The sequence below is a fragment of the Mycobacterium sp. NGS69 genome (assembly GCF_059812165.1).
Map to the genome: position 1 here is coordinate 951010 of NZ_JCALCD010000001.1, position 56277 is coordinate 1007286.

At 68.2% G+C, this 56277-nt stretch carries 52 protein-coding genes (2 of these 52 cut by a window edge); 29 read left to right on the top strand and 23 right to left on the bottom strand.

All coding sequences use genetic code 11. The features are described from left to right. The 4 genes from AC5Y2S_RS04895 to AC5Y2S_RS04910 form a co-directional block, all read right to left on the bottom strand. Positions 1-750, bottom strand: the 5' portion of a protein-coding gene (locus tag AC5Y2S_RS04895) for an aromatic ring-hydroxylating oxygenase subunit alpha (protein WP_499954175.1). Its footprint begins 585 nt before the window's first position; only the first 750 of its 1335 coding nucleotides appear in the window; the start codon lies at positions 748-750; the stop codon falls past the left edge of the window. Positions 751-761: 11 nt separating this feature from the next. Next, positions 762-2522: an N-acyl-D-amino-acid deacylase family protein gene (locus AC5Y2S_RS04900; protein WP_499954177.1), complete on the bottom strand. Its 1761-nt coding sequence runs from the start codon at positions 2520-2522 to the stop codon at positions 762-764. A 96-nt stretch (positions 2523-2618) separates the two neighbouring features. Next, positions 2619-3755, bottom strand: coding sequence for a phosphotransferase (locus AC5Y2S_RS04905; protein ID WP_499954179.1), 1137 nt, complete (start codon positions 3753-3755; stop codon positions 2619-2621). Positions 3756-3866: 111 nt separating this feature from the next. Next, positions 3867-4487 carry a TetR/AcrR family transcriptional regulator gene (locus AC5Y2S_RS04910; RefSeq protein ID WP_499954181.1) on the bottom strand — a complete coding sequence of 207 codons (621 nt, stop codon included), beginning with the start codon at positions 4485-4487 and terminating at the stop codon, positions 3867-3869. A gap of 124 nt (positions 4488-4611) precedes the next feature. Here AC5Y2S_RS04910 and AC5Y2S_RS04915 point away from each other — a divergent pair, with 124 nt between their 5' ends. Beyond that, positions 4612-5748, top strand: coding sequence for an Rv3169 family protein (locus tag AC5Y2S_RS04915; RefSeq protein ID WP_499954183.1), 1137 nt, complete (start codon positions 4612-4614; stop codon positions 5746-5748). Continuing rightward, entirely contained in the window at positions 5745-6830 is a 1086-nt protein-coding gene (locus AC5Y2S_RS04920) for a phosphotransferase family protein (RefSeq protein ID WP_499954185.1), read from the top strand. The genes AC5Y2S_RS04915 and AC5Y2S_RS04920 overlap by 4 nt, the downstream gene beginning before the upstream one ends. 6 nt (positions 6831-6836) lie before the next feature. Here the strand turns inward: AC5Y2S_RS04920 and AC5Y2S_RS04925 are convergent, their stop codons facing one another. After that, positions 6837-7235, bottom strand: a complete 399-nt coding sequence (locus AC5Y2S_RS04925) for an STAS domain-containing protein (RefSeq protein ID WP_499954187.1) — start codon at positions 7233-7235, stop codon at positions 6837-6839. A gap of 389 nt (positions 7236-7624) precedes the next feature. On the opposite strand from AC5Y2S_RS04925, the gene AC5Y2S_RS04930 reads away from it, so the two are divergent. From AC5Y2S_RS04930 to AC5Y2S_RS04955, 6 genes are all read left to right on the top strand, one after another. After that, the gene (locus tag AC5Y2S_RS04930; protein WP_499905621.1) at positions 7625-8755 is read left to right on the top strand and encodes a catalase family peroxidase; all 1131 of its coding nucleotides are present in this window, start codon (positions 7625-7627) and stop codon (positions 8753-8755) included. Continuing rightward, positions 8752-9345 carry a cytochrome b gene (locus AC5Y2S_RS04935; protein WP_499954189.1) on the top strand — a complete coding sequence of 198 codons (594 nt, stop codon included), beginning with the start codon at positions 8752-8754 and terminating at the stop codon, positions 9343-9345. Before AC5Y2S_RS04930 ends, AC5Y2S_RS04935 begins: the two co-directional genes overlap by 4 nt. Before the next feature lie 18 nt (positions 9346-9363). Further along, positions 9364-9984: a cysteine hydrolase family protein gene (locus AC5Y2S_RS04940; RefSeq protein WP_499954191.1), complete on the top strand. Its 621-nt coding sequence runs from the start codon at positions 9364-9366 to the stop codon at positions 9982-9984. 18 nt (positions 9985-10002) lie between these two features. Next, positions 10003-11061, top strand: a complete 1059-nt coding sequence (locus AC5Y2S_RS04945; RefSeq protein WP_499954193.1) for an ABC transporter permease — start codon at positions 10003-10005, stop codon at positions 11059-11061. A 3-nt stretch (positions 11062-11064) separates the two neighbouring features. Continuing rightward, positions 11065-12060: an ATP-binding cassette domain-containing protein gene (locus AC5Y2S_RS04950; protein WP_499954195.1), complete on the top strand. Its 996-nt coding sequence runs from the start codon at positions 11065-11067 to the stop codon at positions 12058-12060. Positions 12061-12136: 76 nt separating this feature from the next. Continuing rightward, complete coding sequence (locus AC5Y2S_RS04955; RefSeq protein ID WP_499954197.1) at positions 12137-13030, top strand: fructose bisphosphate aldolase; 894 nt, start codon at positions 12137-12139, stop codon at positions 13028-13030. 22 nt (positions 13031-13052) lie between these two features. On the opposite strand, the gene AC5Y2S_RS04960 is transcribed toward AC5Y2S_RS04955, so the two are convergent. Next, positions 13053-14132, bottom strand: coding sequence for a DUF190 domain-containing protein (locus tag AC5Y2S_RS04960; RefSeq protein WP_499954199.1), 1080 nt, complete (start codon positions 14130-14132; stop codon positions 13053-13055). Positions 14133-14328: 196 nt separating this feature from the next. Here AC5Y2S_RS04960 and AC5Y2S_RS04965 point away from each other — a divergent pair, with 196 nt between their 5' ends. Next, positions 14329-16206 carry a pyruvate kinase gene (locus AC5Y2S_RS04965; protein ID WP_499954394.1) on the top strand — a complete coding sequence of 626 codons (1878 nt, stop codon included), beginning with the start codon at positions 14329-14331 and terminating at the stop codon, positions 16204-16206. Here AC5Y2S_RS04965 and AC5Y2S_RS04970 read toward each other — a convergent pair. Next, on the bottom strand, positions 16144-16731 hold the full coding sequence (locus AC5Y2S_RS04970; RefSeq protein ID WP_499905629.1) for a TetR/AcrR family transcriptional regulator: 588 nt from the start codon (positions 16729-16731) through the stop codon (positions 16144-16146). The two genes, AC5Y2S_RS04965 and AC5Y2S_RS04970, sit on opposite strands and share 63 nt — an antisense overlap. A gap of 168 nt (positions 16732-16899) precedes the next feature. Between AC5Y2S_RS04970 and AC5Y2S_RS04975 the strand changes: the two genes are divergently transcribed. Genes AC5Y2S_RS04975 through AC5Y2S_RS04985 form a run of 3 tightly spaced genes read left to right on the top strand, consistent with a single transcriptional unit; the run spans position 16900 to position 20755 of the window. Beyond that, positions 16900-19125: an acyl-CoA dehydrogenase family protein gene (locus tag AC5Y2S_RS04975; protein WP_499954201.1), complete on the top strand. Its 2226-nt coding sequence runs from the start codon at positions 16900-16902 to the stop codon at positions 19123-19125. An 8-nt stretch (positions 19126-19133) separates the two neighbouring features. After that, positions 19134-20342 (top strand): thiolase family protein, encoded by a 1209-nt coding sequence (locus AC5Y2S_RS04980; protein ID WP_499954203.1) that lies wholly within the window; start codon positions 19134-19136, stop codon positions 20340-20342. Between the two features lie 2 nt (positions 20343-20344). Further along, positions 20345-20755, top strand: coding sequence for a Zn-ribbon domain-containing OB-fold protein (locus AC5Y2S_RS04985; protein ID WP_499954205.1), 411 nt, complete (start codon positions 20345-20347; stop codon positions 20753-20755). Here AC5Y2S_RS04985 and AC5Y2S_RS04990 read toward each other — a convergent pair whose 3' ends face one another. Both AC5Y2S_RS04990 and AC5Y2S_RS04995 read right to left on the bottom strand, forming a co-directional pair. Continuing rightward, the gene (locus tag AC5Y2S_RS04990; protein ID WP_499954207.1) at positions 20756-21928 is read right to left on the bottom strand and encodes a sulfotransferase family protein; all 1173 of its coding nucleotides are present in this window, start codon (positions 21926-21928) and stop codon (positions 20756-20758) included. It abuts the gene before it with no gap. Then, positions 21925-23004 (bottom strand): DUF1214 domain-containing protein, encoded by a 1080-nt coding sequence (locus AC5Y2S_RS04995; protein WP_499954209.1) that lies wholly within the window; start codon positions 23002-23004, stop codon positions 21925-21927. The genes AC5Y2S_RS04990 and AC5Y2S_RS04995 overlap by 4 nt, the downstream gene beginning before the upstream one ends. Positions 23005-23276: 272 nt before the next feature. Here AC5Y2S_RS04995 and AC5Y2S_RS05000 point away from each other — a divergent pair, with 272 nt between their 5' ends. From AC5Y2S_RS05000 to AC5Y2S_RS05025, 6 genes are read left to right on the top strand one after another with little or no spacing between them, the layout of a single operon-like run. Continuing rightward, complete coding sequence (locus AC5Y2S_RS05000; RefSeq protein ID WP_499954211.1) at positions 23277-24614, top strand: amidohydrolase family protein; 1338 nt, start codon at positions 23277-23279, stop codon at positions 24612-24614. After that, a complete protein-coding gene (locus tag AC5Y2S_RS05005) occupies positions 24611-26950 on the top strand; it encodes a CaiB/BaiF CoA-transferase family protein (RefSeq protein WP_499954213.1) in 2340 nt (779 codons plus the stop codon). Before AC5Y2S_RS05000 ends, AC5Y2S_RS05005 begins: the two co-directional genes overlap by 4 nt. Position 26951: 1 nt before the next feature. Continuing rightward, complete coding sequence (locus tag AC5Y2S_RS05010; protein WP_499954215.1) at positions 26952-27281, top strand: hypothetical protein; 330 nt, start codon at positions 26952-26954, stop codon at positions 27279-27281. Next, positions 27271-28437 carry a thiolase family protein gene (locus AC5Y2S_RS05015; protein ID WP_499954217.1) on the top strand — a complete coding sequence of 389 codons (1167 nt, stop codon included), beginning with the start codon at positions 27271-27273 and terminating at the stop codon, positions 28435-28437. Before AC5Y2S_RS05010 ends, AC5Y2S_RS05015 begins: the two co-directional genes overlap by 11 nt. After that, a complete protein-coding gene (locus AC5Y2S_RS05020) occupies positions 28434-28856 on the top strand; it encodes a Zn-ribbon domain-containing OB-fold protein (protein ID WP_499954219.1) in 423 nt (140 codons plus the stop codon). Before AC5Y2S_RS05015 ends, AC5Y2S_RS05020 begins: the two co-directional genes overlap by 4 nt. Further along, positions 28853-29506 carry a MarR family transcriptional regulator gene (locus tag AC5Y2S_RS05025; RefSeq protein ID WP_499954221.1) on the top strand — a complete coding sequence of 218 codons (654 nt, stop codon included), beginning with the start codon at positions 28853-28855 and terminating at the stop codon, positions 29504-29506. The genes AC5Y2S_RS05020 and AC5Y2S_RS05025 overlap by 4 nt, the downstream gene beginning before the upstream one ends. Here the strand turns inward: AC5Y2S_RS05025 and fadD1 are convergent. The 3 genes from fadD1 to AC5Y2S_RS05040 all read right to left on the bottom strand — a co-directional run bounded on the left by fadD1 (position 29445) and on the right by AC5Y2S_RS05040 (position 33004). Beyond that, positions 29445-31088: a fatty-acid--CoA ligase FadD1 gene (gene fadD1, locus AC5Y2S_RS05030; RefSeq protein WP_499954222.1), complete on the bottom strand. Its 1644-nt coding sequence runs from the start codon at positions 31086-31088 to the stop codon at positions 29445-29447. The two genes, AC5Y2S_RS05025 and fadD1, sit on opposite strands and share 62 nt — an antisense overlap. A gap of 287 nt (positions 31089-31375) precedes the next feature. Then, positions 31376-32137: an SDR family NAD(P)-dependent oxidoreductase gene (locus AC5Y2S_RS05035; RefSeq protein WP_499954224.1), complete on the bottom strand. Its 762-nt coding sequence runs from the start codon at positions 32135-32137 to the stop codon at positions 31376-31378. 36 nt (positions 32138-32173) lie between these two features. Then, positions 32174-33004 (bottom strand): alpha/beta fold hydrolase, encoded by an 831-nt coding sequence (locus tag AC5Y2S_RS05040; protein ID WP_499954226.1) that lies wholly within the window; start codon positions 33002-33004, stop codon positions 32174-32176. Between the two features lie 68 nt (positions 33005-33072). Here AC5Y2S_RS05040 and AC5Y2S_RS05045 point away from each other — a divergent pair, with 68 nt between their 5' ends. After that, a complete protein-coding gene (locus tag AC5Y2S_RS05045; protein ID WP_499954228.1) occupies positions 33073-33678 on the top strand; it encodes a TetR/AcrR family transcriptional regulator in 606 nt (201 codons plus the stop codon). A gap of 199 nt (positions 33679-33877) precedes the next feature. Here AC5Y2S_RS05045 and AC5Y2S_RS05050 read toward each other — a convergent pair whose 3' ends face one another. Both AC5Y2S_RS05050 and AC5Y2S_RS05055 read right to left on the bottom strand, forming a co-directional pair. Then, positions 33878-34375, bottom strand: a complete 498-nt coding sequence (locus AC5Y2S_RS05050) for a nitroreductase family deazaflavin-dependent oxidoreductase (protein WP_499954230.1) — start codon at positions 34373-34375, stop codon at positions 33878-33880. Between the two features lie 118 nt (positions 34376-34493). Next, positions 34494-37505, bottom strand: coding sequence for an MMPL/RND family transporter (locus tag AC5Y2S_RS05055; RefSeq protein WP_499954396.1), 3012 nt, complete (start codon positions 37503-37505; stop codon positions 34494-34496). Positions 37506-37515: 10 nt separating this feature from the next. Between AC5Y2S_RS05055 and AC5Y2S_RS05060 the strand changes: the two genes are divergently transcribed. Beyond that, positions 37516-38259, top strand: a complete 744-nt coding sequence (locus AC5Y2S_RS05060) for a TetR/AcrR family transcriptional regulator (RefSeq protein ID WP_499954232.1) — start codon at positions 37516-37518, stop codon at positions 38257-38259. A gap of 65 nt (positions 38260-38324) precedes the next feature. Here AC5Y2S_RS05060 and AC5Y2S_RS05065 read toward each other — a convergent pair whose 3' ends face one another. Further along, a complete protein-coding gene (locus AC5Y2S_RS05065) occupies positions 38325-39266 on the bottom strand; it encodes a CE1 family esterase (protein ID WP_499954234.1) in 942 nt (313 codons plus the stop codon). A gap of 75 nt (positions 39267-39341) precedes the next feature. Between AC5Y2S_RS05065 and AC5Y2S_RS05070 the strand changes: the two genes are divergently transcribed. Both AC5Y2S_RS05070 and AC5Y2S_RS05075 read left to right on the top strand, forming a co-directional pair. Next, entirely contained in the window at positions 39342-39800 is a 459-nt protein-coding gene (locus AC5Y2S_RS05070; RefSeq protein WP_499954236.1) for a MarR family winged helix-turn-helix transcriptional regulator, read from the top strand. 41 nt (positions 39801-39841) lie between these two features. After that, the gene (locus tag AC5Y2S_RS05075) at positions 39842-40111 is read left to right on the top strand and encodes a DUF4242 domain-containing protein (RefSeq protein ID WP_499954238.1); all 270 of its coding nucleotides are present in this window, start codon (positions 39842-39844) and stop codon (positions 40109-40111) included. A 6-nt stretch (positions 40112-40117) separates the two neighbouring features. Here the strand turns inward: AC5Y2S_RS05075 and AC5Y2S_RS05080 are convergent, their stop codons facing one another. Further along, positions 40118-43018, bottom strand: coding sequence for a helix-turn-helix transcriptional regulator (locus AC5Y2S_RS05080; protein ID WP_499954240.1), 2901 nt, complete (start codon positions 43016-43018; stop codon positions 40118-40120). 157 nt (positions 43019-43175) lie between these two features. Between AC5Y2S_RS05080 and AC5Y2S_RS05085 the strand changes: the two genes are divergently transcribed. The 5 genes from AC5Y2S_RS05085 to AC5Y2S_RS05105 all read left to right on the top strand — a co-directional run bounded on the left by AC5Y2S_RS05085 (position 43176) and on the right by AC5Y2S_RS05105 (position 46941). Next, positions 43176-44552 (top strand): FAD-binding oxidoreductase, encoded by a 1377-nt coding sequence (locus AC5Y2S_RS05085; protein WP_499954242.1) that lies wholly within the window; start codon positions 43176-43178, stop codon positions 44550-44552. A 21-nt stretch (positions 44553-44573) separates the two neighbouring features. Further along, positions 44574-45431: a pyridoxamine 5'-phosphate oxidase family protein gene (locus tag AC5Y2S_RS05090; RefSeq protein ID WP_499954244.1), complete on the top strand. Its 858-nt coding sequence runs from the start codon at positions 44574-44576 to the stop codon at positions 45429-45431. Positions 45432-45567: 136 nt separating this feature from the next. After that, the gene (locus AC5Y2S_RS05095) at positions 45568-46170 is read left to right on the top strand and encodes a hypothetical protein (protein WP_499954246.1); all 603 of its coding nucleotides are present in this window, start codon (positions 45568-45570) and stop codon (positions 46168-46170) included. Next, positions 46170-46676 (top strand): flavodoxin domain-containing protein, encoded by a 507-nt coding sequence (locus AC5Y2S_RS05100; RefSeq protein ID WP_499954248.1) that lies wholly within the window; start codon positions 46170-46172, stop codon positions 46674-46676. Before AC5Y2S_RS05095 ends, AC5Y2S_RS05100 begins: the two co-directional genes overlap by 1 nt. 10 nt (positions 46677-46686) lie before the next feature. After that, the gene (locus AC5Y2S_RS05105) at positions 46687-46941 is read left to right on the top strand and encodes a hypothetical protein (protein ID WP_067153600.1); all 255 of its coding nucleotides are present in this window, start codon (positions 46687-46689) and stop codon (positions 46939-46941) included. Positions 46942-46946: 5 nt separating this feature from the next. Here the strand turns inward: AC5Y2S_RS05105 and AC5Y2S_RS05110 are convergent, their stop codons facing one another. Further along, entirely contained in the window at positions 46947-47759 is an 813-nt protein-coding gene (locus AC5Y2S_RS05110) for a PaaX family transcriptional regulator C-terminal domain-containing protein (protein WP_499954251.1), read from the bottom strand. 61 nt (positions 47760-47820) lie between these two features. On the opposite strand from AC5Y2S_RS05110, the gene AC5Y2S_RS05115 reads away from it, so the two are divergent. Continuing rightward, on the top strand, positions 47821-48990 hold the full coding sequence (locus AC5Y2S_RS05115) for an aromatic ring-hydroxylating oxygenase subunit alpha (RefSeq protein ID WP_499954253.1): 1170 nt from the start codon (positions 47821-47823) through the stop codon (positions 48988-48990). 111 nt (positions 48991-49101) lie between these two features. Here AC5Y2S_RS05115 and AC5Y2S_RS05120 read toward each other — a convergent pair whose 3' ends face one another. The 6 genes from AC5Y2S_RS05120 to AC5Y2S_RS05145 form a co-directional block, all read right to left on the bottom strand. Continuing rightward, entirely contained in the window at positions 49102-49911 is an 810-nt protein-coding gene (locus AC5Y2S_RS05120) for a polysaccharide deacetylase family protein (protein WP_499954398.1), read from the bottom strand. A 235-nt stretch (positions 49912-50146) separates the two neighbouring features. Then, positions 50147-51535, bottom strand: a complete 1389-nt coding sequence (locus AC5Y2S_RS05125; RefSeq protein ID WP_499954255.1) for an alpha/beta hydrolase — start codon at positions 51533-51535, stop codon at positions 50147-50149. Positions 51536-51614: 79 nt separating this feature from the next. Beyond that, positions 51615-53816, bottom strand: coding sequence for a heavy metal translocating P-type ATPase (locus AC5Y2S_RS05130; protein WP_499954258.1), 2202 nt, complete (start codon positions 53814-53816; stop codon positions 51615-51617). Beyond that, the gene (locus AC5Y2S_RS05135; RefSeq protein ID WP_499954260.1) at positions 53813-54025 is read right to left on the bottom strand and encodes a heavy-metal-associated domain-containing protein; all 213 of its coding nucleotides are present in this window, start codon (positions 54023-54025) and stop codon (positions 53813-53815) included. Before AC5Y2S_RS05135 ends, AC5Y2S_RS05130 begins: the two co-directional genes overlap by 4 nt. 43 nt (positions 54026-54068) lie before the next feature. After that, positions 54069-55145 carry a hypothetical protein gene (locus AC5Y2S_RS05140; RefSeq protein ID WP_499954262.1) on the bottom strand — a complete coding sequence of 359 codons (1077 nt, stop codon included), beginning with the start codon at positions 55143-55145 and terminating at the stop codon, positions 54069-54071. A gap of 41 nt (positions 55146-55186) precedes the next feature. Beyond that, positions 55187-55765: an SDR family NAD(P)-dependent oxidoreductase gene (locus AC5Y2S_RS05145; protein WP_499954264.1), complete on the bottom strand. Its 579-nt coding sequence runs from the start codon at positions 55763-55765 to the stop codon at positions 55187-55189. Positions 55766-55869: 104 nt separating this feature from the next. Between AC5Y2S_RS05145 and AC5Y2S_RS05150 the strand changes: the two genes are divergently transcribed. Further along, positions 55870-56277, top strand: the 5' portion of a protein-coding gene (locus AC5Y2S_RS05150; protein WP_499954266.1) for an SRPBCC family protein. It continues 66 nt past the right edge of the window; 408 of the gene's 474 nt are visible here — the first part of the coding sequence; its start codon is at positions 55870-55872; the stop codon falls past the right edge of the window.

Here is a 56277-nt window from a genome sequence, read left to right on the forward strand (position 1 = left end):
CTGCACACCGTAGGGCTGGTCGGACTTGCCGGTGTGGCCCCAGATCTGTTGGGGCGCATGGATGTCGTCGACGCAGCGCAGCAGCTCGGGATGCAGCGTCTGGATGTGGTAGGTCTCGCTGTAGCCGTCGGCGATCGTCTTCCAATTGGCGTCGACGTCGATGGTCAGCGTCGCGTAGCAGCGGAAGTCGCTCAGGTGGCACCACGCGATGTCGTCGGGCACCGCCTCCAGGTACTCGAGCAACGGCATCGCGCCGACGTCGAGGTTGACGAAGACCAGGCCCTCCCACGTGTCGACTAACGCGGGTATCAGCGGGAAGTCCGACATCCGCAGTGAGCCGAAGCCCTTGCGGTTGGGCACCCGCTTGAGCGTGCCGGCGAGGTCCCAGGTCCAGCCGTGGTAGCCGCACTTGAGCTCGCGCAGCCCGGAACCCGAGCCGGCGCACAGCGAATTTCCGCGATGGCGGCACGCGTTCTGGAAGGCGCGCACGACGCCGTCGTCGCCCCGCACGATCAGCACCCCGTACGGACCGCAGCGGTACTCGAAGTAGTCGCCGGGCTCGGCGACGTGGTCGACCATGCACGCCAGCTGCCACACCTTCGGCCACATCCGTTCGACCTCGAGTTGGGCGAACGCCGCAGAGTAATAACGCCCGGCCGGCACCAGGGTGGGGCCGGCGGGCGGGGTGCCGATCGCGTCCTCTTGGGCGTTGGGGCGGGTGCGAGTCGGGTTGCCGGCGGGCGCGTTCACGGACGGCGCCCCTAACGCGCTCCGCGCACCAACCGGCCGGGACGTGCCCCGGTGTCGACGTCGTTGCGGCGCGTCACCGTCCCGCTGACGATCGTGGCGGCGTAGCCGCTCGCGCCCTGCAGGATCCGGTTGCCGCCGGCCGGCAGGTCGAAGGCCATCGCCGCGGGGTGCAGACGCAGGGCGTCCATGTCGATCACGTTGATGTCGGCCTTCTTGCCGGCTTCGATGGTGCCGCGGTCGGTGAGGCCGAACAGGTGCGCGGTGTCGCGGGACTGCTTGCGGATCACGTATTCGAGCGGCAACTTCTCACCCCGCTGACGGTCCCGCGCCCAGTGCGTCAGCAGGAAGGTGGGATAGGAAGCGTCACAGATCATTCCGCAGTGGGCGCCGCCGTCGGAGAGTCCCAGCACGCCCGCGGGGTGCAGCATCATCTCCCGGATCGCGTCGCAGTTGCCGTCGGCGTAGTTGAACAGCGGCAGCATCAGCATGTTGGTCGCGTTCGACTCGAGCATGAGGTCGTAAAGGGTGGCCAACGGGTCCTCGCCGCGTGCCTTGGCTATCGCGGCGACGGTGCGGTCGGGAGTCGGCTCGTAGTCGGGCGGATTGCCCAGCGCGTACAGGCGGTGCAGGGAGTGCTGCACCAGCGCGAACATCCCGTCGAACAACTGCGTCGGGTCGACGGGCAGGTCGTCCTCGGAAAGGATCGCCGCCCGCACCGCCGGATCGGCGAGGCGCTGCGCGAGCTCGGCGCGGCCGCATTCGGCCGCGAGCCTGCGATAGGTCGGGCGATGGCTGAAGCCGTGATGCCCCTGGAACCCGATCATCATGCCGAACGGGCGCGCCGCGATCTGCGGGTGCAGCCGGGCGCCCGCCGCGTGCGCATCCGCGGAGAGGTCGAGCATCTCGCGCCAGAGCTTCGGGTCGGCGTCGACCTGAATGAGCGCGAACGACACGGGGCGGTCGATCTCCGCGCTGAGCCGGCGCATCCAGTCCAATTCCTTCTTCGGGCCGATGATGTCCTCGCCCGCCGCCCCCTGCGGAGCCAGCTCGAACACCGCCTGACCGCCGGCGGCCATGGCGCGCCCGAGACCGAACAGTTCCTCCTCCGCGGCGAAAGTGCCGGGCACCGGCTCACCGTCCATCGCGCGGTGGCCCATCGTGCGCGACGTCGAAAACCCGAGAGCGCCGGCCTCGATGGCCTCGGTGACCAGCCGCGCCATGGCCGCGATGTCGTCGGGCGTGGCCGGCTCGTTACGGGCGCCCCGCTCGCCCATCGCGTAGGCGCGGATCGCGCCGTGGGCGACCTGGCTGCCGACGTCGATCGCGAATTTCTGCTTGCCGATCGCGTCGAGGTATTCGGGGTAGGTCTCCCAGCCCCAGGTGATGCCCTCGGTGAGGGCGGTGCCGGGGATGTCCTCGACGCCCTCCATCAGCTCGATCAACCATTGCTCGCTGCCGGGCCGCACGGGGGCGAAGCCGACGCCGCAGTTACCGGTCACGATCGTCGTGACGCCATGACCGCTGGAGGGCTCCAGCAGGCTGTCCCAGCTCACCTGGCCGTCGTAGTGCGTGTGGATATCGACGAACCCCGGGGCCACCAGATGCCCTGTCGCGTCGATGGTTTCGGCGGCGTCGCCGGCCATCTCGGGGCCGTCGGCGCCGCGCCGGACCACGTCGACGATCACGCCGTCCTTGATGCCGATGTCAGCCCGGTAGCGCTCGGCTCCGGTGCCGTCGACGACAGTGCCACCGGTGATCTTCAGGTCGAACATGAGGGCCTCTCCGCCGTATTACGCTACGCGGCGTAGCGTAAGTACTGACGATATTCCTCCCGCCACATCCAGTCAATGAATCCTGCGAAGTTGGGGTTACAAACAACTCTTCAGTGCCGCAATGGTTTCCAGGTCGTCGAGCGCCGCCACACCGCGGCGCAGGCCTTCCATGGCGATGCCTTCGACCTGCATTCCGCCCATCCCCGCGGTGATCAGCGGGGCCACATACGCGTAGAGCGCGCCCTGCCGGTAGCGCCGCCACAGGTCGTCGCGGTCGAGGTTGGGTCCGCCGGCCGCCGCCAGGGCGCGTCGGTAGTCGTCGAGCAGGTCCCGCTGAGTCGCCCGGCGGTCGTCCGGGGTCAGGCTGGTGATCAGCGTGTATGCCAGCTCGCGCGAGGGATGGCCGCGCCGCACAGCCTGCCAGTCCAAGAGCCCGGCTTTGCCGCCGTCGAAGTACATGTTGCCGGGGTGCGCGTCGCCGTGCATGACGGTGTGCGGGGGCGTGTCGATCAGGGCGGCGACGGCTCGGTAGTTGTCGGCGATGAAGGTCCCGTTCTCGACGGGGATTTCGGTGCGCCCCGTGAGCCGCTTGATCGACGCGTGCATCAGCGAACCGGTCAACATGGACGTGACGTCGCCCGACGGGGTATACAGCCAGCCCAGCGGGCCGCGGCGGTCGCGCGGGAGGCGGTCCCAAAAGGTGGCGTGCAGATCGGCCAGCAATTCGACGATGAGGCTGGCCTGGTCGGGGGAGAGCGGGTGCAGGGTATCGGGAAATTCGCACGACTCGGCGGGGAGGTCTTCCAGAACCAGCAGGTATCGGCCCGTCCAGCTGTCGAAGGCCGCGCCGTAGGCCTGCGGCACGCCGTGCAGCTGCGGGGCCAGTTCGCTGTAGAAGCGCACCTCGGTGTGTCCGAGGCGGCCGAGTTCGCCCATCAGCCGGGTGGCGGTGGTTTCGGCGGCGACCTTGACGAACACCGACTCGGGGACGTTCTTGCCGGTCAGCACTAGCCGGGCCCGCGACGAGGTCCCCGCGTCGCGGTCGAGCACACGGACCGACTTGACGGTGGTTCCCATCAGTTTGGACAGGACTCCGGCGTCGATGTCAGCGACCGTGCGGGGCAACCCAAGACGGGCGCCCACCACCGCGTCGGCGGTCACCCGGCGGACGCCCTGGCCCAGGTGAGCGGCCAACCCGACGAGGGAAAAAGCTTGTTCCGCAAGGTTTTTCATGTGTATCCGTCCTGGTTCGGGATCCCCGTACCGGCGGGAGGGGTCACTCAACCGGCGCGGGGTCCCGTCAGACAAAAATAACTGAACGTCTGGACATCAGACAATACCTGATTATTGTCTGATCTGTGGCACCAGGGCCCGCACCACGAACTGCTCGACGAATTGGCGTTTGTCGGCGGCCGGCCGATACCGCCACGACGGGCCCAGCAGAAACAGCGTGGTGGTGTGCAACCACTGGACGATCGAGCGAAAGTCCAGGTCGTCATGGAGGAGTCCCGCCCGCTTCCACCGGTTCAGCAGGGGTTCGTAGTGCCGCAGCAGCAGCTCCACGAATGGTTCCGAGCCCTTCTCGAGGGCCGCGGCCACCGCGGTGCTTTCCGCGGCGAACATCGCCTCGTTCAGCGGATTGCCGGCCACCGACTCGACGCGCGCCAGCACCATCTCCGGCACCGACCGGACCGGATCGTCCGGCGCGGGCAGCGAGCGCACCAGATCACCGAGCGCCTTGTCGACCCGCATCAGCATCAGGCCGAGCAACACGTCGTCGCGGCCGGGGAAGTACCGGTACACCGTCGACCGCGACACCCCGGCCTCGTCGGCCACCTCGGCCATCCGGAACTGAGAGTTCCCGCGGCGGACGATGCAACGCCCCGCGGCGTCGAGGATCCGCCTGCGGGCCTCCTCGTCGTCGAGGATCGCGCGGTCGGCGCCCCACCACCGGCTCGGTTCCATGGCGCCGATGGTACGGGATTCGTTGTGCTGCTTCGGTATCTGATGCCTCGGGCAACCGAAGTAGGGCCGCGCGGCCTCGAATTCCGTTGCGGCCCGGGCTATTAACCGGTCAGAGAGGGAGATGATGGGCTACTCCGCCGCCGACGAGTCGTTCACCCACCAGCTCCCGACAACCTTCGACCGGGTGCACGACTCGGATCCGACGTGGTCGGACCGGTGTTACTTCTTCGCCGCGTCACCGGACGGCACCATGCTGTTGGCCAGCGGCTACGGCAACAACCCGAACACCGGAACCGCGCTGGGATACGTCAAGGTCAGCCTCGCCGACGGCCGGCACTGGGATCTCCTGTCGGGCCGGCCCGTTACCGGCGCCGACCGCGACGACCTGCGCGCCGGCCCGATGAGCTGGACCTGCGTCGAGCCGCTGAAGAAGTGGAGACTCGACGTCGAACCCAACAAGTCCGGCGTCGAGTGGGAGCTCTACTACGAGCCCACCGCCCCGATGTGGGAGCTGCTGCCGATGCAGGTGCGCGACCCGGCCGGCCAGATGCTGGCCGACATGTATCACATGAAGGAACCCGGGCGATGGAGCGGCTGGGTCACGATCGACGGCGAGCGCATCAGCGTGGACGGCTTCCACGGCGGCCGCGACCGCACGTTCGGCGTGCGCGTCTCGGACAAGATCGACTTCTGGCTGTGGCTCGATGCCGGATTCGACGACCGCGCCATCGAAGCCTGGGTCATCGAATCTTCCGATGGTTCAGTTAATTACGTCGACGGCGGGATCACGCACGCCGACGGGACGCTGTCGAAGCGATTCGTCAAGATCGAGCACGACGTGCAGTTCGACGGCAACAGCAAGCGGCCCGCCCGCGCCACACTGGTCTTCACCGACGAGGACGGCAAGGCCTACCGCGTCTTCGCCGACGCCGCCCATCAGGAAGTCAACGCTTACTACGGGCTACCGATGGTGCACTGCCAGTACGAGGATCTGGGCGCCGGCGCGTACTTCATCCATTTCCTCTGGGACAGCGCCGATCCCGAGCAGCTCGCCGAGACCGAGGGCAAATCGATGGCGCTGGACCAGCTGATGCGGTTCGAGATGGACGGCGATATCGGTTGGGGCGTCTTCGAATTGCTGCTCGGCGGGCAGGGCTACCGCCGCTATCCGAACTGGACCGCGATGGACATGTCGGCGTTCACCCAGGACAAGACACCCGTCGACCGGCTCCCCGCGGAAGACGATCGAGTCCGCCAATGACGCTGGACGCCAAACTGGAACAGCGGTTGACGGCCTGGCTGCGCGCGCAGATCCCCGACGCCGACGACGTCCGAATCGAAGGGCTGGACCGGGTGGACTTCGGGCATTCGGCCGAGATGATGATGCTGAGCGTCGTCACCCATCGCGGCGACCGGGACGCCCGCCAAGACGCGGTGCTGCGTCTGCGGCCCAAACCACCTGCGCTGCTCGAGCCCTACGACCTCGCGCGCCAGTTCGCGATCCTGCGGGCCTTGGCGTACAGCGCGGTCCGTGTTCCGCGCGCGCTGTGGCTCGAAGAAACCGGCGACGTGCTCGGACGACCCTTCTTCGTGATGGAACGGGCGGCCGGGCAGGTGTATGAAATGGAGGCGCCGGCCGGTGTCGCGGACTTGACCGTGGTGCGGATGTGTCAGAGCCTGGTCGAACAACTCGCGGCGATCCACACCGTCGACCTAGCGCAGACCGGGCTCGACGCACTCGACGACGGTGGCGATCATCTCGACCGCGAACTCGACCACTGGGCGGCGGAGATGAACCGGGTCAAGCGCGACCGCCTGCCCGCCCTGGAACGGCTCCAGCAGGCGCTGCGTGCCGACCAGCCCGAGCCATGCCCGAAGGTCGCGTTGGTGCACGGCGACGCCAAACCGGGCAACTTCGCGTTCTCCGGCGGCGAGGTCAGCGGGGTGTTCGACTGGGAGATGACGACCGTCGGCGATCCGCTCACCGACATCGGCTGGCTCGAGATGTTGTGGATGCAGCCCGTCGGCCTCAACACCCACCCCGCCGCGCTGCCCATCGACGCGCTGCTCACGCATTACGAGTCGGCCAGCGGAATCACGGTCCGCAACCGCGCGTGGTACCGCGCGTTCAACGCCTACAAGATGGCCGTCATCTGCCTGATCGGCGCGATGCTGATCGAGGATGGCCACAGCGACGACCAAAAACTCGCGCTCGCCGCCTACGGCACCTCGCTTTTGACCAAGGCCGGCCTCACCGAGCTGGGCATCGACGAATCTCTCGACGACGGTCCCGTCCTGCCGCGCGACGAGCGCATCCAGCGGGTCCTGGCGCCCGCTACATAGCGCGGGTCAGGCTTGCCCCGACTGGGCTGAACTGTCGGCGACGCGGCACAGCGCGGTGTCGAGCGTGCTGTACAGCGACAACACGTTGTCCAGCCCCATCAGCTTGATCGGCCGGCTGGTGGCCGGCCCATTCGCGACGACCGCGAATCGAGTGGGCGGCGCGACGTCGGCCTGCGCGGACACCAGGACGGTCATCCCCGCCGAGGCTAAAAAATCCACTTTCGACAGGTCAACGACGAGCCCGGCGGGTCCGGTGGCCAGCTCGGTGTGTATCGCCTCGGCGAGTTGCGGCGCGCTGAGCATGTCGACTTCGCCCGACACGGTGAGCACGACCGTCTGGTCTACCTGGCGTTTTCCCACCTCGAAGGCGATCGGATCGGCCGAATCGCCGGATTGTTCGGTCATGGTTTATCACTCACATTCGCCCGTGCGGGCCCGAGAAATCAACAGCTATTGCCAAGCCGGGGCTGCTGACTCAACCCGCGTAGCACGCTTTGCCGAGGAGAAACCCCATCGATCCTGCGCCGCTAGGCGGAGGCGCAGCCGCACGTGATCATTAGATCTTAAGCCACGGGCAAACGATGTCGCCGCTCCGGTGTCTGGCGATGTCTTGGCAACATTCGTTGTCAGTAGGCGAGCAGTGAACGAAATCCGGCGACCCGACGTGGTCGCAATGTGCGCGATAGCAACCGCCAGTGTTGCGCACGGCAGCCCCAGGTGGATGAATTGCGTTCACCGAGTGTCGTTCCCAGGCTGCGCGGCTTGGCCCGGAAAAGCGGGAAAGGACGGTGGGTATGGAGGCCGGTGGTCAGGATGGCGCCCCGGACGACGACGGAGACGTCACCAAGCCCGAACAGCCGCGCCGTCTCGCGCTGAATCGGCGGACCGCGTTGCTCGGCATGGGCGCCGTCGCCGGTTTCGCTGCGGTCGACGTGGGCGGTTTTGCCTATGCCGGCGGCTGGCTACGGCCGGACACGCTCACTCCGCCCCGGTTCGCCGATCGTTTCGAACACATCTACGGCCGCCACGACGGGTTTCGGCGAAACCATGCCAAAGGACTCAGCGCCACCGGGTCTTTCGCGAGCAACGGGGCGGGCGCGGCCATCTGCCGGGCCGCGGTCTTCCGGCCCGGCACGGTTCCCGTTGTCGGCCGGTTTTCCCTCGGCGGTGGCCTACCGGATCAGACCGACAAGCCCGACACCGTCCGCGGCCTCGGGCTGCTGTTCGAGGCCGGCGGCCAGCAGTGGCGCACGGCGATGGTCAACGTTCCCGTCTTCACCGACAGCACCCCGCAGGGGTTTTACGACCGGCTGCTCGCGTCCAAGCCGCTGCCCGACACCGGCAAGCCCGACCCGCAGAAGATGGCCGCATTCCTCGATCGCCATCCCGAAACCGTCGCCGCGATGAAGATCATCAAGCAGTCGCCGCCCAGCGCGGGCTTCGCGGACAGCACGTTTTACGGGCTGAACGCTTTCTGGTTCACCAACGGCGCCGGCGCCACCGTTCCGGTGCGTTGGTCGGTGGTGCCGCAGGACGCCGGCGGGGGCGGTGGCGCGCCGCCGCCGCACGGCAAGGACTACCTGTTCGACGACCTCATCCGCGCGGTGGCGCAGCGGCCGCTCAGATGGCGGCTGATCCTCACGGTCGGCGAGCCCGGCGATCCGACCCACGACGCCACCAAGCCATGGCCGCAGTCGCGGCGGACCATCGACGCCGGCACCATCACCATCGCCGCGGTGCAGACAGAGGAAGCGGGCAACGCGCGCGATATCAACTTCGACCCCCTGGTGCTGCCCGACGGCATCACCGCATCCGACGACCCGCTGCCCCCGGCCAGGTCGGCCGTCTACGCCCGCTCCTTCACGCGCCGCGCCGAGGAGCCCAAGTCGCCCAGCGAGGTCAACGTGGCCAAGGTGTTGTCATGACGGGCACCGCAAGCGAAACCACCAGCGCGCCAGCCCGTTTCGCCCTTCCCTCCCGGATCCTGCACTGGCTGATGGCGCCGATGGTCATCGTCCAGCTGCTGATCGGGGTGACCATGATCGCTTCGCTGAGCTACTACCCGCTGCTGCTGGCGATCCATCGCCCGCTGGGCGTGTTGATCCTGGTCTTCGCCGTGGTGCGGCTGGCCAACCGGCTCACCCACCGGCTGCCCCCGTTCCTGGCCACCATGGGGCCCGTCGAACGCCGCATCGCGTCGTGGTCGGAGTACCTGCTCTACGCGCTGCTGCTCGTCCAGCCGCTGGTCGGGTGGGCCATGTTGTCGGCGGCGCGGTTCCCGATCACCCTGGCCGGGCCGCTGCGCCTGCCCGGGATCGCGCCGCACAACCTCGATCTCTACGCCGTGCTTCGGCAGGCCCACAACGTCTTCGCCCTCCTGCTCTTCCTGACGTTCACCGCCCACGTCTGCGCGGTGTTGTTTCACACGCTGGTGCTGCGCGACGGGCTCCTCGATCGCATGGCGCTGTGGCCCACCAAACGCCGGGTCCCGCAGCAGGACGACACCACGGCGTGACGGCCGTGCCGTGCGAATATGACCGACGTGGCGTACGAGAAGGACCTGACCGGCCTGGTGGTCATCGACCCGTACAACGACTTCATCTCCGAGGGCGGCAAGGTGTGGGATCGCCTGAAGGGTGTCGCGGAGGCCAACCAGTGCGTTCCGCACATGCGACAAGTCCTCGAGGCCGCACGGGCCGCCGACATCCGCGTCTTCTATGCGCTGCACCACCGGTACCGGCCGGGCGACTACGAGACATGGAAGTACATCGCGCCGATCCAGCGGGCCGCGTGGTCGCGCAAGACCTTCGAATACGGAAGCTGGGGCGGTGAGCTGCACCCCGGGTTCGAGCCGCGGCCGGGCGACATTGTGGCCCAAGAGCATTGGTGTTCGAGTGGTTTCGCCAACACCGACCTCGACCTGCTGCTGAAGAGGCACGGCATCCGTCGGCTCATCATGATGGGACTGATCGCGCACACCTGCCTCGAGGCCACCGTCCGGTACGGCGCCGAACTCGGCTACGAGGTCACGGTGGTCAAGGACGCGACCGCGAGCTATTCGGACACCGAGATGCACGCCGCGCTCGAGGTCAATATCCCGAACTACGCCAGCGCCATGCTCACCGCCGACGAAGTTGTCGACGCACTGAAGTAACGGCGGTAGCGTCTGAGCATGCTGATCGCGGCACTACGCGACATGCAATGGCGACGGCGGCGCCTCGTCATCGCGATCATCAGCACGGGGTTGGTCTTCGCGATGACGCTGGTGTTGACGGGCCTGGCGAACGGCTTCCGCGTCGAGGCCCAGCGAACGGTCGACGCGATGGGCGTCGACGCGTTCGTGGTCAAGGCCGGTGCGGCCGGGCCGTTCCTCGGTTCGACACCGTTTGCCCAGGTGGACGTGGCGCGGGTGGCGGCCGCACCCGGGGTGGTGGCCGCGGCCCCGCTGGCGACCGCGGCCTCGACCATCAGGGAGGGCACGTCGGCGCGCAATGCCACCGCCTTCGGCGCGCCGGCGCACGGGCCGGGCATGCCGCAACCCTCGGAGGGCCGCGCCCCGGCGGCGCCCGACGAGGTCGAGGTGTCGAGCACGCTCGGCAAGCACCTCGGCGAGGACCTGCAGGCCGGGGCGCGCCCGCTGCGGATAGTCGGGATCGTGCCCAACGCGACCGCACTGGCGAAGACGCCGTGCATATTCCTGACGACCGAGGGCCTGCAGCAACTGGCGTACAACGGGCAGCCGATGATCACCTCGATCGGCATCATCGGCATCATCGGCAGCCCCCGGCAGCTCCCGGACGGCTACCAGACCGTCGACCGGGCGGCTGGCGTCAACGATCTGCTGCGCCCGTTGAAGGTGGCGGTGGCCGCGATCACGATCGTGGCCTTCCTGCTGTGGATCGTGGCGGTGCTGATCGTCGGCTCGCTGGTCTACCTGTCCGCGCTCGAGCGCCTGCGCGACTTCGCCGTGTTCAAGGCGATCGGTGTGCCGACGCGGTCGATCCTCGCGGGGCTGGCGCTGCAGGCGATCGTCGTCGCCCTCCTCGCGGCCGTCGTCGGCGTCGTCCTCGCGCAGCTGCTGGCGCCGCTGTTCCCGATGATCGTCGTGGTGCCCACGTCGGCCTACCTGGCGCTACCGGTCATCGCGATAGCGATCGGCCTGCTCGCCAGCGTCGCCGGCCTGAGACGCGCGGTGGCGGTCGATCCCGCGCTCGCATTCGGAGGTCCGTGACCGATGGCCGACCTGAGCATTCAAGACCTCGTCGTCGAGTACTCCAGTGGCGGTTACGCGCTCCGCCCGATCAACGGCATGCACCTCGACGTGGCGGCGGGCTCGCTGGTGATCCTGCTCGGCCCCAGCGGCTGCGGAAAGACGACGTTGCTGTCCTGCCTCGGCGGCATCCTGCGGCCGAAGAGTGGGGCGATCAAGTTCGGTGGCATCGACGTCACCGCGCTGGACGGTCGTGAGCTGGCGAAGTATCGGCGCGACACGGTGGGCATCGTCTTCCAGGCCTTCAACCTCGTCCCCAGCCTCACCGCCCTCGAGAACGTGATGGTCCCGCTGCGCGCCGCGGGCTGGTCGCGCGCGGCCTCGCGACGGCGCGCCGAGGAACTGCTGAACCGCGTCAACCTCGGGGAGCGGATGAAGCACCGCCCGGGGGACCTCAGCGGCGGGCAGCAGCAGCGGGTGGCGGTGGCCCGTGCGATCGCGCTCGAGCCCCCGCTGATCCTCGCGGACGAGCCGACCGCGCACCTCGACTTCATCCAGGTCGAGGAGGTGTTGCGGCTGATCCGCTCGCTCGCGGAGGGCGAGCGGGTGGTGGTGGTCGCGACCCACGACAGCCGGATTCTGCCGCTGGCCGACCACGTCGTGGAGCTGGCACCCGCCCACGCGTCGACGAACCGGCTCCCCGAAACCGTGCAGCTCAAGGCCGGCGAGGTGTTGTTTGAGCAGTGCACGATGGGGGACCTGATCTACGTCGTGTCCGAGGGCGAGTTCGATATCGTGCGCGAACTGGCCGACGGCGGTGAGGAGCTCGTCAAAGTCGCCGGGCCCGGGGACTACTTCGGCGAGATGGGCGTGCTGTTCCACATGCCGCGTTCGGCGACGGTGCGCGCCCGAACCGACGCGACGGCGGTCGGTTACACGGCGCAGGCATTCCGTGAGCGGCTCGGCGCGGCGGGTATCAGCGCGGTGGTCGGGCAACGTGAGCTGGCGCGGACCGACTGACGACCTGCCTGATCGCGCCCCGATCGGACGAATATGATCGGCACCCGACAGTGCCACGAGGGAGTGGGGAAGTTCCATGCCGAACCAGCAGCAAGCCGACCGGATGACGTCGGGCAGGGGGTTCATTGCAGCGCTCGACCAGAGTGGCGGCTCGACGCCCAAGGCGCTGCGTTTATACGGAATTCAAGAGGACGCGTATTCCTCCGAGGAGGAGATGTTCGACCTCATCCACCAGATGCGTTCGCGGATCATCACCTCCCCGGCGTTCAACGGCGACCGGGTGCTGGCCGCGATCCTGTTCGAACAGACCATGGACCGCGACATCGAGGGTGTGCCGTCGACCACCTACCTCTGGGAGACCAAGGGCGTGGTGCCGATCCTGAAGATCGACAAGGGCCTCGCGGACGCGTCCGACGACGTGCAGCTGATGAAGCCGATGCCGGGACTCGACGAGCTGCTGGAGCGGGCCGTGAGCAAGGGCGTCTTCGGCACCAAAGAACGGTCGGTGATCGGCGGGGCCAACGCGGCGGGCATCGCCGCCATCGTCGCCCAGCAGTTCGAGGTCGGCCACCAGGTGCTGTCGCACGGGCTGGTGCCCATCCTCGAGCCCGAGGTCACCATCTCGATACGGGACAAGGCCGAGGCCGAGGGCATCCTGCGTGACGAAATCACCAAGCAGCTCGAAACCGTGCCCGACGGGCAGCGGGTGATGATCAAGCTGAGCCTGCCGACCGAGGTCAACTTCTACCGTCCCCTGATCGAACACCCGAAGGTGATGCGGGTGGTGGCGCTGTCCGGCGGCTACTCCCGCGAGGAGGCCAACGAGCTGCTGGCGAAGAACGCCGGACTCATCGCCAGCTTCAGCCGTGCGCTGACCGAGGGGCTTTCGGCCGACCAGTCCGACGAGCAGTTCAACGCGACGCTGGACAAGTCGATCCAGTCGATCTACGACGCGTCCGTCGCCGGCTGAGCGCCGGTTCCGTAACGCGCCCTCAGTAGCGGTGGTTGGCCATGGGCGGCCCGCCCTGGCCGGCGTCGCCTTCGTCCGACACCAGCGCGGGCACCATTTCGCTGGTCACCAGCCCCTCGTGCTGAGTGAGTTCGTCGACGACGTCGAAGCATTCCGCGATGTTGGCCGGGGTGTCGATGACGATGGTGACCGCCGGGACGCGACGCCGCAGCGAAAGCAGCTTGTCGCCGTGCGGGCGATGGTCGCCGTGGTAACCCCAGATGCCCCGCACCACGGTCGCGCCGTCCGGCGATTCGCGCTGACGAAGCCGCTGGACGATGGCGCGATGAATCGGCACACCGTCATGCAGCGCCGATTCGGAGGTATAGACCATGAGCTTCTGCCACAGGGGCAGGCCGTGCTCGTCAACCCCCGGCAGGGCGTGGGGGCGTTCCAGTAATTCGCCGTCGCGCTTGCACACGCGGACCCGTTCGACCGTCAGCATGGGCCGGCGGAGCAGCTCGCCGAGCTCCGGCAGCACGCGCGCGATGCGATCGCCGGACCCGACCGCGACGATCATCATCGGGACGTCGGCGTTGCGACCGAAAAAGCGCGCGCGTTGCCGCTGCCCGTGGATGAGGCCGTCGACGCCCAGGAATACCGATGCGCCGGCGATGCGGCGCCGATGCAGCAAGTCACAGGCCGCGACATAGGCCGGCATCCCGTGGACGCGTTCCTTGCGGCCGAGGTAGATCGTCAGCTTCACGGCCTCGCGCAAATCGTCGGGAAGCTCCGGGAGCTCGACGTCGTCGCGTAGCAGCCGCGCGCGCTCCAGAGTGACCAGGCCACGCTGTTTGATCGCCAGCACCGGGTCGATCAGCGCCTCGATGGTTTTGCGGGCGTCCACGGCGATGATCACCACCGGCGGGTCCTCGGACAACGTCAGCGACTCGTCGGTTCGCAGGTGCCGGCCCGTCCCGAATCCGCCGATGCCGCGCAACACGACGCTGCTGGCGACGCGGTGCTGCTGGTAGAGATCGAGCAGCACGTCGGAAACGAAGCCCTCGCCCGTCCGTCGGCGCTCCGCCAGATAGGCACTGAGCTTGAGACAGTCCTCGTCCACGCTCGCTCCCGTCGCCTTGCGGGATTTTACCCAGCGGATCCAGCGTCGCCCGGATTGGGGACCAATTCCTCTGCTGCGGCGTGGTGATGGCCGATAAATTGGTGTGTGCCTTGATGATTCGCGACATCGCCGTTACGCGGACGTTAACACCATGTGGCCGCAAAACCACGAAGGAGTCGTCGTGCCCAGTGAGCGCATGGCCGCGGATGATGACGTGCGGCGGTTGGTGGATTTGCTCGACCGGGTCGACGGGTTGTTGACCAGCTTGTCCGAGGCCGAGCGCTCGTGGGCGGAATGGCTCTGCGGCGTCGCGCCCGAGCATCGGTCGAGCGCGCGAAACCTGGCCCATTACTGGGCGATTCGCCAGGCCGATTTGCGGGAGCTGCAGACGGAGCTTGCGGAGTTCGGGCTTTCATCGCTGGGCCGCAGCGAATCGCATGTTCAGGCCACGCTTTCGGCGGTGCGCTCGGCCATCTCGGCCATCGTGGAGGGAAGGTGGGAGCCGCCGCCCGCAACGGTGGTGCCCATCGGGCGGGGCCCCGAGATTTTGCGGCAACACACGGTGGAGCTGCTCGGCCCGCGTCCGCCGCACCGCGCGACCCGCATCATGGTCACGTTGCCGACGGCGGCCGCGACCGACGCCGACCTGGTGCGCGGGCTGGTGCGGCGCGGCATGAACATCGCACGGATCAACTGCGCGCACGACGACGCGGCGGCGTGGCGCGCGATGGTGCACCACGTCCGGGACGCGGCCGCCCGCGCGGGCGAATCCTGTCTGGTGGCAATGGATCTGGCGGGCCCAAAGCTGCGTACCGGTCCGCTGGAGCCGGGACCTCGTGTCACGAAACTGCGTCCGCAAAGAAACGCCCTCGGTGAGGTCGTCGCCCCCGCGCGTGCGTGGCTGACGTCGACCGAGGAACCGGCCGACCCGCCGCAACCCGGCATGGCGGTGATCACGGTGCCGCGACGGTGGCTGACCAACCGCGGCGGCGGCGACGTGCTGGTTCTGCGGGACGCCCGCGGATCCAGACGCCGGCTCGCGCTCGAGACCGTCGACGCCGCGGGCGGTTTCGTGATGACCGCCCGGCAGACCACCTACCTGGCCACCGGCACGGTTCTGCGCGCCGGAGACGGCGGAAAGCCGGCCGAAGTGGGCCCGCTCCCGGCGAAGGAGCAGAGCTTGGTGTTGCGCGCGGGAGACCTGCTACAGCTGACCCGCGACTGTTCACCGGCCCGGGTGGACGCCGATCAACCCGTACCGCGCATCGGCTGCACGTTGCCCGAGGCGTTCGAGCGCGCCCGCGCCGGGGACGCGATCCACTTCGACGACGGCAGGATCGGCGGGCGGGTGGTGTCCGTCGACCGCGATGCGATCACCGTGCGCATCGACCATCCGGAAGAGGGCGAGGCTCGTTTGAAGGCGGCCAAGGGCATCAACATGCCCGACACCGACCTGCCGATATCGGCGATCACCGACCGCGATGTGGCCGATCTTTCCGCCGTGGTCGAACTGGCGGACCTGGTGGACATGTCGTTCGTCCGCACTCCGGCGGATGTCGAGCGGCTGCTGGACGAGCTCGATCGCCTCGGCGGTGACCAGCTGGGCATCGTGCTCAAGGTCGAAACCCGGCGCGCCTTCGAAAACCTGCCGCAGCTGTTGCTTACCGCGATGCGCCGGCCGCGGGTCGGGGTGATGATCGCGCGGGGCGACCTGGCGGTCGAGTGCGGGTACGAGCGGATGGCCGAGCTGCAAGAGGAAATCCTGTGGTTGTGCGAGGCCGCGCACCTGCCGGTGATCTGGGCGACGCAGGTGCTCGAACAGCTCGCCAAGACGGGCCTGCCGTCGCGCGCCGAGATCAGCGATGCGGCGATGAGCGAGCGGGCCGAATGCGTGATGCTGAACAAGGGCCCCTACCTGCCCGAGGCGGTCACGGTGCTCGACAACATCATGCGCAGAATGGCCGAGCACTACTACAAGAAGAACGCGTTGTTGCGCCCACTGCACTCCTGGTCAGCTGCGAGTCCCGAGCGCCTCGACGATGATCCGGGTGGTGCGCTCAGCTCGGCGTCGTGAGTATTGTTGCGCCCCAGACAGTATCGGGTACACCACGCCACCGACGATCGCGTCCGCCGCCGACTCGGCGGCCGCCGCGTCGATGCCGTCGGCGACCAGCCGGGCCCGCACGCTCTCGTGCAACGGCACACTGAACCCGGCGCGCAGTTTGACGGCGGTGTCCTCGTGCTCCATGCCGGCGACGGTCAGGATGCGCAACATTGCCGACCCGCGCGCCGTCGTCAGGCTCGCGACGAGCCTGCCCACCCAGCGCACCAGGTCGGCGGACAGGTCATCGGTGTGGTCCACCGACGCCAGAATCTTGTCCGCGTCCTCGAGCATGACGTCAGCGACCAGCGCCGGACGCGTGGGCCACCAGCGGTAGATGGTCTGTTTTCCTACGCCCGCCCGGGCGGCGACCGCCTCGATGGTCAAGCCGTCGAATCCGCGCTCGAGAAGCAGCTCCCGGGTCGCGGTGACGATGGCCGTGCGCGATTTCTCGCTGCGGCGCCTCGGGTAGCTCGCCTGGGTGAGATCGGTTGGCATCTCAGTGATCCTCATCTCCCCAGGTCTCTTCCGTCGTCCGCCGGTTTGGGCCGGCTTTACATATCCTGACCCGCCCCGTAGTCTGCCACAAGACGAGACGGTTCGTCTTGTAAAGGAAAGGCAGCGGTCTTCGATGGCGTGTCGTCTCAGCCGCGCGGGGTCGCGGTCATGACGCTGGGACTGACCCCGGAGCAGCAGGACCTCAGCGACGCCGTCGCCCAGTTCGCCAGCCGGCACGCCCCCATCGCCACGACCCGCGAGGCCTTCGACGACCTGGCCGCGGGGCGCCTTCCGGGATGGTGGGACGCGCTGGTTGCCAACGGCTTTCACGCGGTGCACCTGCCCGAGCGACTCGGCGGCCAGGGCGGACGGCTCATCGACGCGGCGTGTGTGCTGGAATCGTCCGGCAAGGCATTGCTGCCCGGCCCGCTGCTGCCCACGGTGACCGCGGGAGCCGTTGCGCTGCTGGCCGAACCGGACCCGACCGCGGAATCGCTGCTGCGCGACCTCGCGTCCGGCCTGCCCGCCGCGGTCGTCCTGCCCGCCGGCGGGGACTTCCGGGCGCGCGCCGACGGCGAGCGCTGGTCGATCAGCGGCGCATCGGACGTCACCGCCGGTGTGTGTTCGGCGCGGGTGGTCCTGGTCTGCGCTCGGACCGGGGACGGCGAGGACGTCTGGGTGCTGGTGGACACCGAAAAGCCCACGGCGACGGTCGAATCGATGCACGGCACCGACCTGGTCGCCGATGTCGGGATCCTGCGGCTGAGCGAGTACGACGCCGCCGAGTCCGACCTGCTGAGCGGGATCGATGCCGATCGCGCGGAATGCGTCGCCGTCGGACTGGTGGCCAGCGTGATGGCCGGCATCGCGCAGTGGTGTGTCGACGCGGTCACCGCGCATCTGCGCATCCGCGAGCAGTTCGGCAAGGTGATCGGCACCTTTCAGGCGCTGCAGCACAGCGCGGCAATGCTGCTCGTCAACACCGAGTTGGCGACCGCCGCGGCCTGGGACGCGGTCCGCGCCGTGGACGAGCCCCTCGACCAGCACCGCCTCGCCGCGGGCGGGGCGGCGACGATCGCCGTCTCGCCGATCCCGGACCTGGTGCTCGACGCGCTGACGATGCTCGGCGCCATCGGCTTCACCTGGGAACACGACGTGCACCTGTACTGGCGGCGGGCCATCAGCCTGGCGGGATCGATCGGTCCGGCGAATCGCTGGGCGCGACGGCTGGGGGAGCTCACCTGCACCCAGACGCGCGACATGTCGGTCAATCTGGGTGACGCGGAATCCGAATTTCGTTCCTGGGTCGCCGAAACCCTCGACGCGGCAATGCAGTTGCGCAACGACACGCCCGCACCGCACGGCGACTACCCGGACCAGGCCTCTGGGCCGCAGCGCACGTTGCTCGCGGACGCCGGACTGATGGCGCCGCACTGGCCCGCGCCATGGGGCGTCGGTGCGGGTCCGCTCAAGCAGCTCATTATCGACGAGGAATTCGCCAAGCGGCCCGGTTTGGTGCGGCCATCGCTGAACATCGCCGAGTGGATCCTGCCCTCGGTGCTGACCGCCGCGTCAAAAGACCTGCAGGAGAAGCTGATCCCGGCGACCCAGCGCGGCGAGATCCATTGGTGCCAGCTGTTCAGCGAGCCGGGTGCGGGCTCCGACCTCGCGTCGCTGGCCACCCGGGCGACCAAGGTCGACGGCGGCTGGCGGATCAACGGCCACAAGATCTGGACCTCGCTGGCGCAGTATGCCGACCTGGGCGCGTTGCTGGCGCGCACCGATCCCGAAGCCAGCAAGCATCGCGGCATCGGTTACTTCATCGTCGACATGCGATCGCCCGGAGTCGAAATCCAGCCCATCAAGACGGCGACCGGGCAGGCGCACTTCAACGAGGTGTTCCTCAATGACGTGTTCGTTCCCGACGAGATGCTGCTGGGCGGTCCCACCGACGGCTGGAGCCTGGCGATCGCCACGATGGCCGAAGAGCGCTCGGCCATCAGTGGATACGTCAAGTTCGACCGGGCCGTCGCGCTCCGCCGCCTCGCCGCACAACCCGGACCGGATCGCGACGACGCGCTGCGTGGCCTCGGCGAGCTGGACGCCTACACCAACGCCATCCGGGCGCTCGGCGTGCGGGAAACCATCCGGCTGCTCGACGGGCAGGCGTCCGGTCCGGCGTCGAGCATTGCCAAGGTGGCGATGAACGTGCTGCTGCGCCGCACCTTCGAGGCCACGCTGCGGTTGACCGGACAGGTGGCGATGGTCGACGACGCCGACGCCGCGGTCGTGGAACCCTACCTTCACCTGCCCGCCGAACTGCTCGGCGGCGGCACCAGAGAGATCCAGCTGAACATCATCGCCCAGATGATCCTCGGCCTGCCCCGAAAGTAGGACACCACATGGGATTACGTGGAGAAGCTGCGATCGTCGGCTACGTCGAACTTCCACCCGAGCGCATGGCCAAGGCCTCGCCGGCGCCGTTCGTCCTCGAGCAATGGGCCGAACTGTCCGCGGCCGCGCTCGAGGACGCCGGGCTGCCGGGGGAGGTCGTCAATGGAATCGTGGCGTCGCACCTGGCCGAATCCGAGATCTTCGTGCCCTCGACCATCGCCGAATACCTCGGGATAGGGGCGCGATTCGCCGAGCTGGTGGACCTGGGGGGCGCCAGCGCCGCGGCCATGGTGTGGCGCGCCGCCGCGGTGATCGAACTCGGCATCTGTGACGCGGTCCTGTGCGCGCTGCCCGCCCGATACATCACGCCGACGTCCAAGAAGAAGCCGCGGCGCCCGGTGGACGCGATGTTCTTCGGCTCGTCGAGCAACCAATACGGCTCTCCACAGGCGGAATTCGAGATCCCGTACGGCAACCTCGGCCAGAACGGCCCGTACGGCCAGGTTGCCACGCGTTATGGGGCGGTCTACGGGTACGACGAGCGGGCGATGGCCAAGATCGTCGTCGACCAGCGGGTCAACGCCAACCACACCGACGGCGCGATCTGGAAGGACAAGCCGCTCACCGTGGAGGACGTCCTGGCCAGCCCGGTGATCGCCGACCCGCTGCACATGCTGGAGATCGTGATGCCCTGCGTCGGGGGCGCCGCCGTCGTCGTGGCGAACGCCGACCTTGCCAGGCGCGCGCGTCATCGGCCGGTGTGGATCAAGGGATTCGGCGAACACGTGCCGTTCAAGACACCCACCTACGCCAAGGACCTGCTGCACACCCCGATCGCGGAGGCCGCCGACACCGCCTTCGCGATGGCCGACCTGGGCCGCGAGCAGATGGACATGGTGTCGATCTACGACTGCTACACCATCACCGTCCTGCTTTCGCTGGAGGACGCGGGCTTCTGCGAGAAGGGCAAGGGGATGGAGTTCGTCGCCAGCCACGACCTGACTTTTCGCGGCGACTTCCCGCTCAACACCGCGGGCGGCCAATTGGGCTTCGGCCAGGCGGGTTTGGCGGGCGGAATGCACCACGTGTGCGACGCAGCCCGCCAGATCATGGGTCGCGCCGGCGCGGCTCAGGTCGCCGATTGCAACCGCGCGTTCGTGTCCGGCAACGGCGGAATCCTGTCCGAGCAGACGACGCTCGTCCTGCAGGGAGACTGACGATGAACTTCGAGCGGCCGATGCCCGTTAAAACCCCTACCACCGCGCCGTTTTGGGATGCGCTGGCGCAGCACCGCGTCGTCATCCAGTACTCGCCGTCCTCGCAGAGCTATGTGTTCTATCCGCGGGTGCGTGCCCCGCACACCCTGGCGGACGACCTGGAGTGGCGCGAGATATCCGGGATGGGGACGCTGTACTCGTTCACCGTGGCTCGCCGGCCGGTCGGCCCGCATTTCGCCGACGCAGTGCCGCAGCTGCTGGCCATCGTCGAATGGGACGAGGGGCCAAGGTTTTCCACCGAGATGGTCGACGTCGACCCGGCGGACTTGAGGGTCGGGATGCGGGTGCGCCCGGTGTTCTGCGACTATCCCGAGCACGACGTCACCATGCTGCGTTACGAGCCGGCCGAGTAGTCAGCGCAGCTGCTCGGTCGGGACGTCGTAGCGGTCCTGGTACGCGCGCACCCGCTCGCGTACCTCATCGGCGTCCAAGCCGGTGTCCGACCACGTGTATCGGCTGCCGCCGCCGTCCCCGGGATGGGCGGCCAGGAAGTCACGCATCCGCTGGGCGGCCTCGGGTTTCAGCTCGCGGCCCAGCTTCTGGTAGATGTCCTTGATCGTGGTCCACGGGTCGTTCATGAAATCGGTGAAGAGCACGTCGATCACGCGGCCGGGGGGCACCGCGCCGCTGTCGCGCAGGGCCATCCCGCGGCCGAGGCCGACGACCACCTCTTCGTAGGACTGCGCGGCGCACTCGGCGATGTTCGACTCGTCGCTGCCCATCCGCCGCAGGTGGTGGGTCAGCGCGGCGATCGACGAAATGACGTTCAGCGGATCGCGGTGCGTCTGAACGATCAGCGCGTCGGGGTATTCGGCGAGCAGAGTGTCGAGGTGCCACAGGTGCGCCGGCGACTTCAGGAGCCACTGACCGGGGACGCCGGATTGCAGGTGCTGCAGGAAGATTCGGTGGAAGCGGTAGGCGCCGGCATGGTCGGCCTCGTACAGCAGCCAGCGGTAGTAGCTCGGCAGGCGGTACTGCACCGAGAAGATCATGCTGGTGAACTCGCTAGCGGTGATGCGGACGCATTCCTGGCCGACCAGCGCACCCATCGGGTGAAATGCCAAGAATCCCGGGATGATCTGCTCGGACAGTTCGATGCTGGCCTGCGTCTGCGCGATCCGTGGATCGGTGTGGTAGGTCTCGGGCTGCGGGACCGGACAGGGCGCATCGACCTCCCAGGTCAGTGGCGCCCGCAGTTCCGGGTCCTGGGCGAGCAGGTCGTAGAGGATCGTGGTGCCGGTGCGCGGCTGGCCGACGATGAAGATCGGCGCCGTGATCGGCTGGCGCGCGATCGCCGGATGTTGCTTGCGCCAGTCGATCACGCCGAGCCGGTTCTTCAGGGCGCGCATGACGTCGAGGTAGGCGATCTCCACGCCGATCGCAGAGAGGCGAGCCTCGTTGACCAGCCCGTCGGTGAGCCGCTGCAGCCCGTCCTGCCAGCCGTCGTCGCCGAAATCGTCGCTTCCCGCCTCCTCGCAGGCCGTCGAGATCAGCCGCTCCGGGGCGAACCGCTCCTGCAGCGTCATGCCCGGACCTTGCCGTCCTGGACGGACACCGAGACGGCGGGCGGGCTGGGGTTGTCCAGCCAGCGCACCACCACGAACCCGCGGCGCCGGCCGCCGGTGTCGAGCCAGTGGCCGAGACCGAAGTCCTGCGCCGAGATCGCGATCCGCACCCGCCCGTCCGCGTCGGGCCGCACCGCGCGACTGGTCACCGAGCTGTGCCGGCGGCGCGGCTCCAGGCACTCGTGCCAGAGGCTTTCCAGCGTCACGTTCCAGTAGCGGGTGTCGGGTGGCTCGATGTCGAGCACCAGCGCCTGGCCGGGTTCCAGCCGGAACGTCCCCATCATGTACAGGTTGTCCGGGGTGGTGTCGGCGGCACCGAGATCGGCGGCCTCGGCGGTCAACAGTGTGTTCGGCGTGTTCAGGAGCTCGGGCTTGATGGTCCGGTGCAGCGTAACGAGTTTCATCAGCGACCACGCCATCGCGGTGAACTGGTCGGCGAGCTCGGCGTCGGTCAACGGCGCCACCGGGTCGGGGTCGAGGGCGTCGATTCGCATCGTGGCCAACGTCTCGGAGGCGGGATCGCCGATGTACTCCCGGACGACGACCGACGACGCGTCGCCGGGAATCTTCACCCACTGCGCGCCGGCGAGATCGGCGGGCTCATCCGAGGACAGCACCAGCGCGAATTCGTCGCCGCGCAGGGTCAGGTCGGTGTCGCTGACGTAGTTGGCCATCCGTCGTGGGTTCAGGCCGGTGCCGGCCAGGATCTGGAATCCGAGGTAGGCGCTCGTGCCCCGGGTGCCGGTGATCCGGTAGCGGCGGTCACCGCGGATCATCGCCAGGTAGTAGTTGCCGTCGGGGTTGGGCCCGCCGACCATCCTTGTCGGAGAACACATATCGAAGAAGGCCGGCCGGTCGGGGTCGGCCTCGACCGACAGTTGCGAGCACAGCGACGAAACGCGGGCGATGACGCGCAGCCCTTCGAGGAGTTCGCGTTCGGATTCGGCGTCCTCGGTCACGATATTGGTGACATCGCCCAGCATCTGCTGGAAGAACTGCCACGCGGCGCGCGCGTTCGGCGCCTGGGTTTCGGCCATAGGCACATGCATAGACGATGGATCGGTCTCGGGGGCCGATTCTCCCGAACAGCGGGACGCGGCGCGGCCGCTCGGCGCCTCGGGCGTGGCCATTTAAGCATCGACTAATAGTCGCTCGCTACCGTTCGTCTTCTGCGCCGCCCCTGCAGTTGCTGGCGCTTCATTTGCCGTTATATCAACACATATTTGCCCTTGGGCCCGCGACTGGGTGCCGTTGACACTGTGACTCACGCCATTGTCTACTAGTCACTATATCGGCGGAGGAGTGCGGCATGAACAAGGACGACCTGATCCTGATCAGCGTGGACGACCACATCGCCGAGCCCGCCGACATGTTCGACGCGCATGTGCCCGCGAAGTACAAGGAGCTCGCGCCGCGGGTGGTGCTGGAACCCGACGGCGTCCAGCAGTGGTACTACGGCGAGGTCCGCGGACGGAACATGGGCCTGAACGCCGTCGCCGGAAAACCCCGCGAGATGTACAACATCGACGCCTCGCGTTACGACGAGATGCGGCCGGGCTGCTTCAACGTCGACGAGCGCGTCCGCGACATGAACGCCGGCGGTCAGCTGGCGGGCTTGAACTTCCCGAACTTCACCGGCTTCTCGGGTCAGGTGCTCAACCAGGGCCCCGACCGCGACGTCAACCTGGTGATGATCAAGGCGTACAACGACTGGCACGTCGACGAGTGGTGCGCGGCCTACCCGGGACGGTTCATCCCGTGCGGCATCCTGCCGCTGTTCGATGTCGCCGAGGCGGCCAAGGAGGTCAAGCGGCTGGCCGGCAAGGGCTGCCACGCGGTGACCTTCTCGGAGAACCCGGAAGCGTTGGAAATGCCCAGCATTCACACCAAATACTGGTATCCGCTGTTCGAGGCGGTCTGCGAAAACAAGACGGTGCTGTGCACCCATGTCGGCTCCGCGTCCCGGTCTCCGCAGGTGTCGACGGACGCCCCGCCCAGCGTGCAGATGACGGCCTCGTCGATGATGAGCATGTTCACCTTCACCGAGCTGATCTGGGCCGAATTCTGGGCCGACTTCCCGCAGTTGAAGTTCTCCCTCACCGAGGGTGACGTCGGCTGGATACCGTACTTCCTCTGGCGCGCCGGGCACGTCTACAACCGGCACTCGGGCTGGACGCTGGCGAAGTTCCCGCCCGGCTACGCCGGGCCCACCGATGTGTTCAAGCGCCACTTCTACACCTGCTTCATCAGCGACAAGGTCGGCGTGCGCAACATGGACTGGTTCAACGAGGACATGTTGTGCTGGGAGTCCGACTTTCCGCATTCCGACAGCAACTGGCCGTTCGCGCCCGAGGACGTCATCGAGACCATGGGCCACCTGGACGACTCGGTGATCAACAAGATCACGCACGAAAATGCCATGGCCGCATACTCGTTCGACCCGTTCCGGTACGTCCCCAAGGAGCACGCCCGTGCCGGCTATCTGCGCTCCCAGGCCACCGACGTCGACGTTGTCACGCATGTCGGTCGCCGGGCCGACCAGCGTGATCTCGACGCGTGGACCCGGATGACGCAGTTCGCGCAGCAGTCTCAGGTGACGGCGGAGGTCACCGGTATCGGCGGGCGCGCCACCACGCTGGGCAATTGAGCGCGGCCGCCCTGGCGCCGTTCGCCGACTGGCGGGTGCTGGAGCTGTCCAACGGCATCGCGGTGTCCTACTGCGGCAAGATGTTCGTCGACGCCGGCGCCGACGTCGTGAAACTCGAATCACCGCGGGGCGATTCGATGCGGGGCTGGTCGGCCGGCGGGCCGCCCGGGGCGCTGTTCGGCTACCTGGCCGCCGGCAAAAAGTCGGTCAACGACCGGGCTCAGGCCCCGGCGCTACTGGCCGGCGCCGACATCGTGCTCACCGACCTGAGCGACGGCTGGACGCTCGACGACATCACCGCGCACACCGGTCCGTCGGCGGTGGTGGTGGCGGTGACGCCGTTCGGCACCACCGGCCCCTTCGTCGAAAACCAGGTGGTGGCCAACGAGTTCATCCTGCAGGCGCTGTGCGGATCGATCGCCGGCCGCGGCTGGCCGGGCGACGAACCGGTCCAAGCGGGCGGACGGCTCGGCGAGTGGCTGGCCGGTTCGTTCGCCGCGCCCGTCGCGGCCGCGACGGCCCGGCGCGCCGCCCGGGGCGGGAGCGGGGAGGTCATCGACGTCTCGACCTACGAGGCGATGGTGATCGCGATGGGCGGCCTGTCCGCCATGTCGGCCAGCGTGCTGGGTGCGGATTCCCTTCAACAGCAACGCAGTCTGGAACTGCCGTCGATCGTTCCCACGGCCGACGGCCTGGTCGGCTTCTGCACCATCACCGCGCAGCAGTTCCAAGACTTTCTGGTGATGATCGATCGCGCCGATCTGATCGACGACGCCGAGCTGGCGTCGTTCGTCGGGCGGGTCGAGCGCCGCGACGAATTCCTCGGCATGGTCACCCAATGGACGGAAACCCGCACCACGCAAGAGATCATCGATGTCGCGGTGGCCTTCCGCATCCCGGTGGCCCCCATCGGCACCCCCGCCACGCTGGCAAAGGTCGACCACTTCGTCGAACGCGGCGTCTTCGTCGAATCCGGACCCGGCGGGCTGCAGCCGCGGGTGCCGTATCGCAGCGACGCGCTGGCGACCCGCCCGCCCGGAACGCCGCCGCTCCTGGGCGCGGACAACGGACGCGTCCACTGGTCACCGCGACCCCCGAGGCCGCAAGCCACCGACGCGGACGCACTTCCGTTGTCCGGCATCCGGGTAACCGACTTCACCGCGTTTTGGGCGGGACCCGTCGCCACTCAATTCCTGGGCGCTCTCGGCGCCGACGTGATCAAGCTCGAGGGCGTGCGCCGGCCCGACGGCATGAGGTTCTCCGCCGGACGCCCTCCCGACTGGGACCGATGGTGGGAGTGGGGCCCGGTGTTCCTGTGCAGCAACAACAACAAGCGCGGCATCAGCGCCGAACTCAGCGTCGACGCCGGGCGCTCCATCGCGCTGGAACTCATCGCGGCGAGCGACCTCGTCATCGAGAACTTCTCGCCGCGCGTGATGGAAAACTTCGGCCTGGACTGGGACGCCGTGCGCGCGGCCAATCCGCGCGCCATAATGGTCCGGATGCCGGCGTTCGGCCTCGACGGCCCGTGGCGCGACCGCGTGGGCTTCGCCCAGACCATGGAGCAGGCGACCGGCATGGCCTGGGTGACCGGACACGCCGACGGCCCGCCGGTGATTCCACGCGGGGTGTGCGACCCGATGGCGGGGCTACACGCCGCGTTCGCCGCGATCGCGGCGCTGGTGGTCCGCGACCGGGCCGGGACCGGGATGCATGTCGAGTCCACGATGGTCGAGTCCGCGCTGAACGTGGCCGCCGAGATGTTGGTCGAATACTCGCGCAACGGAATTGAGCTGCGCCGACAGGGGAACAGGGGCCCGGGAGCCTCTCCCCAGGGGGTGTACCCGTGCCGCGGTGACGACGAATGGGTCGCGGTGGCCGCGACGGGAGACGCCGCACGTGCTTCGCTGGCGGCGCTCATCGGCCGACCCGACGTCGGCCCCACGGACGCGGCGTGGCGGGAGCGGGCCGACGAAATCGACAAACTGATCTCCGGCTGGTCCGCGCGGCTCTCGGTGGCCGAAGCCGTCGATGCGCTGCGTGCCGCCGGGGTGGCGGCGGCGCGCGTCACCGCACCCGCGGACCTGCTGGGCGACCCGCAGCTGCGGGCTCGTGGCTTTTGGGAAACGGTCGACCACCCGGTGGCCGGCACGTTCTTGTGCACCGGGATGCCCTTCGCGTTCGTCGGGAAACCGCGCCGCTGGATTCGCCGGGTGCCGCCGTTGTACGGCCAGCACACCGAGGAAGTGCTGACGGGAATCCTGGGGCGATCCGAACAGGATCTGGCGGAATTGCGCGCCTCGGGCGCCACCAGCGAGCGGCCGGCGGGGCTATGACGTGGCGGTCACCCTGTGCGTCCCGCCGCGCGCCGGCGAGCTGTGCGCACCGGTCAGGTTCCTGGTCCGGCAGGACTCCGTGGTGATGGAATTGACCGCCCGCCACCGCATCATGGGTGTCGAATGGGACGAGGACGAACGCGCGGTGGCGATGACCGTCGAGATCACCGACCCGCAAACGGCGAGGCCGATCGACGTGCGGATCGACGTCGTCCCCGCCGGTGCGCCACGCGCAGACGCGCGGACCACGACGATCGGCAGCATTCAACGTGAGGGGCGGGAATACGACGTGGTGGGTACTTACCTGGGAGTTGTGGCGGATGAAAACTAGACGGGCGAAGCGGACCGCGGCGATCGTCGGAGTGCACAACACCCGGCAGGGCCGCCGGCTGGACGGCGAAACCTCACGAAGCCTGGCGCTCAAGGCTATTCACGGGGCACTCGCCGACGCCGGCCTGAGCCTCGACGATGTCGACGGGATCAGCGCGGGTCCCCTGTCCACGACGTTGATCTACGACCTGCGCCTCGGACCGGCCTGGCAGGGCCTGGCCTTCGGGGTCGGCATGATCACCGAGGCGGCCACCGCGATCGAGCACGGCATGGCAGACGTCGTGGTCCTGGTCGCCGCTCAAGCAGGTGAATACCGCGACCACCAGGCCACGGCCCCGTGGACCAGGCCGGAGAACGAATTCGTCGCCCCCTGGGGGATGTTCACCACCGCCGAGTTCGCGCTGATCGCCCGGCGCCACATGCACGTCTACGGCACGACGCGCGAACAACTGTCGATGGTCGCGGCGACCATTCGCAACAACGGATCGCGAAACCCCGAAGCCGTTTATTACCAACGGGGTCCGTTCGCGCCGGAGGACATCACCGCGTCGCGGCCGATCGCCGACCCGTTTCACCTCCTCGATTGCGCCACCACGTCCGAGGGCGGCTGTGCCCTGGTCGTGGCCAACGTCGACCAATTGGACGTCGCCGGCCAACCGATTTACGTGTTGGGCAGCGGCGCGGACTTTCACGGCCCGTCGTATCAGCATCCCCCCGCGTGGGACCTCGCCGGCCGGCGCGGCGATCACGTGAACGGCGTGGTCGGCAGGCGCGCGGCCGAGCGTGCGTTCGCTCATGCCGGGCTGCGCCGAGACGACGTGGACGTGCTCGAACTCTACGACCCGTTCTCCTTCGAAATCATCCGCCAGCTAGAGGCTTTCGGATTCTGCGGTGACGGCGAGGGCGGCCCGTTCGTCGCCGACGGCCACATCGTGATCGACGGCAGCCATCCGGTCACCACCGATGGGGGAACCATGTCCTTCAGCCATGCCGGCTCCAATCCGCAGATGATGCAGCGCGCCGTCCGGGCCGTCCAGCAGCTGCGCGGCCGGGCCGGTGACCTCCAGGTGCCCGACGCGCACGTCGCGTTGTGCAGCAACGGGGGAGCCGGGGCCCTATTCACCACGGTGCTGATCCTGGGAGACGAGCCGCTATGACGCACGGACCCTTGCGGCCCCAGACCGGGCCGGTGCCGCACGCCAGTAGCGAACTCAGTGTCCCCTTCTGGCAGGGCTGCGGGGCGGGGGAGTTGCGCTACCAACGCTGCGAGGCGTGTGGCCTGTCGAACTTTCCGCCGACCGAGCATTGCCGCCAATGCCTTTCGGCCGAATTGGTCTGGGAGCGCAGCGGCGGGGCCGGCGAGATCTACAGCTGGACCGTGGTGCATCGCCCGGTGACGGCGGAGTTCGAACCGCCGTACGCGCCGGCGATCGTGACCCTGGACGAGGGCTACCAGATACTGACCAACGTCGTCGGGGTGGCCCCGGAAGACCTCGCCATCGGGATGCGCGTGCGCGTGCAATTCCATTCGGTCGGCGCCGACGTGACCCTGCCCTATTTCACTGGGCTGCAATGAGTCCCGCCCGGACCAGCAATGGCCTGCCGGTGACGGCTTACCTGGTGCTGGGCGTGCTGGCCGCCAACGACGAACAGCTCACCGCAGGCGAGATCAAGATGCGCGCCGAACTGTCGGTCGGCCATTTCTATTGGTCGCCGTCGGTGAGCCACGTGCGGCGCGAGCTGAACCGGTTGCTGGAGCGGGGGATGGTAAGCGAGATCGGCGCCCAATCCGGCAAGCGATCGATCACCTTGTACGAGACGACCGACTCCGGGCTCGATGCGCTGCGCCGGTGGGTGCAGCACTTTCCGGCTCAGGATCGGGTGGTCATCAAGCACCCCGTCATCCTCAAGACGTGGCTTGCGCGCGGTGACGACCCCGAACACGTGGTCGACACGCTGGACCGTCATCTCGAGGCGACCCGTGCCCGGTTGGACGAGGCGCTGTGGTCGCGGCAGCGGTCCCGCGACCTCGGCATCACCGACAACCCGGAGCAGCGCTTCTCGTTCGCCGTGCTCGACTACGCGATCCGCGGTTTGTACGCGGAGATCTCAAACATCGCGCAGCTGCGCGATGAAATCGCGGGCGGCACCAGCCGAGACCCCGTCAAGCGGGTGCGGCGGGCGAAGGGGCAGATCCGCCCTCGGGCACCCAGGGATCCGAGCTAGCCGCGGTGGGCCGGTAGGCGGTGCCGCGCGCTTCGCGCTCCCAGAGGATTTCGCCCTGGCCGGCGGCCGCCCCTTCGGTGATGAGCTGGCGCTTGAGCACCTTGTGGGTGGCGGTGCTGGGCAGGTCGGCGGCGAGCCGGACGTAGCGCGGCCACGCCTTCGGCGACAGGTCGGGTTGCGCGCGGAGGAAGGCTTCGAACGAATCGGGATCGAGCCGGGCGCCGTCGTTGAGGACGATCGCGGCCATCACCTGATCTCCGACCCGCTCGTCCGGCACGGCGTACACCGCGGCCCGGTTGATGGCGCTGTGGCGCAACAGGATCCGCTCGATGGGCGCCGCGGCCAGGTTCTCGCCGTCGACACGCATCCAGTCGGCGGTGCGGCCGGCCAGGTAGATCCAGCCCTCGGCGTCGCGGTAGGCGAGGTCCCCGGACCAGTACATGCCGTGGCGCATGCGTTCGGCGTTGGCTTCGGGATCGTTGTAGTAGCCGGTGAAGAAACCCGATCCCGCGGTGTTGACCAACTCGCCCACCGCCTCGTCGGCGTTGGCCAGCGCCCCGTGGGCGTCGAAGCGTGCGACGGCGCATTCGGTGACGGTCTCGCTGTTATAGATCGCGACCCCGTCGACCCCGCGGCCGATCGACCCCTTCGGCGTCCCGGGTTCGCGGATCACGATGACCGCGTTCTCCGTCGAGCCGAACCCGTCCTCGACCTGAACGCCGAACCGGCGGCCGAACTCCTCGATGTCCTTGTCGTTGGCCTCGTTACCGAACGCCACCCGCAGCGGGTTGTCGGCGTCGTCGTCGCGTGCGGTGGTGGCGAGGATGTAGGCGAGGGGTTTGCCGACGTAGTTCATGTACGTGGCGCCGTAGTGGCGGATGTCGTCGAGGAAGTGGCTGGCCGAGAATTTCGCCGGCACGATCGCGGCGCCGGAGGCCACGGCGGGTGCCCATCCGGCGACGACCGCGTTCGAGTGGAACAGCGGCATGGACACGTAGCAGGTGTCCCGCTCGGTCAGCTCGAATCGCCCCATCAGGCTGAGCCCGGCGACCACGGCCATCAGGTGGGATACCTGGACCGCCTTGGGATTGCCGCTGGTTCCCGACGTGAAGATCATCATGAACGGGTCCGTCGCGGTGACCTCGCGGTGCGGGACCAGTTCGCCGGCGCCCGAAAGGAATTCGGCCCACTGCGGCGTCGAGGTGTCCAGGATCTGCGTTGCCCCGACGTCGAGGCCGTCGAGCAGCGTCCGATGCTCGGGATCGGTGATCACGAACTGGCAGTCGGCCCGGCGGATGTCGGCCGCCAGCGCCTCGCCGCGTCGCGTCGTGTTCAATCCGCACAGCACGTAGCCGCCGAGGCCGGCCGCCGCCATCTGTGCCAGCATCTCGGGCGTGTTTCCCAGCAGGGCGCCGACATGCATCGGTCGTCGGGGATCGGCGGCGGCGATCAGGGCCGCGGCCCGCGCCGCCGCCTCGGCCAGATATTGAATCCAAGTCCATTGCAGATGGCCGTATTTGACCGCGACGGCGGGGTCGGTCAGGCGCTTACGCAGCAGCCCCTGAATCGTGTCGTCGGCCATCGGATCGGTCCACCTTCGGTTACGAGACGAGACGGTCCGTCTTATCGTAGCGGGCGCTTCGGCTCGCGGTTCCGACGGACCGCACACGGGCACCACCGTGTGTTGTGGAAGTTTTCATGCCCATTTCGCCAAGGGTTCCCTGACGAAGACGGTGTGTGTATCCGGTCTGTTCGCATCTGACGGCCACTATTGTCCCGTGCTGTTTGAGCTCCACAGATCGCTGGTCCTGCTCCGGAATCGAGCGCGCGAATTCCGTCGTGAAATCTCAGAATCCCGATACGGAGTGCCTATCCGCCCACCATCATCAGGCCGCCGTCGACGGCCAGGAGTTGACCGGTGATGAAGCCCGACCCGGGTCCGGCCAGGAAGACCAGCATCGGTCCGACGTCTCGCGCGGGTTCGCCGAGCGCGCCGCCGATCGGGATCATCAGCTGCATCTGCTGGTCGATGAGGGCGCTCGCGTCCGGGCCGAGGAAATCCCGGAACCGGTCGGACCCCGGTGTCTGCACCGCGGGTGCCAAGGAGTTGACGGTGACTTTGTCGGCGCCCCAGGCTTTCGCGGCCGAGCGTGTCCAGGCCTGCACCGCGCCCTTCGTCGCGGCGTAGACCGCCGAGATAGCGCTGCCCATCACGGCTTCGGATGACCCGAAGTTGATGATCCTGCCGCCCTTGGGATTTTGCTCTTTCATCACCGAGTAGGCCGCCTGGTTGGTCAGGATGGTGGCCTTGACGTTGGTGTCCAACAGGAACGAGATCTCGTCGGGGCCGATGTAACCCGGGATTCCGGCCTGCCACAGTCCCGCGGCGTTCACCAGGACGTCGAGCCCGCCGAGGTGCTCGGCGGCTTGCTGCGTCATCGCCGAGACGGCGTCGGCGTCGCGCGCATCGCACTGCAGCCAGGTGGCCTTTAGGTCATCCGGCGGCGGTGTTTGGTGATACGTGGCGACGACATCGGCGCCGGCGTCCGTAAGGACCCCGATGGCGGCCGCGCCAATACCGGTCGCTCCGCCGGTGACCAGGATCCGCCGGCCTTGCAGCACGTTTTGCATGCGGCGAGCGTAGCGCCCAGCACGCGCCGGCCCGCGCTAGGTGCGCACCGCGATCGAGGACAGCAGATCGGCGAGCCGTTGCGGCTGGTCCACCATCGAGAATGTCCGCGCCCCCTCGATCACCTCCAGGCGGGCGTTCGGGATGGTGGCGGCCAGCCGTTCGCCGTCGCCGAGTTCGAAGAACACGTCGTCGGCCGACCAGGCGATGAGCGCGGGCTTGTCGAACTCGTGCAGCCGCGCGGCCACGCCGGTGGTGACCTCCGTGCGCATCGAGAGCGTGAACTGGCGCAGGTCTTCGGCGATCGCCGGGTCGGACAGCCCCGGGCGTACCCACGCCTCCGTCAGGTCGTCGATGTTGCGATGCGCCAGGCCGTCGAACGCGCGCTTGCGCGCGACCGGCAAGCGCATCGCCTGGGCCACCGTCTTGAACGTCGCCTTGGACTTGGCCGCCATGATCACCGGCTTGAGGATCGGCGGCGGAAAGTGTTCGAACGCATCGCAACTCGTGAGCACCAGCGCACCGAGCCGCTCGGGATGGTGTACCGCGACGAGTTGGGTGACGACCCCGCCGGTGTCGTTGCCGACCAGCACCACGTCCTCGAGATCGAGGGCGGCAAGCACCTCGGCGACGATGCCGGCGACACCGTAGATGGTCCGGTCGGCGCCCGGCCGCAGCGGCTGCGGGTGCGCGCCCAGCGGCCAGGTCGGGGCGATGCAGCGCAGCCCGCGATCGGCGAGGTGCAGGCTGACCTGGCGCCACAGCTGCGCGCCCATCATGTACCCGTGCACGAAGACGACGGGCCTGCCGTCCTCGGGTCCGGTTGCTTCGTAGTGAATGGTTCCGGCACTAATGTCGATCGTCGACATGGCTAGCTCCTACATCGAAAGGTACTGTTACAAACAGGCTGTCTGTTCGTAAGTTACCAACAGGTTGTATGGAAATCAAGAGACGGACTCAGGAGGAGCGCTCCGCGGCGACCCGCGACGCGCTGATCTCGGCCGCGCGCAGGCTGTGGGGCCTGCGCGGGTACGCGGAGGTGGGGACGCCGGAGATCGCCACGGCCGCGGGCGTCACCCGCGGCGCGATGTATCACCAATTCGCCGACAAGGCAACGCTTTTCGCGGAGGTGGTCGAGGCGGTGGAGCAGGATGTGATGGCCCGGATGGGCGCCATCGTGGCGCAGTCGGGAGCGACGACGCCCGCCGACGCGATCCGGTCCGCCGTCGACGCGTGGCTCGATGTGTCGGGTGACCCGGAGGTGCGGCAGCTCATCCTGCTGGACGCGCCCAGCGTGCTGGGCTGGGCCGCCTTCCGCGACGTCGCCCAGCGCTACAGCCTGGGCATGACCGAACAGCTGCTCACCGAGGCCGTCAAGGCCGGACAGCTGGCCGAGCAACCGATGCGACCGTTGGCTCACATCCTCATCGGCGCGCTCGACGAGGCGGCCATGGTGATCGCAACCGCGGACGACCCCAAACGCGCCCGGCGGGAGACCGGGGAGGTGCTGCACCGGCTCATCGACGCAATGCTGGACGAATGATGAGTGCGCGCGTGCGGCTTCCGGATGCCCGGGTGCGTAAGTGCCCGGAATGAGACGATGTCCCGCGTGACTACGGCCGGGGCATTCCGGCGCCAGAGCAAGCTCGGCGCATCAATCGACGAGCTGGTCGGCCGCGCCGTCTCCGCCGGACGGGGGTTAGGTGTTGCGCCCGCTCATCGACGCGATGCTGAATGAGTGGTCATGCGCTCGATTGATGCAGCCACACGAGCTGCCTGAGCTCTCGTGCCGGCAGCCGGAAATACGGTGGAATCGCTTGTAGCAAGGCCTCGCTCATTGGAATGACCTCGGGCCGTTCGAGGCGGAACGTCCGTCCGTGCCACGTCACCGCCGCGCGGCCGGCCGCGAGGACGTTTCGGCACCAATCCACGTCGGCGCCGTAGGACAGGCCGATGACGAAGCCATCCCCGTAGGGAAAGGCGCCCACGGGTGTCGTGTAGGTGCGACCGGAACGACGCCCGACATGCTCGAGACGCGCATATGGGGAATGGCGCCGGCCAGCGATCGGAAGGATCAGCTTGTTGTACGGCTTGAGCAGCGTGGGACGCAGCTGTGGATTGTGCTGCACGGTCTTGGCGAGCGCATAACTGACTACTAGCCATATCGTCGCCAGGGAGCCCAGCATCAGAATGAGCTTGCCAGCGGCTCGAAACAACCCGGATGCCAGCCTAGTTCGCATGCGGGGAGCGTATCCGCAAGGGTCCTCGACGCACGACGGCCGAAAGACTCTTACGTCTGGGACGAAGGCGGACAATCGGATGACTCTGCCCGGGCCCACTCCTTCACAGCCCGGCTTCTCATCGGCGAGGCCACCAACTTCTCTCGCCTAGGAGTGTGGCGATTGCGGGGACGGTGAGCGTACGGACGACGAAGGTGTCCAGCAGCAGCCCGCAGCCGATGATGAATCCGGCCTGGATCATCATGTCGAGCGATCCGATCATGAGCCCAAACATGCTGGCGGCGAAGATCAGCCCCGCTGAGGTGATGACGGAGCCGGTGCTCGTGACGGTGCGCAAGACGCCGAGGCGCATGTTCTGGGTGGACTCTTCGCGTAGGCGGGAGATGACCAGCATGTTGTAGTCGGCGCCGACCGCGATTAGCAGGATGAAGGCCAGGAGCGGGACGGGCCACGCGATGGCGTGGCCGAATCCGTACTGGAAGACCAGCACGCCCAGGCCGAGGGCGGCGAAGTAGTTCAACACGACGGTGCCCAGCAGGTAGAGCGGGGCGATCACGGCGCGCAGCAGCAGGACCAAGACGACCCCGACGATCAGGAGGGTAGCGCTGGCGAGCCGGCTGAAGTCCGCGAACAACAGGTGTTGGAGATCAGAATTGACGGCGGTGAAGCCGGCCATGGAAATGGCGGTGCCGGCCAGTGAGGTGTTGGGCCGGGCTGCGTTCGCTGCATCGATGATTTTGTGGTTCAGGTCCATCGCCTGAGCGGAGTACGGGTCGTATGAGGATGTGATCGCGAATCGCGCGGTGCGGCCGTCGGCGGATATGAATTGACTTGCTAGATCGCTGAATTGGCGATTCTCGAATGTGGTCGGGGGTAGGTAGAAGCCGGAGGCGGCGTCTGATCCCGACGTGGCGCGCGCGGAGTTCTGCAGCTGGGTCGCGACTTGGCTCATGCCGCTGAGCAGTTGAATGTTGCTGTCGGCAAGGGCATGCACGCCGGTGGCCAGCGCTCGGGCGCCCGAGGCGAGTCTGCTGACGCCGTCTTGCATACGGTGGATGCTGCCGACGAGATCGGCGGGGTCGCCTGTCGCGCCGAGGGTTTGGTGCATAGTGGTGGCGGCGTTTTGGATGTCGGTGAGTGTGCTGGCCAGCGTGGTGCTTTCGCCGAACTGATCGCTGAGGCGGGCGACTTGGTCGAAGAATCCGCCGTTGCGGAGCGTGACAAGTACCTGGGTTTCGTCGCGCAGTTGCGCGCATTGCGGCGTGGTCGCGCACCAGGGCGAGGTGTTGAGGCTTTCGACGAGGGGCTCGATGGCCGCAATTGCGGTGGCGGCTTGTCGGGCCAAGGGCTCTAGTCCCGCACCGGTGTGTATGGCTTGATCCACGGTGGGGGCGGTGGTGTTGAGTTGCTGCAGCAGGGGGCGGGCGCCCTCCAACTTTTGGCCTCCGCTTTGGGCTCGGCTCAAAAGAGCGGTCAGGGGTGAAAGCGCGCGACGCAGCGTGGTGTCGAGCTGGCCCAGCCCTGCGGCGAGTTGGTCGGCTCCGGCAGTGAGCTTGGCGAGGTCGTCTTTGTGGGATTGTCCGTCGGCGGCCGCGCTAGCCATCTTGTCGCCGATTTGTCCGTTCTGCCACGACAATTGCGCTTGATCGAGCCGCTTCCCGGTCGGGCGGGTGACTCCGGAGACGCGGGTGATGCCGGGGAGCTGGGCGACCCGTGACGCTAATGCATCGAGGTCGGCGAGCGCTTTTGCCGTTCGCATGTCCGTGCCGGATTGCACGAGCAGGAATTCGTTGATGACAGTGTCTTTGGGGAAGTGGCGATCTAACAGCTGGTAGCCGTGATTGCTGGCGGTGCCGGCAGGTTGCCCTTTGCGGTCGTCGTAGCTGATCGTCATGGTGACCGCGACGACTGCCAGGGCAAGCAACACCACCAGGCTGGCGGCCAGCAACGGCGTCGGTCGCCGGACCACCATGACGGCAATCCGATTCCAATACCGACGGGATAGGTCGGTGCGGGGCTCGGCGATGCCGTGTTTTGCCGCCAGCGCCAGCAGGGGTGGCAGCAGTGTGACGGTGGCCAGGAACCCGATCAGCACCGCGACGGCGCAGGCGGGGCCAACCCCCTGGAAGGCGCTGAGGCGGGCGAACACCATGGAGGCCAACGCCAATGCGACCGTGGCCGCTGAGGCCGAGATGACGCGACCGATGCTGCCGCAGGCGTGGACGATGGCCTGGTCTGCGGCATTGCCGCGTCGCCGATGCTCGTGGTACCGGCTGATCAGGAACACGCTGTAGTCGGTGCCGGCGCCCAAGAGAACGGCGGTCATGAACGCGATGGTGAACTGTGAAACGGGCACGCCGAGTTCACCCAGTGCCGAGAGGACGCCCCGGCCGACGGCCACGCTCGCGCCGATCACTAACAGCGGCAGCAGGGCGGTGGCCACCGAGCGATAGACCAGCAGCAGGATGAGCGCGATGAGGGCAGCGGTAGCGACCGAGATGACGAGCAGCTCCTGCTCGCCGGACCCGATCTGATCACGGAAGGTCGCTGCCGGGCCGGTGACGTAGGCGGTCGTCGAGGACCGAGCGAACTGGGTGGATACGTTCGCGCGCACGGCATCAACCGATTCGGCCGCCTTGGGATCGCCGAGTGTGCCGGCGATTCCGATCGGCAGGAACCAGGCTTTGCCGTCTTTGCTGACAGCGTGGCTGCTGGTGGTCGGGTCGGCAAGCAGATCCTGTACCAGCAGAACGTGCGCCTTGTCGGCGCGCAGTGCGGCCACGAGCGCGTCGTAACGCTGCCGCGCCGACGGGGTCAGCCCCGCCGGGTCCTCCATCGCGACGGCAATCGAGGTCTTGGCGCCCCGCTCGCCGAACGCCGCCGTCATGTGATCGAGCGCTTGAAACGAACCCACGTCGTTGGGCAGCAGCTGTACCGATTGCTGGCGGACGACGGTCTCCAGCTGCGGGAACACGAGGGCGAGGATCGCCGCCACGCCGACCCACGCGCCGATCACCAAGGCTTTGTGCCGCACGGTGAACCCGCCCAGCGCGGCAAGGCGTGCACTGTACTCACCGCTGCGCTCAGGCCGCGGCCCACCACGACGCGGCGCCTCAACGGTTGCCGTCACCGTTCCCCCTATGATTTTGGTGAAGAGCTTCACCAACCTCCCGTTTGGTGAAATACTTCACCAAAGTGGGTTGCGTGCGCAAGTCCGCCGCCAAATTGGAGGGTTCAACGGGGCTATGGCAGTGCATCGCGGTCTCACCGCAGAGCAACGGCGTGAGCAGCGCCGCCAACAACTCATCGAGGCGGCCCTCGACACGATCGCCGAGTACGGTGTGACCAACCTGCGCGTGCGGGCCATCAGTGCGAGCGCAGGTCTCAACGACCGCTACTTCTACGAAAGTTTCCGCGACTGCCAAGAGCTACTGATCGCGACCTTCGATGACCAGTTCGCGCAGGCGCTAACGGGAATCATGGCGACGGTAGCGAACTCACCACACGAGCTGGAAGCCCGCGCTCGGGCCGTGCTCGGGTTCGCGTTCGCCTTTCTTGCCGAGGACCCGCGGCGATCGCGCTTACTGATCGAGCTCCAAACGGCCGAGGCACTCGCCGGCCGACGCCACGAGGTGATCGAGGTCCTCACCGGCATCGTGGTCGGGCAAGTGCGGGCGCTACTCGGCGACGCCGCCGGAAGCGACGATAACGTCATGCTGACCGCGCTGACGGTTGTTGGCGGCCTCTTGGAGCTGATCACCCAGTGGTATCGACACCAGATCAATGTGAGCCAAGGCCAGCTCATCGAATTCATGACCGCGCTCGTCCTGTCCACCACCGACATCGCTGGCGCGCTCGAACGCCGTACTCACACCACGAATTAACGAGCGCACCGAGCGTCTCTAGCGGGTGGGGTTGGGCCCCTTTCCAAAGGCTGCGACGGGCGGCCTCAGCGGTGGCTCTGGGTGAAGAACTGCCAGATGGTGGCGGTGGCATTGAGCGCCGTCGACGGTTCGGGGATGCCGGCGAGCTCCGCGAGCGGGCTGGGCTGGCCGCCGGGCCATTGGTGGCCGGCGCCGGCCACCGAGATCAATTCGACGGTGCGACCGTCGGGGCATCCGGCGGTCTGCGTGGTCACGCTGCCGGCGGTCGTCGAGGTCGGGGGCCCGCACCCGTCGATGGACCGCCACGTGGCGTTGACCGACTCCACCGAGGGGCCGTCGACGCGTGGATTCCCGTTGATGGCGAAGGCCTTTCCGGGTCCGCCGTTGTAGGGCACTCGGTCGTCGGCGGTGCCGTGAATCTGCAGCACCGACGTCGGGCGCGCTTGGGAGCAGTCGGTGAGCAGCGTGCCGGCGACGGGAGCGATCGCGGCGAAGGTGTCGCTCTGGCAACCCAGCCGCAACGCCATCATCGCCCCGTTCGACATGCCGGTGGCGTAGACGCGCGCGCGATCGATGGGAATCTCCTGCTCGATGGCCCCCACCATCGCGGTGAGGAAACCGACGTCGTCAGTGTTCACGCGCTGCGGTTCGCCGCAGCAGGTCCCGGCATTCCAGGCGCGGTTGAGGCCGTCGGGGTAGGCGACCAGGAAATGCCCGTTGTCCGCCTCGGCGTCCCAGTTGTAGGACCGCTCGGCCTGCGCGCCGTTGCCGAAGCCGCCGTGCAGCATCACGACCAGCGGCGCCGCGTCGGGCAATCCCTGCGGCCGGTACAGGTGAAAGGTTCTGCTGACACCGCCGGAGTCGATGGATTGCGTGGATTGCCCCACCGGAATCGGTTGGGAGCCGGGCGTTCCCAACGCGTGGCCGCCGCCGACGCACCCGCCGAGTATCACGACCAAAACCGAAGCGAGACAGACACCGAACACCCGAGCGCGCAGCGATCGCATGAAGCCATCGTGGCAGCGACTTCCATATTTGACAAGTATCTTGTCAAACGCGCCCGGAGTGGCACACTCATCTGCATGCGACGTGTTGCCGATGCCGAATGGACGCCCACCGTCCCGGCGCTGGTGAATTTGGTGGCCGCCTCGGGGGCGCCCCGCTTGCGGGCGGCGTTCGCCGCAGCCGGCCTCGACGGCATCCGGCCGGCCCAGGCGGTTGCGCTGGTGCCGCTGGCGGCCGGCGGCCTGCACGCGTCGGATCTGGCCGACCGGCTCAACGTGAGTCGCCAGGCGGTGGCCCAGGGGATCGCCGGCCTGGAGCGGCACGGCTATGTGACCCGAGCGGCAGATCCCGTCGACGCCCGGGCCCGCATCATCGAGCTGACGTCGCGCGGTCGCCAAGCGCTGCACGTGATGCGTTCCAACGCAATCGCTTTGGAGAAGCGGTGGGAACAGCTGCTGGGCCCCAAGCGGCTGGGCGAACTGCGGGACACGCTGCAGGTGTTGCTCTCCAGCGAGGTCGACGCAGCGCGCGATTGACACGGCGTAAGTTCGACCCAAGACGATGACAGGAGTCCGCCGTGCCCATCTTCATGGTTGAGCGCAACTTTGCCGAGGAAATGGAACCGAGCTTCGAGGTCGCCGACGGCATCAATCGGATCAACGACCATGAGGGCGTTCGCTGGATGTACTCGTTCCTGTCGGCGGACAAGCGAAAGACCTACTGCCTGTACGAGGCACCCTCACCGGAGGCAATCAGGACCGCGGCGGCGCGGGCGGGCCTACCCGCCGACGTCATCGTCGAGGTGCGCGATCGCGTCATGCCCGACGGTGGGCTCACCGATATCTGAGGGCGCTCAACCCAGCAGTTCGTGATCGGCGGCGTACATCGCCGCCTGGGTGCGGTTCGCGGCGCCCGTTTTCATCAGGATGTTGCGCACGTGGTTGGCGGCCGTGTTGGTGCTGATGTAGAGGCGTTCGCCGATCGCCCGATTGCTCAACCCCTCGGCAAGCAGCCGCAGCACCTCGACCTCCCGGTCCGTCAAACCGTCCGGGCCCGTCACCAGCACCGCATCCACCAGCTCGACGACGCGGTTTTGGCCGATCGACGTGGCGATGGCGCGCGCCTCGTCGGCCAGCCGGCGGGCTTCCTCGGTGTGCCCGCGCGACGCCGCGAACAACGCGTGCCGGGCCAGCGTCTCGCCGACGTGCACCACCGAGCCCATCCGGCGGTCCATCTCGAGCGCCGCGGCGAAATGCCGCTCGGCTGCCGCGGTGTCGCCGTCGAGCGCCGCGATGCGTGCCAGGTACCGGTCGGCGCTGCCGAACAGGGCGACGAACTGGCCGGCGACCAGGTTCTTGCCGGCATACCGCGATATGTACGGGCGCAGAGCATGCAGCGCCTCGCGGTTGCCCAGCTCCAACGCCGCCTCGACCATGAACACCAGCTCCATCGGCCACTGCGCCTCGTCGGTGCGATCGCCGACTTTGCGGTTGAGCAGATGATTGAGGGCACGGGTCATGCCCGCTTCGCAGTTGAGCTCGGTGTAAAGGGCGAGCAGGCCGGGCACCCAGCGTCCGGCGAACATCTCAGTGCCGTCGATGAACTCGGCGAATTTCTTCAGGTCTGAAGTTTCGCGTTGGATCATGAACATCTGGACCCCGTTGGAGCCCTGCGTGTCGTCCGCGTCGAACAAATCACCTGTGCGCAAAGCGATGTCGGCCCATCGTTCGGCGCCGGTGAAGTCGCCGCGCAGATAGGCCAGCGCCTGCTCGACGCACGCGCCGACGAAGCCGAAGACGGGTTGCCCGATGGCTTCGCCCGCTCGTCGCATGTCCGCCGTCGACGCGGCCAGGTCGTCGGGGCGGCCGGCAAGATAGCTGACCATGGCGCGAAAGTGCGAGGACGCCCCCAACACCTCGTAGTTACGGCGCTCCAACGCCATCCGGGATACCTCGGCCGAACGCTCCGCCTGGATTTCGCACAGCTCCGGGGTGAGTCCGTGCCACAGGCTGGCCTTCAGGGCGTGCATCAGCACCGCCGGATCACCGGCGGCCCGTGCGCAGTCGATGGCGTTGTTGCCGACTTCGCGGGCCCGCGCCGCCTCGCCGGCGAAGGCGAGCGCTCGCCCAAAACTGCCGAGTGCCTGGATGTAGCGGAGGTCATCGGTAGTCAACCCGCAGGATTCCAACGCCGCCGCCAGTAGGTCGGCCGCAGTCGAGTCGGACTGCCCGCGACGCCAATTCGCTTCCTCGTAGCCGACGGCCGCCCCCAGCCGGATCAGCGGATCGTCCATCGCGCTAAGACGTTCGTAGATCGCCCGCGACCGCGCGAAATCGCCGGCGCGCACGTGGTTGGCGGCCGCGTCGAGATCCAGCCTCGCCCGATCCGCACGGCTCAGCTCGGGCAGCGACGCCGCCCGCTCGAACCACCTCGCGGCATCCTCATACGCCATGCTGTGCTCGGCCATCCGGGCCGCCTGGTGCGCGTAGCGCAACGCCTGCTCGTGGTAGCCCAGCACGTGCGCCCGCAGGTAGTGGTTCGCCAGGCGGGGTACAACCGATGGGTCCGCCCGATCCTCGAGCGCTTCACCCGCCCGTGCGTGCATGATCCGCAGCCGCGACGCCGCCATCCCGCTGACCACGGCCTCGCGGGTGAGCGCGTGGATGAACGAGAATTCGCCGTCGGAATCGCGAACCGGCCGGATCAGCCCGACGCCCTCGGCCGAATCGACCGCCGCCAGCGTCGCGGCCAGATCGGTCTCGCTGGCGGCGATGAGCGCGGGCAGGTCGAACGTCTCGCCGAGCACCGCCGCCTGTTCGATGACGCCGCGAACGGCGGCTCCCAGGCCGGCAAGGCGGCGGCCGATGGCATCCCCGATCGATGCCGGAACGGGCTGCTGCGCGCCCAAGGTGGCCAGCCCGCCGCGGATTTCCAGGTCATTGACCAGTTCGGTCAGGAAGAACGGGTTGCCGCCGGTCTTGTCACGCAGCAAGGCCGCGGTCGTGCGCGCCGAGGCGGGAGCCACCTGCTGGGTCCGGCTCACGAACTCGGCGATCGCCTCGGTGTCGAGGCCCGCGAGATCCAGGCGTCGAACCCCGTCGAAGCGGTGCAGTTCGGCCAGTCGGGTGGTGAGCTCGTCCGAGCGGTCCGGTTCGGTCGTGCGGAACGTCGACACGACGAGCATGCGGACATCGGCACACGCGATCAGAACGTGTTCGAGCATCGCGAGGGTGGGCAGCTGCGCCCAATGCAGGTCGTCGAGGATAAACGCGATCGGGCGGTCGACGGCCAGGCGGCGCAGGAAAGCGGTCAAGGCGTCGAAAAGCGCCTGCCGGGGAGACCCGACGTCCATCACCGGCCCGGCATCGGGCAAATGCCGGTCCACCTGCGTCGACAGCCGCCGCAGCTGCGGCCCGGCGTCGGTCAGCGCGTCGGCGATCGAACCGGATGGAACAGCGTTCAGCAGGCGATCGAGCGCCTCGGCGAATGGTGCGTATGGCACGTCCTCGTCGGCCGTCGAGCGGCCGACCAGCACCGTAACGTCGTGGTCGCCCAGCGTTCCGGCCACCTCGGCGGCCAGGCGCGTCTTGCCCGCCCCGGGTTCACCGCCGATGAACACCGCCTGGCGGTTGCCGGCCTCGACCCGCTCCCAGGCGCGCTCGAACGCCGCAAGTTCCGCGTCGCGACCCACGAGCGGGCCGCGACGGCGTGCCACCAGTTCTGCCGGAAGCGGTGGCGGCACCCACTGCGCCATGCAAACAACGTAACCGCGTCGGTGTTGGTGGGTCGATAGTCAAATGTGACTATCGTGAAGTACCTCGGAAATGCTCTGTTGTGGTCATGACGCACGGCCTCCTCCCCTCGTAGCGTCTCGGTATCCAGACTTCCGAGCAAACAAGGAGGTGCGGGCGATGAGCGTGACAACCGCAACCGACGAACTCCGCGGCCGGTTCGGGGCACAGGTGATCCTGCCCCACGACGCCGGCTACGACGAGGCCCGTGCGCTGCACAACGCCATGATCGACAAGCGACCCGCGGTGATCGTGCGCTGCGGAACCACCGGCGACATCGTCGGTGCCCTCGAGTTCGCGCGGGTGTCGAATCTCGAGGTCGCCGTCCGCGGGGGTGGCCACAACGGTCCCGGATTCGGTTGCGTCGAGGGCGGTCTCGTCATCGACCTGTCGCCGATGAACCGCGTCCACGTGGACCCGGACCGGCGGATCGCCCGCGTCCAGGGCGGGGCGACGTGGGCGCAGGTGGACGCCGCGACCTACGCGCACGGCCTGGCGACGCCGTCGGGCATCATCTCGAGCACCGGCGTCGGTGGGCTGACCCTGGGCGGCGGCCACGGCTACCTGACCCGCAAATATGGCCTGACCATCGACAACCTGCTGGAGGCCGAGGTCGTGCTGGCCGACGGCCGGGTGGTGACGGCGTCGGAATCCGCGCACCCCGACCTGTTCTGGGCGCTGCGCGGCGGCGGCGGAAACTTTGGCGTGGTCAGCTCGTTCACGTTCCGGCTGCACCGGGAGCACACCGTGCTGTGCGGCCCCACGGCGTGGCCCGCATCGGCCACCGCCGACATCCTCAGCTGGTACCGGGACTTTCTGCCCGCCCAGGACGAGGACCTCTACGGGTTCTTCGCGACCATGACCGTCCCGCCGGCGCCGCCGTTCCCCGAGGCGTTCCACCTGCAGAAGGCGTGCGCGGTGATCTGGTGCTACACCGGCGATCCCGGCGGGGCCGACGAGGCGTTCGCGCCGGTCCGGCAGATGCGGCCGGCCTTCGAGGGCCTCATGGCGGCGCCCTATCCCGCGCTGAACTCCACCTTCGATGCCCTGTATCCCAAAGGGCTGCAGTGGTATTGGCGCGGCGACTTCATCCGCACGATCCCCGACGCCGCCGTCGCGGCCCACGCCCGCTTCACCGAGGAGCTGCCGACGATGCACTCCACGATGCACCTCTACCCGATCGATGGCGCGGTGCACCGGGTCGGCCCTACCGACACACCCTGGGCCTACCGGGACGTGAACTTCTCACAGGTCATTGCGGGCGTCGACCCGGACCCGGCCAACGCCGGGGCGTTGAAGCGCTGGTCGAAGGAGTACTGGGAAGCCATCCACCCGTACTCGGCCGGGGGCGCCTACGTCAACTTCATGATGGACGAGGGCCAAGACCGCGTCCGCGCCACCTACGGCCCGAATTACCAGCGGCTCAGCGAGATCAAGGCGCAATACGATCCGGGCAACGTGTTCCACATCAACCAGAACATTTTGCCCGCCAGCTGACATGATCGGAGACCGCCGCCGGTGATAACTCGTGATGTCGAGGTGGCCGCGGTCGCCGACCTGGCGCTTTCTCCCCCACGCGCGGCGCTGGCCACGTTCGGTGACGACGAAATCGCCGTATTGCCGGTGAGTGTGGCGCTCGAAGAGCCCGCCGACCCTGCGGCCTCGCCGCGCGTCGTGCGGGTGCCGGAGGGCGGTCCGGACCTTGCCGGCCGCAATGTCGTGGTGGTCGCCGACGACGGGCCGCAGTGGTTCCGGCTGCGCTCGCTGACCGTGCGAGGGATCGCCGAGGCGGTGGGCCCGTGCACTTATCGCGTCGCGCCCAAGCGGGTGGTGGCCTGGGACTACGGCGCGCTGCGCGACGTACCGACCCCGCCGGCCGGCCCGCCTCCCCGACCGCCATCGTTTTCGGTTGGCGACTCGCAGGACACTCAGCCTTTCGGGTCGCCGAAACTGGAAGCGGCGCTTCGCAATTCGCGGGTGATGATCCTTGCCAGCCGGTCCGAGAAGGGCACGGCGTTCGCGGTGCCGCTGTGGTTCGTCGCCCATCGCGGCCGCATCTATGGGACGACGTCGGCGTCGTCCTGGACGGTGCGCAACGTCGCCGCCGTCCCACAGGTGGCCCTCCTGCTCGGTGGCGAAAGCGCGGACGACGGCAATCGGCTGCTGGTCCGCGGCCACGCCCGATCCGTCCGTGGCGCACCGCCGCCGGCGGTGATCGCCCGGCTGGCTTGGCTCTACTACCTTCAGCCACAATTCGCGGCGGTAGAGCTGAGCCACATGCGGCTATGGCCGCTGCGAATGCGGTACTACTTGCAGTCGAGGGCCGCATATATCGTGATCACTCCCCAGATGGCGACCGAATGCCGGGTGCCGTGATACCGGTGCGGCGAAAGGTCGGCGCGCGCTGGATCTGACCGGCTCCCGGGTTGAGCCCGTCGGTTGTGCCGAGCGTCCCTGGGAATCGGGACTAGTGACCCTAGGATCGCCCGACCGTCGAATCGACGATCACACCATGGCAACAACGATTGGCGCGGACCGAATGCTGATCGAATCCGCGGCGCCCACATTCGACGCCATGATCGCCGAGCACGCAGTGGTGGCTGCCGACCCGGCGACCACCTTTCAGGCCGCCAGGTCGCTGGACCTGCTCACCGTCCGCACACCGCTGCTGGCGGCGTCGATGTGGATCCGCGCGTTGCCGGAGCGGATGCTGGGCAAGTCCGTCCCGGCGCCACCGCAGCTGGTGGTGAGTGAGGTCGACCTACCGGGCTGGCTTCCCCTTGGCGAACAACCGAACCGCGAGATCGCATTCGGTGCAGTGGGAAAGTTCTGGCGGCCGGTCATCGAATGGCATGATGTGGCGCCCGCGGATTTCGCCGGCTTCGCCGAACCCGGATGGGGAAAGATCGCCGCGAACTTCTCGATGGCACCCTACGGCGAAAGCCACACGCTGCTCAGCTACCAATGCCGGACGGTCACAACCGATCCGGATTCACGCCGACGTTTCATGCGCTACTGGTGGCTGATCCGGCCATTCGTCAAACACATCATGCGCGCGACCCTTAGCGCGATCCAGACCGACGCCGAGGCGGCGGCGATAGACAGGAGCCGCTGATGCGCGTTCTGGTGGTTTACGGATCCAAGCGGGGCGGCACCGCGGGGCTGGCCGCGATGATCGGCGACGCGCTGACCGAGGCGGGGTCCGAGGCTGTCGTGAACGCGGCCAAGGACGTCGATGGACTCGGCGGCTTCGATGCGGTGATCGTCGCCGGCGCGCTGTACGCCAACAGGTGGCACCGCGACGCGCGACGGTTCGTGCGCAAGAATGCCTCGGCGTTGGGTGAGCTGCCCGTATGGCTCGTCAGCAGCGGCCCCTTGGACGACTCGGCCGAAAAGCGCGACATCCCAGCCACTACGCAGGTCACGAAGTTGATGCGCCGTGTGGGTGCCCGCGGTCACGCGACCTTCGGTGGTCGGCTGGAACCGGATGCAAAGGGTTTCCCGGCCAGTGCGATGGCCAAGAAAAGCGCCGGCGACTGGCGCAGCCCGACGCACGTGCGGCGCTGGGTGACGACCGTCGTCAACGAACTCGACCGGCCAACGATCACCCACCGGGCATAATCATCGGGTGATGGAAGATCCCCATATCTACCGCCGCCTCGCGCTGCTCGAACAGCAGGTGCGCCTGCTGTCGGATCGGCTCGGGGTCCCGTGCCCGACGTTCGGCAGCGACGTGGGCGCCACATCGGGTGTACTCGAGAACGGTGTGCCCTCCGAAGTCGTCGCCCTCGCCCGCTCCGGCAACGCCATCGCCGCGATCAAGCTGTATCAAAAGCTGACCGGCGCGGGATTGCGGGAGGCGAAAGACATCGTCGACAACCTGTAGGTCGACTACGGCCGGCGAAACGCGCCGTTCATCCGCCGCTTGAACGCGCGATCGAAACGCCGGTAGCCGCCGCGCAACGCCTGGCCCGGCCAACGGTCGCGGGTGAATTCGGCCGGCAGCAGCGGGTCGAGCTGAAGATGGCGCACCACCGCGATCGACAGCGCGAACTCATAGGTGAAGCTTTCGGTCGAATCGTCGCGTTGGTCCGCGTCGAGCGCGGCGTCCATGGCGTCGATGAGCGCCCGGGCGTCTTCGGCCCACTCGTCGAGGGAAAACAGCGATCGCACGTGCGCGGCCGTGATGTCGGTGGCGGCCCCGTGAAATCGCGTGCACTGCTGGTCCAAGACGGCGGCCAATGTCGGAAACCGTTGCGGGTCAAGGTTATCCGGACGCACCCAGACGCCCTCGCGAAGCTCGGCCAGGTGCAGGGCCGTCGCGGCCTTTCGCAACTCCAGGCGGTCGGTCGCCGATCTGCGCTCCAGCGAGACGATCGCGAGTTCCCACGTTCCGTCCCACCGGTGGGCGGCCGCGTCGTCGATCCGGGCCGCGTCGTCGACCCGCGCGCGGCGCTCCGACAGTCGGCCCGCGAGCGCGTAACTGCCGTCGTCGGCGGTCAGTTCGCCGGTGGACACCATCCGCCACAGGCACGTGCGGGCGGCGCCGGGGCTGATGCCGAATAGCGAGGCGACCGCCACCAGTTCCGCCACCGTGAGCCGCCCCCGGTCGGATCCCAGCAACGCCGACGCCAGCACAGAGCGCGCGCTCAGCGGCCGGCTGTCGATCAGGTCGTCGGCTGGGGATCGAGGCTGGGCGGGCACGGCTGACAACGGTATCACCAAATCATTGACGCGTGACATTCAAAGTGTGATACTGACACGCATGAGCTTGCCGACCAAGTCGGTGCTCGCCGACGATGTGGAGATCGTCCGGCGCGTCCTCGCCCATATCGACGCCGGTACCACCGACGAGGGTGACGCCTGGCGCGAGCCGGTCGAAAACTATCTGAGCCCAAGCCGATTCGCCGACGAACTCCGGTTGCTGCGCGCGATGCCGAGCGTCTTCGTGCCGTCGGCGGTGATCCCGAACCCGGGTGACCACGTCGAGCGGACCGCCTTCGGCGTGCCCCTCTTCGCGGTGCGCGGACACGATCATCGGGCGCGGGTGTTCCGCAACGCGTGCCGACACCGCGGTTTCGCCCTGGTCGAGCAACCCGGCTGCTCGCACGCTTTGGTGTGCCGCTACCACGGCTGGACGTACCGCCTGGACGGCTCGCTCGCGCACGTCCCGCACCCCGAGGCATTCCCCGGCCTGGACGCGGCGGGCCGGGGCCTGGTCGAGGTCCCCAGCCGCGAGGTGGACGGGCTGATCGTGATCGATCCGCTCGACCCGCCGGGCCTCGGCGACGCCGACTCGATGGCCGCGCTGACCGACGGAAGCCCATGGCGCGACAAATTGCTGCCGGCGCAGCGGCTCGTGTATGTGGATTCGACTGTGCGCGCGATGAACTGGAAGGTGCTTGTCGAACAGTTCCTGGAGGGCTATCACCTGCGCTCGACGCATCGAGACACATTCTTCCCGGTGCAATACGACGACCTCAATGTCGTCGAAATATTCGGGCCGAACAGCCGACTCACATTCCCGTACCGCAATATCGAACGGCTCCGCGACCGTCCAGAATCGAGCTGGAACGTCGACGCGCGGGTCACCTACGTCTACCAGTTGTTCCCCAACGTCATGGTGGCGACCTTCCCCGATGTGGTCTCCGTAGTGGCGATCGACCCGGTGGACGTGTGCCACACGACGGTGAGCACCTACTCGATGGTGAAACCTGAAGTTGCCGAGCGCGCTTCTTCCGACCCGTCCGCGAAACTGGTGGGCGCAGGCAGCTTCATCGAACAGGGTCTCGCCGAAGACAACCAGATGTCCGAAGGTGTGCAGCGCGGATTACACGCGGGCGCAAACGAATTCGTGGAGTTTGGCCGGCACGAGAGCGCGATCGGGCACTTTCACGCCACGCTCGACGAGCGCCTTGCCGCCATGGCCCGCTAGGAGCCGAACGGCGCCATCCGCACGGCCAACGGCAACCCACACCGAACCAGCAGCCCGAAGCGCCCCCGCGGCACCGCGGCCGCCTCCGCGCGCGATCGGGGGCCTCCACCGCTACGGCGTTTTGAGAAAGATGTCGTTGAGGGTGACCGTGCGCAGGTCCCGGTCGCGGATGATGTCGACGAGCTGCGGGTACACGTGCGTGACCGGCGGGTGGTTCAGGTGGCCGATGACGATGGACTGCGGGGTGAAGTATTGATCGGCCATCTTCACGATGTAGTCCTCGTGGATCAGCGTGGAATCCGACAGCGACCCCGACCACAAGGTGGGGACGGTGTAGCCGAGGTCGGCGGCGACGGCGTCGACGGCGGCGTTGCGCTTGGCGTACGGCGGCCGCCAGTACGGTTTCGCGCCGATGCCGTAGGTCTTCTTCAAAAATTGGTCGTTGCGGGTGAGCTGCTGGGCGATCTGGTCCTTGGGCAGGGTGGTCAGGTCCGGGTGTGACCAGGTGTGGTTGCCCAATTGGATCTGACCGGATTCGACCAGTGGCCGGAGCAGGTCCACGTTTTCGGTCCAGGAGTCGTAAACCCCGTTGACGAAGAACGTCAGCCGGATACCGGTGTCCTTGGCGAACTGCGTGTAGGCGCGCACCACTTGGCTGTTGACGCCGTCGTCGACGGTCAGCGCGAGCAGGTCGCCTTCCCCGGGGATCTTGGTCAGGGCACCGCCGCCGGGCAGCGGGATGCGGGCGCTCAGCGGCGGGGGCGGCAACAGGGCGGACGGCGCCGTCGGACCGGAGGTTGCCACGTTCGCCGGCGGCGTCTGGGCGAATGTCCGGGGCTGCGGGTCGACCACCAGGCGAGCCGCGCCGACGCCGGCGACGGTGGCCGCGGCCAGCGCCCCGAGGAAGCGGCGTCGGTTCAGCTCCGGTGCCGCGCCAGTCCCAAAGGGCGGAATGAGGAGTGTGCCCCGGTTCCTCGTGGGTCTTTTGCGGTGCGAAGTCGGCACCCGCGACCCGGTACCCCGGGCCCCGGTGTTGCCAAACTCCGCCGCCACAGCAGCGAACGGTACCAGTGCCGGTTTCGATATGCCGGGTTCGTTACAGGAGGGTCAGCTGTGAATTCAGCCTCGAAAAGGTAACGGTCCCTCGCGGCCGGCGTCAATGAGGCGCGCCGCCGCGCTGCGGCAATGCGACGGGCTCGGCGCCGGGGGTCCCCAGCGTCCCGGCCAGCCACGGCAACGACGCGGCGAACGCCTGGGCGGCGAACGGCCAGTCGTGCCTGCCCGGCTGGGTGACCACCGCGCAGGTGATCCCGTTGGCGGTGGCGACGTCGCACAGCGCGTTGGCGGCCGCGTCCTGGCCTTCCGGGTTGGCGGCGGGATCGGCGCTGGGAGCGGCGATCGCCGAGTTGGCTTCCTCGGCGACGGCGTGCGGGCCGGGCGACGAGGGAACGTCGAACCACCCCGACAGCCCGGTGTAGTGCCCGTGGCGGGTCATGACGGTGGTGGGGTCGAAGGCGGCCCAGGCGGCGCTGTCGCCGCCGAATAATCGGCCGATGGTTTGGTCCTTCGTGCCGACGCTGGGGCTGCGGTCGCCGGCGATGTCGACGAACGCGCTGAACAGCTCCGGATGCATGACGGCCAGGTCGACCGCGCAGGTACCGCCCATCGACCACCCGGCGACGCCCCAGTTGGCCCGGTCGGCGCTCACCCCGAAGTTCGAGACGACGAAGGGCGCCACGTCCTTGGTCAGGTGATCGGCAGCGTTGCCGCGGGCGCCGTTGACGCATTCGGTGTCGTTGTCGAACGTGCCGGTGGGATCGACGAACACCAGCACCGGGGCGAACCCGTGATGCTGCGCGGCGAAGTCGTCGATGGCGGTGAACGCGCCGCCGGGGCGCAGCCAGTCGGCGGGGGTGTTGAACGCGGAGCTGATCATCATCACCGCCGGCAACCGCGGCGGCGGATTGCTGTTGAACCACGCCGGGGGCAGATACACCAGTTCCTGGCGGTGGGGGAAGTGCGACGCGTCGGCGCCGATCGTCACGGGCACCACGACGCCCTTGGCCGGTTTGGTGCCCTCGAGCTGCATCGCGGTGACCCTCAGCCGATCGATTTGATCGGGCAGGGGCTGCGACGTCAGCTGATCCCACGCGGCCGCCACGGTGGGGAAGTAGCCGACCCAGCCGTTCAACGCCAGGGCCGCGCACAGCGCGCAGAGCGGGATCGAAACCACCGCCAGGCCCCGACGCCACCAGCGCGCGCCCGGCCATCCCAGCGCCAGCACCGCGACCGCGAGCCCACTCATCGCGATCCACAGCCAGAGCGCCACCGGGGCCGGGTCACCGGCCACACCGATCGACGTGATGTACCAGTACGACAGCGCCGTGACCAGGCCCGCGACGCCCAGCGCCACCGGAAGCGCCCAGCCGCGCCAACGGCGCCTCGTCACCCCGATCGCGCCGACGACGATCAGCAGCGCCAGCGCCTGCACCGCCACCGGCAGCCAGCCACGCAGCAAGGACAGCTGTTCGACGAATTGGGGCAACGGCGGTGACCTTCGCTAAATCAAATCTCTTTGCGAATAGCCCACCGGCCAGGCTTGAGGACGCGGTAGGCCAGATCAACTATCCCACAGGATCGGCACGCATCGTCCCCGCGAAGGCGCGCAGTCGCAGGCTGTTGCCGACGACGAACGCGCTGGAGAACGCCATCGCGGCACCCGCCAGCATCGGATTGAGCAGCCCGAGCGCCGCCAACGGGATCGCGGCCACGTTGTAGCCGAAGGCCCAGAACAGGTTCGTCTTGATCGTGCGCAGGGTCCGCCGGGAGAGGCGGATCGCGTCCACCGCGGCGCACAGGTCGCCGCGCACCAGGGTCAGATCCGCGGCTTCGATCGCCACGTCGGTGCCCGTGCCCATGGCGAGCCCCAGATCGGCGCGGGCCAGGGCCGCGGCGTCGTTGACGCCGTCGCCGACCATCGCGACGACCCTGCCCTCGGATTGCAGGCGCTCGACGGCGGCCACCTTGCCGGCCGGTGTCACCCCGGCTACGACGTGCGCGATGCCGACCTGGTCGGCGACGCGCTTGGCGACGCGGTCGTCGTCACCGGTCAGCAGCACCGGGGTCAGTCCCAGGGTCTTGAACCGCCGGATCGCCTCGGCGCTGGTAGGTCTGACGGCGTCGGCGACCACCAGGATCCCCCGCGCGCGGCCGTCCCACCCGATGGCGACGGCGATCTTCCCCGCGGCCTCGGCGCGGGCTTTGGCCGCCGACAATTCTGCGTCGAGATGCTGCGCCCGGTCGGCCAGCAGGCCCTCGCGCCCGACGACGACGGCGTGGCCGTCGACGACCCCGTGCGCGCCCTGCCCACTCACCGCCACGAAGTCGCGGGCGGCGGGCAGGGCGCCGGGCTCCGCCTTGGCGGCGTTGGTGATCGCCTGCGCGACGGGATGCTCGGATGCGTCTTCCACGGCCCCGGCGAAGCGCAGCAGCGTTTCGCGGTCCGCGTGCGGCCCGGCGATCACATCGACGAGGGTCATCCTGCCGGTGGTGACGGTGCCGGTCTTGTCGAGCACGATGGTGTCGACCTTGCGGGTCGCCTCCAACACCTCGGGTCCCTTGATGAGCACGCCGAGCTGCGCCGCCCGGCCGGCGCCGACCAACAACGCCGTCGGCGTCGCCAACCCGAGCGCGCACGGGCAGGCGATGATGAGCACCGCGAGCGCGGCCGTCACCGCCGAGGCGACGGAAGCGCCCCGGGCCAGCCATGCCGCGAGGGTGGCCACCGCGAGGACCATGACGGCCGGGACGAACACGCCCGAGACGCGGTCCGCGAGCCGTTGCGCCCTGGCCTTGCCCGATTGCGCCGCTTCGACGAGCCTGGCCATCTGCGCCAGCTGGGTGTCGTCGCCCACGCGGGTGGCGCGCACAACCAGACGCCCCCCGGCGTTCACGGTGGCGCCGGTGACGGCGTCGCCCTCGCCGACCTCGACGGGGACGGACTCACCGGTGAGCATCGCGGCATCGACGGCGGAGGATCCCGAGACGACGATCCCGTCGGTCGCGATCTTTTCGCCGGGGCGCACCACGAACACGTCGCCCACCGCCAGCTGGTCGACCGGTAGACGGGTCTCGGCCCCGTCCCGCAGCACCGCGACGTCCTTGGCGCCGAGCCGGAGCAGGGCGCGCAGCGCCGCGCCCGCGCGCCGCTTGGCGCGCTTCTCGAAGTAGCGGCCGGTCAGGACGAACATGGTGACGCCCGCGGCCACCTCGAGGTAGACGTGTCCCGTCCCGAGCGTCAGGGCGTACAGGGAGCCGAGGAAGGCCGACAGCGTCCCGACGGAAACGAGCGTGTCCATCGTGGCGGTGCCGTGCCTGAGGCTCGCCCACGCGCCCGCGTGAATCGGGCGGCCCGCCCAAGCGACGACCGGGGCGGCGAGCGCCAGCGACACCCATCGCCAGTCGCGGAACTGCAGGGCCGGCAGCATCGCCATCGCGATCACCGGGACGGCCAGAACGACCGCGGCGACCAGGCGGGTGCGCAGCGCCGCCAGCTCGCCGTCGTCGGCCGGCCCCCGCGCTTCGGCGGCGGGTTCCGGTCGCGGGAGCGCCGCGGTGAAGCCGGCCTTCTCGACCGCCGCGATCAGCTCCCGGGCGTCGTACCCCAGGGGCAGCGTGACGGCGGCCTTTTCGGTGGCGTAGTTGACCTGCGCGGTGACGCCGTCGAGCCGGTTCAATTTCTTCTCGATGCGCGCCGCGCACGAGCCGCAGGTCATCCCCCCGATTTCCAGCTCGACGTTGATGACCGTGTTAGCGTCCGCCGTCACGCGACCAGGACCGCCTGATAGCCGGCCTCGTCGACCGCGCGCAGCACCGCGCCGGCGTCGACGGGAAGGGAACTCCGGACGACGAGCCTGCCGGTGCCCGCGTCGACGTCCACGCTGTCGACACCGGGGATCCGGCCCACCTCGTCCTTGACGGCGGCCTCGCAGTGCCCGCACGTCATCCCACTGACGCGGTACTCGTTGGTCGCCATGACACTCCTTTATACGGGCGCCGGCTTATCCTGGCGCCGCCGGTTACGGCTCGGACAGCAGCAGCACGACGCGGCCCGTGGAAGGCGGCGGGGGAAACGCGCCCTCTTCGAAGCCGTAGTACTTGCGCTGATCGGGCGTGACGGCGTCGACCACTTTGCCCGTCGCGGTGAGTTCGCCATCGCGAACGTCGGCCATCATGCCCTTGAAGTCGGGCACGGCCATCGACTCAGCGAGCAGCAGCGCCTCGCCACCGGTGCTCAGGTCGACCAGCACACCCGCCCCCGCGTAGTTGTTGCCGCCGCGGCCAAGGCCGCGCGGCGCCCAATAGACGGGCGTCGAGGCCACGGTGCCCTTCAGCCGCCGATACTCGCCGGGATGTTGCGCATCGGCGACGGTGACCAGGGGCAGGCGGGCGATCGTGCGCTTTTCCTTCAACCACAACCCGCCCAGCGGCAGGCAGACGATGGCGTACATCATCAACACCAGCACGAGGACCGGCTTCCAGGCGATCTCCCAGCCGAGTCGCCGCGGTGAGATCGGCAGTCCGCGCACCTGCACATCGAGCTCGCGGCGACCGAATTTGAAGACGTACCAGGCCAATACCCGCGCCAGCGCCATGCAGGCGATGATGATCAGGCCGACGATGCCGCACACCCGCCAATAGAAGGTGCTGTCGCCCTGGTTGGTGGTCGCCGCGAACATCACGGCGGGGATCGGGGCGGTGATCAGCAACAGCAGCGCGTAGGACGGGTGACTGGTCAGGTACGGGTAGGTCACCCGCCAGGCGCGGTTGCCGCCGTAGACGGTCATCGGTCCGATGTCGGCGTGCACCGTCGGCGTCCACGTCCCCTGCACCACCCGGGGCCTGACCAGCGAGCGGACGAAGAAGAACCCGAAGAACAGCGATACGGCGAGCGCTCCCCAGAAGGTGCCGTCGAGTGGTTCGCCGGTGCCGGGCACCCCGAACGCGCCGTGGATGTCGATTACCTTGCCGACGAAGAACGTCAACGGCATCACGACGAAGAACTCCATCAGCCATATCTGGATCAGCTGGGGGATGCGCGAGCCGAGCCGGTCGAACGCCAACACGCGTTGCCAGAGAAACCGTAGAACCCGCACGGCCAGGCACTATATTGACCGCGACCGATAGCGGCAACGGGTCAGACGTAGCCGACGCCGATGTCGACCGACACCTGGCTGGCGGTCACCAATCGGGATTGGTCCGAGACGAGCCACGCGACCGCGTCGGCAATGTCCTCGGGCTGGGCGATTCCGTCGGGCAGCAGCGGTTTGTGCATGCCCCGCAGGTGTGGGTAGCGAGCGCCGGCCATCACGGTGTTCCAGGTGCCGACCACGTTGGTGTCGATGGTGTCGCGGAACGCTTGCGGGGTGATCCGGTCCCACGGTGCGGGACTGCAGATTCCCGCGTTGGCGACGATGATGTCCAGGCGGCCCAGCTCGCCGACGGCCGCGTCGACGGCGGCCGTCAGCGCGTCGAGGTCGCGGATGTCGACCGCCGAAGTGACGACCTTTCGACCGTTGGCCGTCACCTGTCGTGCCGTCTCGGCCAGATCGTCGGGTGTGGGCGAATCGTAGGGAACGCTGGGTGGCAACGGCCCGGCGATATCGACCGCGATGATGTCGGCGCCTTCGGCGCTGAGCCGCACCGCGTGCGCCCGCCCTTGTCCCCGCGCGGCGCCGGTGACCAGCGCCACCCTTCCCGGAATCGACTGGGTCACCGAACCCTCCCCGCTGAACGTCGTTGTTCGAACAGTTGTAAAAGTTCAATCCGGCGAAGCGTAGCGTCGACCTCGCGCTGCCGGATACCCGGAAGGAGACCGTCATGACCGTCAACGTTGTCGACGCGGGTCCCCGCCAGGTGAGCCGCTCGGTCGAAGTGGACGCGCCGGCCGCCGAGCTGTACGCGATGGCCGTCGATCCGCGGCGCCACCACGAACTGGACGGATCGGGCACGGTCGGCGACAACATCAGTGTTCCGGCGGAAATGGTTGTGGGGTCGAAGTTTTCGACGAAGATGAAGATGTATGGCGTGCCATACCGCATCACCAGCAGGGTGACGGCCCTCAAACCGGACGAGCTGATCGAATGGCGCCATCCCGTGGGACACCGCTGGCGCTGGCAATTCGAGTCGCTGTCACCGACGAGGACGCGGGTCACCGAGACGTTCGACTACCGCGAAGCCGGCGCGATCAAGAACGCGCTGAAGTACTACGAGCTGATGGGTTTCCGC

Bases quoted from the DNA above. Each gene is read 5' to 3' on its own strand.
- AC5Y2S_RS04900 (WP_499954177.1), bottom strand. From the start codon at position 2,522: ATGTTCGACCTGAAGATCACCGGTGGCACTGTCGTCGACGGCACCGGA.
- AC5Y2S_RS04905 (WP_499954179.1), bottom strand. From the start codon at position 3,755: ATGAAAAACCTTGCGGAACAAGCTTTTTCCCTCGTCGGGTTGGCCGCT.
- AC5Y2S_RS04910 (WP_499954181.1), bottom strand. From the start codon at position 4,487: ATGGAACCGAGCCGGTGGTGGGGCGCCGACCGCGCGATCCTCGACGAC.
- AC5Y2S_RS04915 (WP_499954183.1), top strand. From the start codon at position 4,612: ATGGGCTACTCCGCCGCCGACGAGTCGTTCACCCACCAGCTCCCGACA.
- AC5Y2S_RS04920 (WP_499954185.1), top strand. From the start codon at position 5,745: ATGACGCTGGACGCCAAACTGGAACAGCGGTTGACGGCCTGGCTGCGC.
- AC5Y2S_RS04925 (WP_499954187.1), bottom strand. From the start codon at position 7,235: ATGACCGAACAATCCGGCGATTCGGCCGATCCGATCGCCTTCGAGGTG.
- AC5Y2S_RS04930 (WP_499905621.1), top strand. From the start codon at position 7,625: ATGGAGGCCGGTGGTCAGGATGGCGCCCCGGACGACGACGGAGACGTC.
- AC5Y2S_RS04935 (WP_499954189.1), top strand. From the start codon at position 8,752: ATGACGGGCACCGCAAGCGAAACCACCAGCGCGCCAGCCCGTTTCGCC.
- AC5Y2S_RS04940 (WP_499954191.1), top strand. From the start codon at position 9,364: ATGACCGACGTGGCGTACGAGAAGGACCTGACCGGCCTGGTGGTCATC.
- AC5Y2S_RS04945 (WP_499954193.1), top strand. From the start codon at position 10,003: ATGCTGATCGCGGCACTACGCGACATGCAATGGCGACGGCGGCGCCTC.
- AC5Y2S_RS04950 (WP_499954195.1), top strand. From the start codon at position 11,065: ATGGCCGACCTGAGCATTCAAGACCTCGTCGTCGAGTACTCCAGTGGC.
- AC5Y2S_RS04955 (WP_499954197.1), top strand. From the start codon at position 12,137: ATGCCGAACCAGCAGCAAGCCGACCGGATGACGTCGGGCAGGGGGTTC.
- AC5Y2S_RS04965 (WP_499954394.1), top strand. From the start codon at position 14,329: ATGGCCGCGGATGATGACGTGCGGCGGTTGGTGGATTTGCTCGACCGG.
- AC5Y2S_RS04970 (WP_499905629.1), bottom strand. From the start codon at position 16,731: ATGCCAACCGATCTCACCCAGGCGAGCTACCCGAGGCGCCGCAGCGAG.
- AC5Y2S_RS04975 (WP_499954201.1), top strand. From the start codon at position 16,900: ATGACGCTGGGACTGACCCCGGAGCAGCAGGACCTCAGCGACGCCGTC.
- AC5Y2S_RS04980 (WP_499954203.1), top strand. From the start codon at position 19,134: ATGGGATTACGTGGAGAAGCTGCGATCGTCGGCTACGTCGAACTTCCA.
- AC5Y2S_RS04985 (WP_499954205.1), top strand. From the start codon at position 20,345: ATGAACTTCGAGCGGCCGATGCCCGTTAAAACCCCTACCACCGCGCCG.
- AC5Y2S_RS04990 (WP_499954207.1), bottom strand. From the start codon at position 21,928: ATGACGCTGCAGGAGCGGTTCGCCCCGGAGCGGCTGATCTCGACGGCC.
- AC5Y2S_RS04995 (WP_499954209.1), bottom strand. From the start codon at position 23,004: ATGGCCGAAACCCAGGCGCCGAACGCGCGCGCCGCGTGGCAGTTCTTC.
- AC5Y2S_RS05000 (WP_499954211.1), top strand. From the start codon at position 23,277: ATGAACAAGGACGACCTGATCCTGATCAGCGTGGACGACCACATCGCC.
- AC5Y2S_RS05015 (WP_499954217.1), top strand. From the start codon at position 27,271: ATGAAAACTAGACGGGCGAAGCGGACCGCGGCGATCGTCGGAGTGCAC.
- AC5Y2S_RS05020 (WP_499954219.1), top strand. From the start codon at position 28,434: ATGACGCACGGACCCTTGCGGCCCCAGACCGGGCCGGTGCCGCACGCC.
- AC5Y2S_RS05025 (WP_499954221.1), top strand. From the start codon at position 28,853: ATGAGTCCCGCCCGGACCAGCAATGGCCTGCCGGTGACGGCTTACCTG.
- fadD1 (WP_499954222.1), bottom strand. From the start codon at position 31,088: ATGGCCGACGACACGATTCAGGGGCTGCTGCGTAAGCGCCTGACCGAC.
- AC5Y2S_RS05035 (WP_499954224.1), bottom strand. From the start codon at position 32,137: ATGCAAAACGTGCTGCAAGGCCGGCGGATCCTGGTCACCGGCGGAGCG.
- AC5Y2S_RS05040 (WP_499954226.1), bottom strand. From the start codon at position 33,004: ATGTCGACGATCGACATTAGTGCCGGAACCATTCACTACGAAGCAACC.
- AC5Y2S_RS05045 (WP_499954228.1), top strand. From the start codon at position 33,073: ATGGAAATCAAGAGACGGACTCAGGAGGAGCGCTCCGCGGCGACCCGC.
- AC5Y2S_RS05050 (WP_499954230.1), bottom strand. From the start codon at position 34,375: ATGCGAACTAGGCTGGCATCCGGGTTGTTTCGAGCCGCTGGCAAGCTC.
- AC5Y2S_RS05060 (WP_499954232.1), top strand. From the start codon at position 37,516: ATGATTTTGGTGAAGAGCTTCACCAACCTCCCGTTTGGTGAAATACTT.
- AC5Y2S_RS05065 (WP_499954234.1), bottom strand. From the start codon at position 39,266: ATGCGATCGCTGCGCGCTCGGGTGTTCGGTGTCTGTCTCGCTTCGGTT.
- AC5Y2S_RS05070 (WP_499954236.1), top strand. From the start codon at position 39,342: ATGCGACGTGTTGCCGATGCCGAATGGACGCCCACCGTCCCGGCGCTG.
- AC5Y2S_RS05080 (WP_499954240.1), bottom strand. From the start codon at position 43,018: ATGGCGCAGTGGGTGCCGCCACCGCTTCCGGCAGAACTGGTGGCACGC.
- AC5Y2S_RS05085 (WP_499954242.1), top strand. From the start codon at position 43,176: ATGAGCGTGACAACCGCAACCGACGAACTCCGCGGCCGGTTCGGGGCA.
- AC5Y2S_RS05095 (WP_499954246.1), top strand. From the start codon at position 45,568: ATGGCAACAACGATTGGCGCGGACCGAATGCTGATCGAATCCGCGGCG.
- AC5Y2S_RS05100 (WP_499954248.1), top strand. From the start codon at position 46,170: ATGCGCGTTCTGGTGGTTTACGGATCCAAGCGGGGCGGCACCGCGGGG.
- AC5Y2S_RS05105 (WP_067153600.1), top strand. From the start codon at position 46,687: ATGGAAGATCCCCATATCTACCGCCGCCTCGCGCTGCTCGAACAGCAG.
- AC5Y2S_RS05115 (WP_499954253.1), top strand. From the start codon at position 47,821: ATGAGCTTGCCGACCAAGTCGGTGCTCGCCGACGATGTGGAGATCGTC.
- AC5Y2S_RS05135 (WP_499954260.1), bottom strand. From the start codon at position 54,025: ATGGCGACCAACGAGTACCGCGTCAGTGGGATGACGTGCGGGCACTGC.